A 56,300-nucleotide genomic window follows, 5' to 3' on the forward strand; every position below is an offset into this window, starting at 1 on the left:
ACAGCCAGCAGCTTTTTAGGCATGCTCCATTTCGTCTCTGCCTTGCTTTGGCTCCGTTAATTGTCCGTACAACCTAATAGCACCCAAAAATAACTTACTGACTATAAGACTCTGGCAAAATAATTACAAAATTGGTTGTGCGCAATTAAAAATTATACAACTGATTTCATCTTTCACTCTCACCGTCATGAAAAAGCTCCCTGATGCTGCGCTGAACCCCTTGCTCAAGCTGGACAACCAGCTATGCTTTTCGGTGTATGCCCTTTCCCGGCTTATCACCAAAGCCTATCAGCCCTTGCTGGAACGGTTGGATGTAACCTATCCGCAATACCTGGTGCTGTTGCTGCTGTGGGAGCACAATGTCTTGACGGTAAAACAACTGGGAGAGAAGCTCCTGCTTGACTCCGGCACACTCACCCCCCTGCTCAAGCGCATGGAACAGCGCCAGTGGCTCAGCCGCCAGCGCGACCCGCGCGATGAGCGTTCGGTAGTGGTGACGCTGACTGATGCAGGCCGCAATCTAGAGCGCAATGCTCAGCAAATTCCGGTGCAGGTGGCCGACCGCTTGCAAATGGCCCCTCCCGAGCTGGCAGCCCTGCACACCCAGCTTCAGCACCTCATCACCCTGCTGGCTTGATGGCCTTCGGCACTTCTTACTTCACGCCATTACCTTTTACCCCAACCCTAATGAGCTTTCAACGCCTGTACACCGCCAAAGCCAAAACCTCCGGGGGCCGCGACGGCCGCGCCATCTCTTCCGACAACGTAATTGACCTGCCCCTGAGCACGCCTAAGGAAATGGGCGGCCCCGGCAAAGCCAACACCACCAACCCCGAGCAGCTGTTTGCCGCGGGCTACTCGGCCTGCTTCGATGGCGCCCTGAACCTAGTGGCTCGCCTTAGCAAAACGCCCATCACGGGCAGCACCGTGGAGGCCGATGTGAGCTTCGGCAAAGACGGCGAGAACTTCGGCCTAGCCGTTGACCTCATCGTGAACATCCCCAACCTAAACCAGCAGCAGGCCGAAGCCTTGGTAGCCAAAGCCCACGAGGTGTGCCCCTACTCCCGCGCCACCCACGGCAACATTGAGGTGACGCTGACCACGACTACCAACGAATAGCTCTTAGTAGCTCGGCAGCGACGTAGCTGGTTGGATAGATCTTGGGAGAAAATGCGCAGCACGCCATGCAGGCCGAAGCGTTTACTAAGAACTTTTCAACCAGCTTCGGTTGCTGGGTAGTAGATGAACCCCACCTAAAAAAGCTTTTCCTCCCCACGTTTTTGTGCCTCGCGCCAGCAATCCGTACTGAGCCGCACGTTATTCACCATTACGGCTTAGGCCCGGAAATATGGCCGATACCCGCTCGGCGCGGTCATCGATATTCGCTACTTCGCAGCAGACGGCCAGCGGCATGCTAATGGCAGAAGCCCCACCTGTGAGCAGAACGCCACCATTGAATACATCCATGAAAGGAAAGGGATAAATCGGGAAAGAACAGCGTTAGATAGCTGCCAGCGTAGGTAGCTGGCCCGGCTGGCCCTTCCGCACCTTACCTTGGGGGCTTAACTACGCCCCTCTTCTCCGCACCATACGCTTTATATGATTGTACTGGAACCCTTCACCCCCACCGACTTCGACCAACTGATAGAATGGGTTGCCGATGAGCGACTGATGAAAGAATGGAGCGGCTCGATGTTTTCGTTTCCGCTTACCAGGGCGGGCCTCGAATGGTACATTCAAGATTCCAACAACCTGGCCGACCCCAGCGTGTTCATCTACAAGGCTGTTGATTCTAAAACAGGGGTTACGGTGGGACACATTTCCCTGGGCGGCATTAGCCAGCGCGACCGAGCTGGGCGCATCACCCGCGTGCTGGTGGGCAGCACCACCGAGCGTCGCCGCGGCATTTGCCAGGGCATGGTGAAGGCCCTGCTGCGCATTGGGTTCGAAGACCTTAAGCTGCACCGCATTAGCCTGGGCGTGTATGACTTTAACCACGCGGCCATCAACTGTTACTTGAAATCAGGATTTCAGCAGGAAGGCGTGATGCGCGACGTGGTGCGCCACGGTGAGGACTACTGGAGCCTCATTGAGATGGGCATACTGGAAGACGAATGGCGCGCCCTGCAAAAATCTGGCAGCCATGCCGCCTAAGCGGGGGCTATCTCTGCTGGAGGTTCATTGGAAACCAAAGCCATTCAGGAATAAGCAGTACATTGATTCTGCGTTTTCTGTTAATGTGCTCGTTTCCAAATGAACCTCCGCTTTTTGTACCTGTCGGCACTTTTGTTTCTGGCTTCTACAACTGCCTATGCGCAGGCTGCCAGCATGGGCAAAGACGCCGCAACTGCACAGGCCAACCTGGGGGCCATAACTGCTGGCGGGTCAGTGCGGATGGACAGGGCCGCCAGCTACGGCGTGGTGGGCTCGCCCTATGCCGACAACCGCTGGCTGACGGCTCTGGTTACCCTGAGTAATGGGCAGCCCTTGGCTCCGGTGGCTTTGAAGTACGACGTGCTGGAACGCCGCTTGCTTATGCTGGACGAGAAGCATCCCAGCGACTCCGTCATGCTCGACGACCGCCAGGTGGTGCGCTTTGTGCTTCAGGAACCGGCCTCGGTGCGCGGCCCGGCGCGGCAGCGTGAGTTCCGGCGCTTCCTGGAAGCTCCGCAGCAGCAGCACCGCCCCGACTACGTGGAGGTGCTGCACATGGGCAGCTACACGCTGCTGAAAAATTATGTAAAGGCTTTGAGAAGGGCGGACTATCAGGGTGCGTACAGCCCCAACCGACGCGCCGACGAAATCGAGGACAAATCGGTGTACTACTTGCGCAGCCCCGGGGCGCAACTCGTTCTCGTTAAGCTAAGCCTTAAGTCGCTGGAGGCCGCTGCCCCGCCCCTGGCCACTGCCCTGAAGGCGGCCGCCGACACGCATAAGCCCAAAACAGAAGCCCAGTGGGTAATGGTACTGCAAGCCGCCGACCCGGCGCCGACTAAATAGGCAGAGCGGCTGGCAGCCGAATGCCAAAGTGAGTGGCCAAGGCTTGCTCATAAGCTGCATCGCTGGCCACTGGAGTAGTACTAGTGCTGCCGTCGGCCCGCCGAATTTTCAGCTCGCGGTCGACCAGGCTAATGCGGCAATCCGGGGTGGCCAGCGTGGTGATGCGCTGCTTGCGGAAAGGCGAGTCGGGGGCCTGCGAGTAATAGAAGTTCATCATCTGAAAGTCGCTGGGCTGAGCCTCATCGAGCGTGAACGTGTAGAGGCTCTGCCACTGGCCCTGTATCAACAGCTGCAGGTGGTAGTTGTGCTGGGGTGCTGCCTGCAGCCGGTAGCGGTCGAAGAACTGCTGATGCTCGGGGCCCACCGCCAGGGGTATGGGTTCGATGAGCCCGTTGGCTCCAAAACCCAGGTCAACCAGCCAGGGCTGGCCTTCCACCTCAACCAGTAGCACCTGGTGGGCCCGCGGGCGCAACGGATGCCCAGCCAGCAGATTGCGGCCCACTAGGCAGGTCACGTCAAAGCCCAACTCCTGCAGCACCAGCCGAAACAAGCCGTTGGCCTCGTAGCAGTAGCCGCCGCGCTGCTCGTGCACCAGCTTCTGCACCAGGCTGGCCGGGTCGAGGCTAATGGGGCGGTTTAAATGAATGTCGAGGTTTTCGAAGGGAATGCAGAAGGCTTGCGCCCGGTGCAGGCCCACCAGTGTTTCAAGGGAGTACGTGAGAGGACCCTGGTAGCCCACGCGGGCAACGTAGGCGGCTAAGTCTAGTGGGGAGCTTGACATGGCTACAGGAAAGCAAAGTGAAGAACCATCCTGCCAATTACGACAAAAATGACGTGCCCGTAAGCTGTTCGCTCAGCTTCCAGAGCTGCCGGGCGTGGTCCGGGGTATTGAACGGGTGCTGCACAGGCACGGCCTTCTTCTTGTCAAAAAAGCCGCCGCTTATGGAGTCCATTTCCGGCGCGGTGGCTAGAAACAGGCTGGTTTCAGCACCTTTCTCCAGCGAAATCATGAACGGCCGGCCCAGCTGGGCCAGCTTGCTCAGCCAGCCGCCGGCGCTCTCGCCGAAGCTGCTGGCTACCACGCCCGGATGCAGGGCGTTGGTGGTAACGTGGGCAATGCCGTGGGTACGCAGCCGGCGCGCCAGCTCCTGGGTGAACATGATGTTGTAGAGTTTGGTGTTGCCGTACACACGCATGGCCCCGTAGCTGTGCGCCGATTGAATGTCGGTGAGGTTGGGCTTGGCAAATCGGTGGGCCATTGACGAGACGTTGACGACCCGGGCGGCGGGGCTGGCGCGCAGTTTTTTGAAGAGCAGCGCCGTGAGCAGGAACGGCCCCAGGTGGTTGGTGGCCAGGCCCAGTTCGTTGCCATCGGCGGAAAGCTGGCGCTGACTGCCGAAAATGAGGCCAGCATTATTTATCAGCAAGTCGAGGCGGGGGTAGCGGGCGTTTAACTCGGCAGCGGCTTGGCGCACCTGCTCCAGCACGGCGAGGTCGGCCAGCAGCACGTCAACCCGGTCGTGGCCGGCAGCGGCTTTTATCTCGCGCTGCGTGGCCTCGGCTTTTTGGGAGTTGCGGGCCAGAATAATCACGTGGGCACCTTTTTTGGCCAGTTCGGTGGCCGTGACTTTGCCAATGCCGGACGTGGCGCCGGTAACCAAGGCAATCTGATGTTGAAGGTCAGCCATAGGGAAGGAATTGGGAAATTTTGGGGATACCAACGTAGACGTAACTCGCCACGCCATGCTTGGTTTTCCCTGCTCCTCCCCGACCTTGGCCTTATGAAAGCCCTTTTGCTCATCGATATTCAGAACGATTTTGTACCCGGTGGCCGCCTGGCCGTGCCCGAGGGCGACGCCATCATTCCGCTGGTCAATGCTTTGCAGCCGCAGTTCGACCTAGTGGTGGCATCGCAGGACTGGCACCCGGCCGGTCATCAGAGCTTTGCAAGCAGTCACGCCGGCCGCATGGCCTTCGACCACATCGACCTGCACGGCCTGTCCCAGACGCTGTGGCCCGACCACTGCGTCCAGGAAACGCCCGGCGCCGCCTTGCACCCCGCCCTGGACACCCGGGGCGTGGAGGCCATCTTCCGCAAAGGCATGGCGCCCGACATCGATTCCTACAGCGCCTTCTACGACAACGGCCATCGCAAAGCCACCGGCCTCACCGACTACTTGCGCGGCCGCGGCATAACCGACGTGTACTTGGTGGGCTTGGCCGGCGACTATTGCGTGTATTTTTCAGCGCTCGACGCCCACGCCGCGGGCTTTGCTACGGTCGTTATTACCGATGCCACGCGGGCCATCAGCGCCGAGGGCTTCGGGGCCGCCCGGGCCGACTTAGAAAGCAAAGGCGTGCGCCTGCTGGAAAGCAGCGCCGTGCTGGGCGCAGCGCAATAATCGACTGGCTTCACCACCGCCATCCTCACCTGGCGGCCCCCACCTCGTATAGAGCCTTCATGAATTTACAGCCCCGCGACACTGCCCCCAGTTGGAAACGAGCCGGCTACCGCGTCATTTTTGAGTCGGATACCCGGGCCGGTATGGTTTTCGACGTGCTACTGCTGGCCGTTATCGTGCTTAGTGTGGCCACCGTGATGCTGGATAGCGTTCGGGCCTTTAGCAGCCGGTATGGTACGCTACTGCGGGGGCTGGAGTGGTTTTTCACCCTCTTGTTCTTGCTGGAATATCTGGCGCGGCTGCTGGTGGTGCGGCGGCCGCTGGCGTATGCTTTCAGCTGGCTCGGGCTGATTGACTTTTTGGCCACTGTGCCGGCCCTGGCCGCTTTGGCCCTCACCGGCAGCCAGTATCTGCTGGCCATTCGCACGCTGCGGCTGCTGCGCATGTTCCGCATCTTCAAGCTGGGCCAGTTTGTGGGCGAAGGCGAATTTATTGCGAGTGCGCTCAAGGCCAGCCGCTACAAAATCATGGTCTTCCTCACGGCCGTGCTCACCATGACCATTGTAGTGGGCACGCTGATGTACGTGGTGGAAGGCGGGCAAAACGGCTTCACCAGTATTCCCAAAAGCGTGTATTGGGCCGTTGTCACCGTCACGACGGTGGGCTACGGCGACATTTCGCCCGTTACGGTACTGGGCCAGACGCTCGCTTCACTGCTCATGATATTGGGCTATGCCATCATCGCCGTGCCCACGGGCATCGTATCGGCTCAGATGGTGGCCCCGCGCGCAGCGGCCTGGCCAGAACCGGCCTTTAAGCTGGCAATTTGCCACGTATGCCAAGCAGCCGACCACCGGCCCGACGCCGAGTTTTGCTGGCGCTGCGGCGAACGCTTGTAAAGCTCGGCGTTGCGCCAGTGGTCGTTCCCAACAAGGCAGGCAGCAACCCGGGCCGCCTTACAATTGCTTGGTGAAAGATAGGCCGCTGTAGGAATGGCCGTTAATGTTTACACCCTGCAGGGGCACCACCGACACGCCCGCACGCCCGGCTACTTTGTGCAGTTGGGGAACTACTATGCCCGCCGTGGCGCCTACGGCGTAGCCCACCATCACGTCGGTGAGAAAGTGCTTGCCGGCCTCGATGCGATAATAGCCCACGGCCGCTGGCAACAAGGCCGCGGCGCCCCACACGTAGGGCCGGGCAGGCGAATCGGGATTGAAGTCGTGAAATACCTTGGCAGCAAAGAAGGTAGCCGCGCCGGTGTGGGCCACGTGGCCGGCAAAAAACGAGTTGGTGGCAATCTTACCGCTGCGCCTGCCCCCGCCTTCGGGCCCGTACAGGTAAGGTCGGTAGCGGTACACATTGCCTACCGTCATGGTGAAGGCAGCGTCGGCGGCGAGCATGGTTTGGAGGTAGAGACCCAACACCTGCCCGTAGCGGCCCCGCACGTTGGGGTTGAGGGCCAGCAGGCCGGGCGCCACCAGAAAAGTGGGGTAGCAGAGCACGTCGCTAATGAGTTGGGCGCTCTCGCTGTACTTGCCGGCGGCAAAGCGGTCAATCTTGGGCACGTCGTTACGGTCGAGGGCAGCCAGTTCGGCGTCGGTCAGGCCGCTTTTTTGCTGCACCAGGTACAGGCCGGTGAAGCTCAGGGCTGTGAAGCCGGCCGTGATGGCCCCGTCCTTAATAAGGTCGGTGCGGTAGGGAGACGGAGCCTGCTGAGCAACAGCCGACGGGCCCGGGGCCAGGAAAAGTGTCCCGGACAGTGCGAGGGATAAAAAGAGCTTCATTAAATAGAAAGATTACGATAATGAAGCTCAAACGTGAAATTGGCAGCTGGGGTTAAGCTGCAGGAGGCAAGCCTGCCCGACGACGCCAAATGCGGGCAGCCGAAGTTTCAGGCACCAATTTCTACCAGCCGTTACAGCACCACCGTCCGCATCACGGGCTTGTAGTGGCCGCTGAGGAGCTGCACGAAATAAGCGCCCGGGGCCAGCCCCCCGCGCGACCATTGCAGCTGGTGGCGGCCGGCGCGCAGGGGGCCCTTGTGCAACACGGCAACTTCGCGGCCGGCGGCATTAAGCAGGCGAATGGTTGCGTCCTCGTTGGTGGGCAGTGAGAATTCGAGCTGGGCCGTTTCGCGAAAGGGCGTGGGCAACACAGCTAGTAATTGGGGTTCGGCGCTCAGGCCGTGGTGCAGCGTAAACGAGTCGATGAGCTTGCCAGTGTGGGTGATGAAGCGGAGCCGCAGGCTGTCGGCGCTGGCTTCGAGCAGTTGGGCACCGTAGTCAGCATTATAGCGCACCAGGCTGCCCGGCACGAGCGTGGTGGTGCCGTAGATGCTCCGCCCGCCCAGGCCGTTGACGAAGTATGGGAGCCCGTCTACCACGAGGCGCTCGTAGTGGTGGTCGTGCCCGGCCAGCACCAGCGAGGCCCCCCACTCGCGAAACGGCCAGCGCATGCCCAAGCTGCTGCCGTGGGAGCCTGAGGAATACGGTGGATGATGAAAATAAACGATTTTCCAGCGCGACTGGGAAGCTGCCATTTGGGCTTTCAGCCACTGGGCCTGCCTGGAAGTACTGCTGGTTCCGTCGCGCTCGGAGGGGTCGCTGTTGAGCACAAAAAAGTGTACGTCGCCGCGCACGTAGTCGTAGTACCGCTCGTTGCCGGGCAGGGAAAAGTAGTCCAGGTAGGGCTGCCCGTGGTGGGAGTAGGTATCGTGGTTGCCGAGCGAGGGAAAGAAGCGGTTAGTGGCAGCGCCACTGCCGTAGCGGCCCCGGTAGGCCCCGATAAACTCGTGGTAGTACTGGCCTATGTTCACGTCGATAGTACTGGCCGCGCCCTGCTCGTAGTTATTGTCGCCGAGGGTAATGACAAAATCGGGCTTCCAGCCCTTCACCAGCTCGGCCACCAGCTGCTCCGACGAACTGGCATGGCCGTAGTCACCAATGGCCGCAAAGCGCTGTGCCAAGGCAGCTTGACTGATAAACAAGCCTGCCACCATGCTCACCAAAACTACGGCACGAACAAGGGAAAGAATCTGCATTATAAAAACGGATTGGATTTGGTGACTGAAACTTTGGCCGCCCGCTTTTAGTGCCGCCATGCCTCAAACCCGCTTAAACTGACTACGCTGCTAGCATAAAAGCCACGTCCCCTGGCACACTTTACCAAGCCCCCTCAGTACCGTGCCCGCTGCCTGCAAAACCAGCCTGGCTTTACCCAAAGCAGTTGGCCCGGCTCACTTCCTGTCAGCATTGGTCAACAGTAAGCTACCGGGCTATAGTCGCCGGGTTGCTAAGGGCTCAGCTTTGAGCAGGACGTCGGTGGCGAGGTAGGCTTCGTCTTTATTCAAGTACCATTTCCGCTCTTTTGGGAGCTTCACGCCGCTTACTACCAACTCCTGGTCGAGCACCACGTATTCGCCGTCGTTGGGCTCTTTTTGCTGGTAAAAGCGGTAGGCCCGCAGCGCGTACCTGCGCGGGTCCAGGTAAAAAGACCACGTGTCCTGGCCCACGGCTGGGTCGTAACTGACTTGTATGGTGGGGTATCTTTTGCCCAGCAGCGGCTGCAGGCCAGCTTCTGGGGTCACCCGCGTGCCGGCATCGCGCAGCTTCATGGGCAGGCCGTAGAGGTAGGTGTAGAAGTTGCGCGTGCCTTGCGCCGCCCCGACTGCCAGGCGAAACTGCTTGCGGTCGGCATCACTAAAATCCTGCTTGCCATCGAGCAGCAATACTTCCTGTCCGTTGACTACGCCTTTCACTACCTCGCGTCCTCCCTCGGGGTGGCTGATGTGGCAGAAATAGCCGGCGGCATTGTCCAGCTCGACCTCGAAGGTGCTGACTTTGCCCGAGGCCGAGGTCGACTGGAAATACAGCCGGGTCTTGAGCGTGGGCCATTTCCCTTTGGGGTCGTGGTAGGCAATGGTTTTTTGCACCAGCTCCGGCCCAGTGAGCGGTGGATGCTGAAGTACCGGGAGTAAAGCCAATCCGGCCAGCAGGAATAAGTTTAGCATTGATGAGAGCGCACTGAGCGTTGACTTGATAAGAAGTTCGGCAGTATACGGGCCTTGGCCGTCCAGGAAAGGGGCAGTAGCTTCCTTGCCACTTCTGAACACGAATTAGCCCAGGTTCAGGCATCCCAGTATGCCCAGGCAAGGCGCTCCGGACACAGTTCTCCACTGGTTTTTAAACAAGAATACCGGGGTGGAAGCTTTGCTAAAAGACCACAGGTCGCCCTCGCCCACTGCTCAATGCCTAACCTTTCGGCAATGCCGGGGGTACAACTCATTCACTTGTGTTGTGCCCACGCGATTCGTGCGGCAATTGGTATGAAAGAACAGTTTGAACACCTGCTGGAGCATTTTCCTGACATTTTCACCACCCTGGGCATTCTGCTCGGCGGCTTGGCCTTTGGGCTGGTTGCCAAGATGCTCATCTTCGCGGGCCTGCGGGCCTACGGCCGCCGCGAAGACTCGACCCTGACGCGGTCGGTGGTGCAGCACTTAAGCACCGCCAGCGTGGTGTTTTTCCCGGTGCTGGCCGTGTCGCTGTTGTTGCCGCTGGTGCCCCTGCACCCCAAAGCGTTTGAGGTGCTGCGGCGCGTGGTGGAAATGGTGCTGATACTTTCCTTTGCCTGGGGCCTGATTCAAACGCTGGACGTGATTCAGGACTTGCTGCTGAGCCGGTATCAGCTGGGCAGCGGCGACAACCTGCGGGTTCGCAAGCTGTTCACCCAGCTGCAGTTTGTGAAGAAGCTGGCCGTGTCGCTGATTGCGCTGGTGGCCGTGGGGCTGGTGCTCATGAGCTTTGCCACGGTGCGCCGCCTGGGCACGGGCCTGCTCACCTCGGCGGGCATAGCCAGCGTTATTGTGGGCTTTGCCGCCCAGCGCTCCATCAGCAACCTGCTGGCGGGCTTTCAGATAGCCTTCACCCAGCCCATCCGCATCGACGACGTGCTGGTGGTGGAGGGCGAGTGGGGCCGGGTCGAGGAAATTACCTTCACCTACGTCGTGCTCAGCATTTGGGACGAGCGTCGGCTGGTGCTGCCGCTCAATTATTTCATCGAAAAGCCCTTCCAGAACTGGACCCGCAACAGTTCCAAGCTCACCGGCGCCGTGTACCTGCAAACCGACTACACCGTGCCCGTAGATGCCCTGCGGACCGAGCTGCAGCGCATCGCCGAAGCCCATCCGCTCTGGGACAAGCGCGTGTGCGTGCTGCACGTGACCGATTCCAAGGAACGCACCCTGGAGCTGCGGGCCTTGGTGAGCGCCGCCGATGCCAGCTCGGTGTGGGAGCTGCGCTGCGCCGTGCGCGAGCAGCTGGTGGCTTTTCTGCAGCGCGAGTATCCCGGCAGCCTCCCCCGCACCCGCGCGCTTGTGGAAGGGCCGGCCCTGGGCGTTTCAGGTAATGAGCAGGCCTTTGCCCTTTCGCAGACCAAGCCCGCCTAACTCAGCGCCAGGGTAGAGACATTCCGCACCGAAGCAGAACAGTACCGAAACTGTTAAAAGCACACTTCCTGCTTAATAGAGCCCATAGTAAACCAGCCTTTTTATAAACTGACCTCATGCGCGCAAGGCCAAACTACTACGGGTTGATATCCAGCGCATCCTTTCTCATCCAGCCGGTGCTGGTCACCTTTTGCCAGTTGGTGAAGGTGACGTAGACGGCCTCACCGCGAGTTTCTCCCAGCCGCACTCTATCGCCGCGCACGCAATGAGCTAGGCGCGGTAAGCTTAGGTCAGGCGAGTTGTAGAAGTACGAACGAGCCACCTTCACTACGGCGGTTTGGGCATTGCCGGGCGCGGGCGCTGCAGCCGGCGCGCTGGCTGCCGGGTTTGCTTCGGGGGCAGCGGTAGGCGCTGTCGGCGCGGCAGCCGGACGCGGCTTGCGGCCCGAAGCGGGCGTGGCAGGGCCGGCTCCCAGCCTAGTTAGCTCCTGCACTTTGAGCCAGCCGGTGCTTTGGGCCCCGTTGGGGGCTTTGAATCCGGTTTTCACAAAGCCATTGGTTTCACCTTCTCCATAAAACTCGTCGCCGCGGCGAAGGTACCGGCCGTTGGGCGTTGATTGCTGGGGGGAGTCGAAGAAATAGGCTGTACCCACTGCCACCCGATAGTGTCGGCCAGCGCCAGTGAGCGAGCCGATGGGCTCTTCGGCGTTTTCGGCGGCTTCTTCTGTTGATGGGTCCGCTGCACTGGCATCGGTCGGAGCACTGGGCGGGTCTACCACCATCTCCGAGTCGGGACTTCGGGGTTTGTCTTCGGAACACGCGGGCAGCAGAAACAGGGCCAGTAGTCCCCAGGCTACTGCCGGCGCGGCCATTCTCCACGCCCAGTTTCGGGAGTAATTGTGCTTTTCACCAGCTTTAACAGCACAGGGCTGAGGCAGGCTTGCGCGGAATTGATTTAGCTTGCTCATGGCCGTTTTTAGTTGCTACTCGTGTGTGCCTTTTACTGCAAATCCGCCAAGTAGTTTCTAAATTCTGCCCACGCAACATGACTAAATCAAGGGTGCATTACGCGCGCAGGCCCTTCTTAACTAGCCATATGCCGCCAGCTACACTTGCTGCTCTTGGCTTAGCGCACTTGCCATGACATTGGCCCAGCATCCCAAGAAGCTATTTGAATAGGCCCGTTCTTTTTGTCTATTCCAGATAGGCGCTAAGCAGGTATGGCCCGTTGCGCTGGTGGAGAGAAGTCAACCGCTTTCGATGAGCACTTGCAGGGTTTTTGCTTGCGCGATTTGTCGTTCCGCTTATTACGCGGCCGAACCAAGTCGCGGGCCTTGCGCAGCCAAGAGCCCACGCGGGTGCCCGATTCCCGTTTGCGGGCTTCATTGCGCGCTGCATTCGACTTATTGTTAGCTTTTTTGGCAGAGTTCCGTTTCGCCCGGGTTGCGGCGAGGGTGCTTGCTTTCGCAGCGGCAGCAGTCTCGGCATCGGCTTGGGCGCCCTGTTCTTCGTTTACTTGGCTCAGGCTCTGCTTTTTCACCCATCCGGTGCCGCGCACGCCATTTGGCTGCACATACGTCGTTTGCACAAACCCATTTTCTTCGTTCTCCGCATACAGCATGTTGCCCCGCCGGAGGTAAGGGCCCATGGGAGTTGACTGCTCGGGCGAATCGAGGAAATAAGCCTTTTCCGTAACCACCTGGTAGCGGTTGCCAGTGCCGGGCTGCCGGGCCACTGGCACTGCCACTTCAAACTCGGGCTGGTATCGGTTTGCAACTGTAGTGGCCCGGGCGCCACCATCGTCATTTAACTGGTCGCCTTCTGTTGCAATGGACGATGATTGGTCGCCCGATGACCGAAACAAGAAGGCTAACGCACTGCCCAGCAGCAATCCACAAGTCACCACCAACAAAAATATTTTCAGGGTGCCGGCCGTAATCGGACGCTTGGCACCTGGGGTAGGCACCTTGGTTCCGCTGGATTGGGCCCAGGCCGAACTCATGTTCGCTTCATTTTGCTCGCTCATCTCCCTTTATATTTCCCGGCCTACTGCCGGAACTGCTTTACGATATGCGCGCTGCGTAGTTTCGGCAACCGCCGGGAAATCAGCTGAAAGCCCGTGCGCCAAGCCGTTGCACTGACGCTTAACCAAAATGCTTCAACCGACCCTCAAAGCTCTAATTGCTCAGAAAGCTGCACCCTGGCTGTTCCTGCTTGAAAATCAAAGCCGTTCAACAGCCCCAGTGCGTCGAGAAAACTACTTCGCCCAGAGTGTCTGGATGGTGAGCGAAAAAGGTGGTCATACAGAGCACAGCGAAGCGTGACCGTTAAAAAGGCCACTCCTCTAATCCACTGCCGACATACTTCTTCTGCTACGTGCTCAGAACCGGTGCCGCTTCAAAGTAATTCCATAGCCAGCGCGCCAGCGCAATGCCGCCCCACGCCACCAAGCCAAAAACCACGAGCAGAAACAGCAACAGCAGTAGCACCAGCCCTTTGCCGCTGCCCTGATGCTTGCCCTCGGCGTAGTGGCGGCGCAGCAGGGCTACATTGCGGTTGTTGGCTTTGAAGGCAAAGTCGAAGAGGTTACCCAGCAGCGGAATAGACCCGATAACGGCATCGAGCAGGATGTTGATGGCCATGCGCACCACCACTGCGCCGCTGGCCCCGTGCCGCATCATGGTCATGACCAAAGCGCCCGACACAGCCAGTGACGTTAAGTCGCCCACCACCGGCAATAGGCCCAGCAGCGGGTCAAGGCCAAATCGAAAGCGGGTGCCCGGCAGCCGAAAATGGCTGTCCATGAGGCGGGCCATTTGCTCAACCCAGCGCAGCCGGTCGTTGGCATCGAAAGTGGCGGGCACAGTGGGGCGTTTGGGCTGGGGCATGGGCGGGCTGGGATTATTCAGCACTTATACGCCCGCGCGTGCCGGAGGTACACGGAGAAATTGACCGTAATCCACTTTTGCACTATTGTAAGCCAAGGCCAATCTGCCGGGAGAGGTTATGGCATACGGCGTGGGAAGTTGAACGGCGAGACAGGCGCATTACCGCAGTTTAACTCAGTGCCTGAAGGTTAGCACGGGCTCCAAAACTCCACTTCTTGCAGGCGCCCCTTCTTGAAACGTAAGATTAAAGAAGCGTCCATTGGAACCCCTTTACGGTATAAGTGCAAACCCATTTCTTCTCCTGGACGGCCGTCAGCGGGCTTGTCGGCTTGTTTCGCCGACACCGGAAAGAAGCGACGAACGTCTTCCAGCGTAGTCTTTTGACTGAGAACGAGCTTACCAAGCTTGCCCTGGAACCTACCCGACGTGACATCGAAGACAACTAAAATGGCTTGGGTACCGCTCACCTCGTACTCCGTTTTGCCATAATACCAGAAGTTGCTTGCTTGACTAGTTGGGGTTTGAAGCGCGCCTGTGCACTCATCAACGGCGCCTGCCACGACGCTGTCTGGGCGACCCAGCTGGCTCTTAAGTTGCTCGGTGGTTAGCTTTTCACGCAGCTTACCATTGACGGTGAGCGTACCAAACTCCACATGCTCCGGAATAGCAGCCTCTGCGTTGGCTTGCGCGGTCTTGGCTGACTCCGGTGTCGTTGCCTGGGCAGCAGCGGTAATAGTGGGGTTACTTTGGCAGGCAGCCAAGCAGAGCAACATAGGTGCCAGGTGGAGAAGGTACTTCACGGTAGAATTTATAGATATGAATTGCTGCAAATTAACAGACTATTGCTTGCTGAACTTACTGCTGACCCGGAATTTTCGCCCCGCGCTCCCGCGCTACATCCTGTGCCAGTTCATAGCCCGCGTCAGCGTGGCGGAAAATGCCCATGCCGGGGTCGGTGGTGAGCACGCGCTTCAGGCGTTCGGCTTTTTCGGGGGTGCCAGTTGCCACTATCACCATGCCGGAGTGGGTAGAGTTGCCGATGCCCACGCCGCCGCCATTGTGCAGGCTCACCCAGTCGGCTCCGCTGGCGCAGTTGGCCAGGGCATTGAGCAGGGGCCAGTCGGCCACGGCGTCGGAACCGTCCTTCATGCCTTCGGTTTCGCGATTGGGCGAGGCTACCGAGCCGCAGTCGAGGTGGTCGCGGCCGATGACGATGGGGGCTGAGACGTCACCCCGCGCCACCAAGTCGTTGATGACAAGGCCAAACTTCTCGCGCTCGCCGTAGCCCAGCCAGCACACGCGGGCCGGCAGTCCAATGAACGGCACCTTGGCCTGGGCCTTTTCTATCCAGCGGGCCAGCATTTTATTCTCGGGAAAGGTTTCGAGCAAGGCGCGGTCGATGCGCAGAATGTCCTGCGGGTCGCCGCTGAGGGCGCACCAGCGAAACGGCCCTTTGCCCTCACAAAACAGCGGGCGGATGTAGCCGGGCACGAAGCCGGGGTATAAGAACTGGCCGTGCTCATCGCGCACTTGCAGGCCGCCTTTTTCGGCTTGGCCGCGCAGGTTGTTGCCGTAGTCTACGGCAATGGTGCCGCGGCGCTGCATCTCCAGAATAGCCTCCACATGCTTCACGATGGACTGCAGGGCCTGCTTCTTGAATTCGTCGGGCCAGGCGGCGCGCAGAGCCAGCACCTCCCCTATCTCGCCTTCGGGAAGGTAGTCCATCAGGTCGTGGGCCGAGGTTTGGTCGGTCACGATGTCGGCCTGAAAGCCGCGCTCCAGCAGCTCGGGCAACACCGTGGCAGCGTTGCCGGTGAGGCCCACCGAAAGCGGCGTGCCAGCGGCTTTGGCCTGCTCGCACAGCTCCAGGGCGTGGGCGAGGTCGCGGGCTTGCTCGTCTACGTAGCCTTCGCGCACTTTCTGCTTCACCCGCTCGTCGATGGGCTCCACCACCAGGCACACGCCGTCGTTCATGGTCACGGCCAGCGGCTGGGCGCCGCTCATGCCGCCCAGGCCCGCCGTCACGGTGATGGTGCCGCGCAGGCTGCCGCCAAAATGCTGGTCGGCCATGGCCGCAAAGGTCTCGTAGGTGCCCTGCAAAATGCCCTGGGTGGCAATGTAAATCCAGGAGCCGGCCGTCATTTGGCCGTACATCATCAGGCCCATCCGGTCGAGCTCGTCGAAGTATTCCTGGGTGCTCCAGGCGGGCACGATGTTGCTGTTTGCTAGGAGCACGCGGGGCGCGTGAGCCCAGGTTTTGAGCACGCCCACGGCTTTGCCGCTCTGCACCAGCATGGTTTCGTCGGCCTCCAACTCCTTCAGGGTTTTTACGATGGTCTGGTATTCCTTCCAGTTGCGGGCGGCGCGGCCGGCCCCGCCGTATACAATCAGCTCGTCGTAGACTAAGCTTACGGCCGGGTCCAGGTTGTTTTCTAGCATCCGCAGGGCGGCTTCAGCTTCCCAGGTCTTGCAGCGCAGGGTAGTGCCGTGGGCGGCGCGCACCGTTTCCTCGGGCTTGAACTCGTAGAACATTGGGCGCTTGCCGGCTGCCGGTTTGGGCAAATTGGGAGCGCTGGAAATGGAGGTGGCCTCGAGGTTGAGCTTGGGGGTGGCGGTTTCGGTGGGGGTGGGCACTGACATGGAAAGAGGCGAATTGGGTGGGGTGGCGAAGATAGGGAAGTGACAACTACCAGCTACAGCTCTAAAACCTATATCATTACCCGTGACTTATCCATGGTCAACGCATTTCAGCAATAGCGTCTTATATCTCGTATAAAGGCAGCTACGCCCTCTGTCTTACTTAATATGAGCACTGACTATAAACCCATCGATTGCAACTTCTACGATGAGCTGGAAGCTGCCGCCACCCAGCGCCGCCGGGTCGACCTGCAATACTTCAACGACCTGCGCCAGCTCTGCCTGGGTTCTGGCGTGATTGAAACCCTCTTCATCCGCGACAAAGTAGAATACATGCGCCTGAAATCGGGCGAAGAAATTCGCCTCGACCACCTCATTCGCATCGACGACAAGCCTGCGCCCGGCTACGCCGACTACCCCGATTTTAGCTGCGCCTGCTGATGGCGACCGTACCAAAAAAAAAGAGCCTCGTGCTGCGTTAATGCTGCACGAGGCTCTCTTTTTTGACCCGTTTCGCGGGCCGTTCCGCTAGTTGCGGCCCTGCACCAAGCTCACGCCGCCGTTGGTCGTCACAGCCTTTACGGGAGCACCGCCCTTGCCCAGGCTGGTAGACAGCTCTTTGCGCATAAAACCGCTTTTCGTGACCTGAAAGCCCGCCCGGATGCTGCCCATGTTGGTGCTAGTGAAGAGCTGCGCCGAGTAGTCCTGCGGCAGCTTCCAAGTAATGCCGCCGTTGGTGGTTTCCACGTCAAGGCCTTTGCCCTCCCACTTGTTGCCCAAGAGGGTGATGCTGAGGCCACCGTTCACCGTTTGCCCCGTCACGTTTCCGCCTAGGCTGGCCAAGCTCACCCCGCCGTTTATGGCTTTGAAATTGATGTCGGATTGCAGATTATTGAGGCTGATGCCACCGTTCATGGTGTTCAGCGCCAGAGCGGTTTGACGCGGCACAAACACTTCGTAGCTCACGCTGTACCGCTCGTCTTTGCTGCTCGACTCGGCACGAAGGGTGTTGTTAGCGCTGCTGATGGTCACGTTTTTTACCTGCTCCTGTGCCTCTGCTTCCGAATTGGCCCAGCTCTGGACCTTGGCCCGAACCCGAATATTGGGCCCCGACCAGCCGTGAACGGTGATGCCGCCGTTGGTACCGCCGTCAATCGTCAGGGGCTGGCCTGCAGGCGCGGCCATAGTCAGGTCGCGGGTTTCACAGAAGCGTTTGTTATCGGATTTGCCGCTGTACCAGTTGCCTTCCTCGCAGTTCATTTTAAAGGATGGTTCGGAGCTGGTTTGGGCCGATGCCGAAAAAGCGATGCAGGCGAAAGCGAGTGCAGAAAAAAGGGTTTTCATGGGGAGTAAGGGTTAAAAAAGCGATTTACGATGAGCGATACTCGCACCACTTTAAAGGGTGGCGAGTGGGATGATTACCGGCAGATTTTGGATTCGTTACAAGCACGCATGTAATTTTTACTGACCATATAGGTGCCCACTTTTGGCCGGGCGCCGTATGCTTTCTTTCCGCTTCTTCACTAATTCTTACTACCTATGGATACAGTAGCCGCCGGCGTCACCCAGCTGCGCATTCAGCGCTTTGTCAACGTTTATTTTGTCGAAACCGGCATTCCCGGCGAATGGGTGCTGATTGATACCGGCCTGCCTGGCAGCGCCAAAACCATCATCGCCGCCGCCGACAAGCTGTTTTACCCTGGCACTCACCCCGAGGCCATTCTCCTCACCCACGGCCACCTCGACCACCTCGGCTCGGCTAAAGAGCTAGCTGACCATTGGAAAGTGCCCGTGGTGGCGCACCCCCTCGAGTTGCCCTACCTCACCGGCAAAGCCCAGTACCCGCCCCGCGACCCCACCGTGGGCGGTTCGCTGGCCTTCATGAGCCGCTTTTTTCCGTCTCAGCTGCCCAACCTAGCCGAGCGGGTGCAGGGCTTGAACACCGATGACCCGGTTGTGCCCTACCTCATGAACTGGCGCTGGTTGCACGTGCCCGGCCACGCCCCCGGCCAGCTCGCCTTCTTCCGCGAAGCCGACCGCGTTCTGCTCGGTGGCGATGCCTTCGCTACCTGCCACCACGACTCGATACCGGCCGTGCTTTTGGGCAAGCCCAAAATCAGCCGGGCTGGCACGCCGTTCAACTACGACTGGGAAGCCGCCCGTCAATCGGTCCAAACCCTAGCCGACCTGGAGCCCAAAGCCATTGGCTGCGGCCATGGGCCTGTCATAACGGGCGAAGAGGCCACCACCGGCCTGCGCGAGTTGGCCAATAACTACCCCGTGCCCGCCCACGGCCGCTACGTGAACGAGCCCGCCCGCACCGATGCCAGCGGCGTAGAGCACCTGCCTCCCGCCCCCAAAGACAAGCTGCCGCTGCAGGCCGCTGTGATTGGCGCGGGCATTCTGGCAGCAGGCGCGGCCTGGCTCTTTACCGGTGGTCGGCGTCGGGGAAAAGCCAAACCCGGACCCTACACCCCAGTGCGGCCTTACCGGCGCGGTGTAGGCAGCTGAGCTGTGGAGTGGCATCCGTCGGCTCTCACCTGCGCGTGCCCCTTACGGGGCTGCTACTCCTGTCAAGTAAGCGGTTATTATGGTAGCCGCCAGACGAGCAGTCTGATTGTCACGGTCGAAAACGGGGTTCAGCTCCACTACTTCAAATAGGCGCACTGCCTCGTTTTTGCCGGCCAGCCAAGCGGCCTCCACTGCCTGTCGGGGCGTAAAGCCATCAGCACTTGGGGCCGATACGGCGGGCGCATATGCCTCGGCGCAGCCATCAATATCGAAGCTCACGAAAGCCGCTTTGTGCTTGGCTGCCCGGCTAAGCGCACGAGTGAGGTAAAGCTCCATGCCGTCCTTTTGCACGTGGGCCAGCGGCACAATGTGTGCATCTTGGCGGTGCAGGAAATCGATATCCTCTTTGGTATTGAGGTTGGAGTGCAGACCTAATTCGGTAAACCCCGCCCCCGCCAAAAACCCTTCGCGCAGCAGCTTGCCAAAGGGCGTGCCGCTGCTGATTTCGGGCTTGTCCTTCACATCGGCGTGCGCATCGAGGTTGATGCCGCCCACGGCTTGCCCACCGCTGGCGTCGAACAGCCCGCGCACTGTGGAGTAGCTGCCATCGTGCGAGCCCCCGAGTACAATTACGCGCGGGTATTGCCGCAACAGCTGGCCCAGCCGCTCCCGGATGTGGTCGTGGTTGCGCCCGTGGTCGGGCTGCCGCATATCCAGATTGCCGGCATCGGCAATGCGCAGGCTTTCCAAGCTCACATCGTGCTCCAGGTTGTAAGTTTTATGGTAGCGGCGCAGCTCCCGGCGAATGGCATCGGGGGCGTGTGCTGCGCCAGCCCGGCCGCCCTCCAGCACCGTGCCGAAATCGAGGGGCAGACCTACCAGGCACACATCGGCCTCCGGCAGCTCCGCGGCGGGTTTAATCAGGTCGCGTAAGAACATCACAGCTTGAAAAAGTTAACTGATATGATGGATTAGCCTTCCAGCATAAAGCAAAGTTTGTCATTCTGAACTGGCCAACTGAAGTTCAGCGTAGCCAGCTTTGTGCTATAAGCAGGACGCCCCGCCTAAAGCGATGCGGCTGCTAGACTAGCAGTTATCATCAATTTCGTCAGTTGAGGGAGCCATTAGTTACTGCTCGTTGCATTATGCTCTCATTAAGCTGACTCTGCCACAAAGGTGGTACGGTTTTACCTTGTGCAAGCCTAACCTTTTTCCGATGTTCACCTCTGCTCCCATGCTACTTCGCTGCCTCAGCACCTTCGCGCTGCTAACGTGCCTTCCTTTTGCCGTATTAGCTCAAACCCCATCTCCGCTTCCCTCCTTTTATAACACCTACCACTACACGGCCTACACCGTGTACGACAACACCAGCGCTGAGCCTCCTACCGAGGTGCGTGGCGTGGGCGGCTCCCTCATTCTACGGGCCGATGGAACTTACGAAAAGCACCTGAGCATAGTAGCCCCCAGCGGCCCGCACTACTTCAACCAGTCCGGCCGCTTCACGCTCATCGGCGACAGTATTCGCTTTGCCTTCACCGACCTAAAAGGGTCCGACGTGCAACGCGGTACTTTCCGTTTCGAGCCGGCCACCAAACGCCTCACCATAAGCATCATTGGTTACCCCACCGGCAACAAGGGCGTGTATGAACTGGTAGCAGCCGACGCGAAGGCCTCTCCCACTCCGAAAGCTCCGCGGCCCAAACCAGTGAAAAAGGCCCGCACCTAGCTCTGTGTTTTGGCCGCATTTGGCTCCCCCCGCCCCTTCTGGCTAACTTGCGGCCCGTTTCGGCGGCTCCTGCCCCGGTAGTGCCCCTAGAGATGGCTCATTGTTAACTGATAATTGCTAATTGACCCCCTATGGGACGCGCATTCGAATTTCGCAAAGGCCGCAAAATGAAGCGGTGGGACAAAATGTCGAAAGACTTTACCCGCATCGGTAAGGAAATTGTGATGGCTGTGAAAGAAAACGGCCCCAACCCCGACACCAACGCCCGCCTGCGCGCCGCCATGCAAAACGCCAAAGGCGTGAACATGCCCAAAGACCGGGTAGAAGCCGCCATCAAGCGCGCCAGCAGCAAGGAAGAGAAAGACTATCAGGAAGTGGTATACGAAGGCTACCTGCCCCATGGCGTGGCCGTGGTCATCGAAACCGCTACCGACAACCCCACCCGCACGGTGTCCAACGTGCGCCTCATCTTCAACCGCAACGAGGGCACCCTGGGCACCGCCGGTTCCTCCGACTACACCTTCACCCGAAAAGGCGTATTCAAGCTATCCGCCGAAGGCCTCGACCGCGACGAACTGGAACTGGAGCTCATCGACTTCGGTGCCGAAGACGTGTACGAAACCACCGAGGAAGACGAGCACGGCGCCGAACACAAGTACATCGTGGTCGAAACCGCTTTCACCGACTTTGGCCAGATGCAGAAAGCCCTCGAAGCCCAGGGCCGCCACGTGGTCAGTGTGAACCTGCAGCGCGTGCCCAACACCACTGTCTCCCTCAACGACGAGCAGTTGGAAGAAGTAATGACCATCATCGAGAAATTCGAGGACGACGAAGACGTGCAGGCCGTGTACCACACCGTGGGCTAACCGACTGCCTCCCGCTAGCTACACGCCAAATGAACGTCATGCTGAGCGGAGCCGAAGCATCTCTACCGCGCAACTAATTAAATTTTAGTTCACCAGGAGAGATGCTTCGGCTCCGTTCAGCATGACGTTCTTGCTTTTAAGATACTCTTCTGAACTTATCGCCTTTCCGCGCTAACTCATGCCCGCTGCCGAACCCTCTGCCTCAGCAGCTTCATACACTACTTCCAGCCCGTTGGCTTCCCGCGATTACCTGCCAGCCCTCACGGGCTTGCGGGCCATTGCGGCCTGGCTGGTGTTCTTCAATCATTACCCACTGGGCCCCATTCCCCCGCCTGGCATTGCGCGGGCCATCCAGTATTTAGTCGATGAATCCCATGGCCTGCCGCTGCTCTTGCTGCTAAGTGGCTTCCTCATCGCTCTGCGCTACGACTCCGGCACCGCCAACTTTCGCCCCAAAGGCGGGTGGCGACACTATTTGCTTGGCCGGCTAGCTCGTATCTATCCATTGTATGCGTTGCTCACGCTAGCCACGTTTGCACTGCTGTGGTACTGGCAGTCTCCTCATGTCACACCGGGCCTAATAGCGCTCAACCTCACGTTGCTGCGCAGCTTTTTCGATGAGTACAAGTTTACCGGCATTGGCCAGGCCTGGTCCCTCACCTTATTCGAGTGCTTCTACCTGGCTGCCCCTTTTGTACTGAGCCTCCAGCGCCGTGGACTGCCGCTATGGCTGCAGCCCCTCATTTTGCTGGGCCTTGGCACCGGGCTGGTGGCCCTGCTGGCACCGCTGAAACTGCACGGTCTGTTTGGGTCCTACCCCTTCATGCTTAGCTTCACTTTTTTCGGCCATAGCTTGGAGTTCTTCGTGGGCGTTTGGCTGGCCAGGCGCTACCAATCGGGGCGCCTTGGCTCGCCAGCAGGCATTTCGCGCACTCTCGGCGGCGCCTTGCTCTACGTGGCGGTCACGGTCGCCTTGGGCTTCACGCAAGCCCAGTTTCATAACCCAGACCACCCACTTACGCTAGTGTTAAATTTGGTGGGCTTTCCAGCAGCTGGTGGGCTATTATTCGCCGGGCTGCTTAGCGAATACTCTTGGTTCCGGCAATTGCTCAGCGGCAACTTGTTTCAAAAGCTGGGGCGCAGCTCTTACTCCTTTTACCTGCTCCACGCGGGGCCGCTTTCGTTTTGGGTGTACGAGCGGCTGCCCAACTTTTGGCTGCTACAACTTCTGGCAGTACAGATAGCATCTTATATTTTATATGTTATGCTTGAACTACCCGTATACAGCCTACTAAAACCTCAAAGACGCGTTGTCTCAAGTATAGAATAGCAGGCACTTAATATTTCGTCACGATAACTACTTGTTAGGACTAGCTTTAAAAATTTAATTAATACTTAGCGCTTGCAAATCCATTCATTCAAAGAGCATGTATAGCAACCTATCAAAGAAATTAGACAGCTTTTACGAACAAACGAATATTGAAAAGGAAGACACATTAAAGGAGCTTTTAGAAACAATAAATACTGCTCCTGAAGATTTTATCAAATCGTTCTATAATGAACGGTTCAACTATCTAAATAACCTCCCAATTATATACGAGGCATTATCTAAAGACTTGACAAATTGGGCCGATTTTTTCTTAGACGAAATAAGACGTCTTTTTGCTACCGCCGAAACAGTTGATTTTCCTAGACAAGTACTAACTCATTTGGACGAGCTTTCTTTCATAGATGCAGAAGCATTTAAACATCGAGACGCATTCGTAGCCATTTTAAGCACTCACCTTGAAAACCAGCACGTAACTTTTCGATATTACGCCCTTAGTCTAATCCCAGACTTCGTCAGAAATGATGACTTACAAACAATTAATAAAATAAGAAAGCGGCTTAAAGATTCGGACTGGCGAATCAGGTACTGGGCATTTATGGCATTAAAAGACCTAAGCAAATTAAATTCTAGTGACAGACTTTCCGTTATGGATGTACTTAGGTCTAAAATAATGAGTACGATAAGTTTTAATTAAAACAGAAATAATTTTTTTAACGAATTACTTAAACTACCTGCCACCAAAAACGCCGCTCTTGAAAGTTTCAAGAGCGGCGTTTTTAGTAATTAAAGCAACAGATTACTTAGTCTACATTGTCGTGCAAAAACCGGTTATCCCCCAACAGTTCATTATCGTCCGATAAATTAAACCGCGAGATATTCTGCGCCGAGCTGGGCTCCACATTCTCCAGTTTTACCTGGCGACGCAAGTAAGCCGGCGTATCGTATTGGCTCACCGCCTCGGGTGGCAGGCCATTGCTCAACTCCTGCAGGCGCCGACGGCGCTCCAGGGCCTGTGCGTCCATTGCTGGGCGAGTACGGTTCTCCGGAGTTGGAGCCGGCGCTGGAACCGCATTCGAGGTTAAAACAGGCTCCGTAGGGGCACTGGCCGGAATGCCGGCCAAGGGAGGCGCATTGTGGGCCGAAGGACCATTGAGGTCAAACGTAACCCGGGCCGGCTCCGGAGCCGAGCTACCGAAACTGGGCACAAAAGGTGCCGAAGCGTTTCCAACTGCTGGAGCAGCCGGCGCCACGGTCGCAGGAGCCGCTTCAACGGGCGCTGCTGCTACCGGAGCAGAATCTGCAGTGCTGCTGCTCGGAGCGCCGGGGGTGTTGATGGAATGAGCATCGCGGGCAAAGCCGGTGGCAATCACCGTCACGCGGATGTTCTGGCCCAAGGTGTCATCGATGCCGTGGCCGAAAATCATTTCCGCATCCTGCCCGGCTTTCTCTTGGATGTACTCCGTGATTTCGGTCAGCTCGTCCATTTCCAACTCGTGCTCGGCGCCCGACATGATGGAGAGCAGAATTTTCTGCGCCCCCTGAATGTCGGTATTGTTGAGCAGCGGCGAGTTCAGCGCTTCCTCGGCAGCGCGACGGGCGCGGTTTTCGCCTTCGGTCATGCTGCTGCCCATTACGGCGGCTCCGCTGTCCTTCATCACCGTTTTCACGTCTTCAAAGTCGACGTTCACATCGGCCGTCACCGTAATTATTTCGGCAATGGACTTTGCAGCCGTGGTCAAGACGGTATCTGCCTTGGCGAAAGCCGCGCTCATGGTCAGGTTGCCGTAAATCTGCGGCAGCTTGTCGTTGAGAATTACCAGCACCGTGTCGCAATGCTCGCTGAGCTCCTTGATGCCTAGTTCCGCCTGCAGGCGCTTCTTTTTACCTTCAAACAAGAAAGGCGCCGTCACGATGCCCACCGTCAGGATGCCCAGCTCCTGCGCAACCTGCGCAATTACCGGGGCGGCACCCGTACCGGTTCCACCGCCCATGCCGGCCGTGATGAACAGCATCTTGGTGCCGTGGTTCAGTAGCTCGCGAATTTGCTCCTTGCTTTCCAGGGCGGCTTGGCGGCCGCGCTCGGGCTTGGCCCCAGCACCCAGGCCTTCGGTGAGGTCAACTCCAATCTGAAGCTTGTTGGGCACCGTGGAGCTTTGCAGCGCCTGGTGGTCGGTGTTGCAGATAATAAACTCCACGTCCTTGATGCCCTGCTTGTGCATGTGCTTCACGGCATTGGAGCCACCACCTCCCACCCCAATCACCTTGATGATTGACTTGTTCTGGGCAGGAATGTCGAATTTGTAATTCATAAAGTCGATAGGTTGATTGCTAATAGTTAGTTGCCACTCATCAATTAGCGAGCAAATTACTCACTAATCAACAAGCAGCAACCAACAATCAACTGGCGGAATATTAATAAGACTTATCGTCGTAATCGTCAATCAACAACCCTTTGGTGCGGGTGATGATGTCCTTGAAGAAACGACTGGCCGCGCCGGGCTCCTTGGGCTTGGCAGGCTGAGGCGCGGGCGCCGGCGCAGCGGGCACCGAAGCGCGGGTTTCTACAGGCATCGAAGCCGGTGCCTGAACAGGGGCCGGTGCGGCCACCTGGGGAGCGTAGTAGGAAGGGATAATCTGCTCTTCCTGCTCGTAAGGAGCACGCGAGTTATTGCGCTCATCGAGCGAGTGGTAGCCCGACAGCACCAAGCCCACCGTAGTGGCGTACATCGGCGACTTCACTGCCTCAATGCGGCTCTTGCCGAGGTGCTGGTTAGGGTAGCCAATGCGGGTATCCAGACCGGTGATGTATTCGGTGAGCTGCTCCAGGTTCTGGAGCTGCGAGCCGCCGCCCGTGAGCACGATGCCGGCCGACAACTTGTCGTGCAGGCCCATGCGGTATATTTCGGCATACACCAGCTCCATGATTTCCGACATGCGGGCCTCAATGATGTACGCCAGGTTTTTCAGCGATACCTCCTTGGGCGGGCGGTTGGGCAGGCCAGGAATGCTCACGATTTCATAATCAGAAGCTTCTTCGGCAATGGCTTTGCCAAACTTCACCTTAAGCTGCTCGGCTTGGCCGGGGGCGACGTTGCAGCCGGCCTTGATGTCCTGCGTGATGATGTTGCCACCAAACGGCAGCACCGCCGCGTGGCGGATGATGCCGTCCTTGAACACGGCCAGGTCGGTGGTACCGCCGCCGATGTCAATCAGGGCCACGCCGGCTTCCTTCTCCTCTTCCGAGAGGATGGACATGCTGCTGGCCAAAGGCTCCAAAATCAGGTCGGCAATTTCCAGCCCGGCTTTGGTCACGCACTTATTGATGTTGTTGATGGCCGTGCTCTGGGCGGTGATGATGTGGAAGTTACCCTCCAAACGCACGCCTTCGTAGCCCACGGGGTCGGCAATGCCTTCCTCATAATCCACCTTATAGTCCTGCGGCATCACGTGAATGATTTGCGAGCCGGGCTGGGTTACGAGGCGGTACATGTCTTGTGTGAGGCGGTTCACGTCGTCCGGCCCGATGGTATCGTGCGAGTTGCGCGTGATGCTGCCGTTGTGCTGCAAGCTCTTGATGTGCTGGCCGGCGATGCCTACGTTTACCAATCCAATGCTAATTCCGGACTGTTCTTCGGCTTGCCGAATGGCCCGTTTTATTGCGTCGACGGTTTTGTCAATGTTGAGCACTATGCCCCGTGAAACACCTTCGGACACAGCTTTACCCATGCCCAGGATTTCAAGTTTACCGAACTCGTTTTTGCGGCCTACCAAGGCGCAGATTTTTGTAGTGCCAATGTCGAGCCCGACGACGATTTTGTCTTGTTGCATAGGAGCGGTGCTGGCGAGCGTGAAGAAAGCTGGGTTTGGGAATTGAGAAATTGTGGACCTTACGGTCTATTTTTCAGCGAATTACTATTCGCAGATAATTTGATTCTTGTATTCGACGTTTACGCGGTGGTAGGTGTCCCACCCCAAAACTGACGGAATTTGCCGGTAAAATACCATAAGCTTGGCGAATTTCTCGGAAATATTTTCGGGCATACCGAATTCGATGCGCTGGTCGCCCACTTGCTGGGTAAAGGAGAGCTTTCCGCCCGGCTCGATAAAGACCTCCGATACCTGAGCTTTCCAGAATTCATGCTCGTCCACGTACCGCAAAAACTCGAGGTATCGTTGCCCAGTACTGTCCTGGAAAAATGCACTTGGCAAGCTAGCTCCATTGGGGCGCGCCACGGTCGCTACCCGGGCCGTAAACAGCGGTGAGAGGGGCAAGGTGTGCCCTTCCGCATCCACGTAGGTATCGAGGCGGGTGTCGGGGTGGGTGAGGCGGGCAATGGGCCGGTTCTGGCGAATGTCGGCGTGCAGGTTGCCGGCAAGGTCGCGGTACACCTGGGCTTCGCGCACGAAGGGATGCGCCCGCACCCGAGCTTCCAGTTCCTGCAAACGGGGACCTTCGGGAAGCGTGCCCACCACGGGCTCGGCGCCGCCCTTGGTGAGCAAGGCCGTTACGCCCCGCTCGCTGATGAAGTAATTATCGAATTCGTTGGCGATGTTGACGGATACCGCGCTTACGGGGCGGTTGGCTTGGCGCAGGGCGGCGAATACGCCCAACCCGCCCAGCACCAGCAGGCAAGCAGCAGCTACAAGTAAGTTTCTAACGGTGCGGTCCAAAAGCGGAAAGGGTGTTGTGGTGAATTATCAGAAAACGTTGCGGTGTCCTTGTTGAAATGCGACGTTTCTCTCTGTGTTTTTTTTGCTTTCAAATTGATTTTATTATTTCCAACGCTCGGTTAAAATCAATTTTAATTGCGGCACCAAAGTGTCAATATCCCCCGCTCCTACCGTGGCCAAAACATCAAACGTTTCATCGATTTGGGCGGCGGCCAGAACTTGTTCTTTGGTTAGAATGGCTTTGGTGGGTGCCGTGAGGTTGGCCAGAATTATTTCGGAAGTAATTCCCGGCAATGGCTTTTCGCGGGCTGGGTAAATATCTAACAAAAATACCTCATCTGCAATACTTAAGCTCTTAGAAAAACCAGCCGCGAAGTCGCGGGTACGGGTGAACAGATGGGGCTGAAAAATCACCCGCAGCCGCTTGCCCGGATACAATGCTCTAACAGAAAGCAGAAAAGCCTCTATTTCGCGTGGATGATGGGCATAATCGTCGAGATAAACGTTTTTACCAGTGGTAACCACAAACTCAAAGCGCCTTTTTACGCCGCGATACGCTGCCACTGCCGCGCGTAATTTTTCAGAATTAATGTCATGAATTTGTGCCACTGCGGCGGCCGCCAGCATGTTCTCCACGTTGTGGTAGCCGGGCACCGCCAACTCTAAGTTGGCTACCGTCCCATTTGGGCTGCGCAAGTCAAAATGAAACTGGTGGCCTTCAGCCGATATATCGTGGGCGTAGAGTTCAGGCCCCTGTTCGGCCGAGAGCCCGTAGCGAATCACCGTAGTACCGGCCGGAGCCGCGGCCGCCACGCTGGCATCGGCAGTATGATTAATTAATAGCGTACCGCCGGGCTTTATCTGGCCGACAAATTGACGAAACGATTCTATTAATGACTTTTGGTCGCCATAAATATCAAGGTGGTCGGCATCGGTGCTGGTAACGATGGCTACGTCAGGAAACAGCGTTAGGAAGCTCCGGTCATATTCATCAGCTTCTACCACAATGGGGGCTTCCGGGCTCGTTGGCAGCAGCAGGTTGCTGCCCAGGTTCACCGCTATTCCACCCAGGAAAGCGCCGGCATCGAGGCCGGCGTGGTGCAGCAAATGCGCCACCATGCTGCTGGTCGTGGTTTTGCCGTGGGTGCCCGCCACGGCAATGGTATAGCGGCCCTGAGTTAGCACGCCCAGCACCTGGCTGCGCTTGCGAATGTCGTAGCCTTCGGCGCGCAGCCACGCCCACTCCACGCTCTCGGCCGGTATGGCAGGGGTTAGCACCACCAAGGTTTGGTCCCTATTCTGGCGAACCTCAGCCGGTATGTTTTCCACGGCGTCTGCGTAATGCACGGCAATGCCTTCCGTTACCAGCACTTGGGTCAGCGGTGTTTCGGTTTTATCGTACCCGCTCACCTGATGGCCGTTGGCTTGAAACCAGCGCGCCAACGCCGACATTCCAATGCCGCCAATACCAAGAAAAAAAACGTAGGGAAACTGATTCAAAACTTGAATTATAAACTATGAATTAAAAATGAGTTGATGTAGCCTTTGCGTCATGTATCCGCATGGCATTTTTTTAATTCGTCATTTTTAACTTTTAATTAATCTCAACAGCTCATCAACAATGATGGCCGTGGCGTTGGGCCGGGCCAGTTCCCGCACGCGGGTGCTAAGCTGCTGCTGGCGTTCGGTATCACCGAGCAGGCGGAGGGCTTCGTCGTAAAGACGGGCCTGGGCGTGCTCATCGGTAATGAGCACGGCGGCGCCCTTGCTCACCAGAGAGAGCGCGTTTTTGGTTTGGTGGTCTTCGGCCACGTTGGGCGAAGGCACCAGGATGCTGGCCTTCCCGGTCAGGCACAGCTCGGAAACGGAAAGCGCGCCCGCTCGACTGATGACGACATCAGCCGCGGCGTATGCCAAATCCATGCGTTTGATGAACTCAAGCGCGTACAGATTATCGGCTTGGTAGGGGCCAGCGAGCCTTTCGGCTTCAGGGAAATACAGCTTGCCCGTTTGCCAGAGCAGCTGCACGCCCGCATCGCGCAGGCGCTGCAGGGCGGCGGCCGTGGCCAGGTTGAGGGTGCGGGCGCCCAGGCTGCCGCCTACTACGAGCAACGTTTTTTTGTCAGGATTTAAGCCAAAGAACTGGAGCGCTTCGGCGCGGTCGCCATCGGCTATTTCCGTGCGCACTGGGTTGCCGGTCAGCACGATTTTGTCTTTGGGGAAGAACTTCTCCATGCCATCGTAGGCCACGCAAATGCGCCCCACCCGGCGGGCCAGCAGCTTGTTGACCAGGCCGGCGTAGGAATTCTGTTCCTGTATAAGTGAGGGAATGGCCCGCGACGTAGCGGCCAGCAGCACCGGGGCCGAGGCATAGCCCCCCACTCCTACCACGACATCGGGCCGAAATTCTTCAATTAGTCGCCCAGCCTTGCGCACCGAGCGAAACACCCGCACCGGAAACATGAAGTTCTGGGGGGTGAGGCGGCGCTGCAGGCCGCTGATGTCGAGGCCAACTATCTTATAGCCTGCGTCGGGCACGCGGGTCATTTCCATGCGGCCGTTGGCGCCCACAAATAGGATTTCGGTATCGGGCAGGCGGCGGCGCAGTTCGTTGGCAATGGCCACGGCTGGGAATATGTGCCCGCCGGTGCCGCCACCGCTGATGATGACGCGAAGAGGATTGGTCATGAAAAACAGGACGTCATGCTGAGCGCAGCCGAAGCATGACGCGTGCAGCAATAATTATTTACTCTCGTGAGCGAAATGCTTGCCTACGGCGACCTTCGGTTCGGCGGCGCTCGGCATGACGTTCATCAATTTACATTCAAGCATACGCGGCGCGCTTGCTGGGGATGCGTGCTGTGTCGTCGGGTTCGCCGGTCATGGGGCGCACCTCGCGTTCACCACGACTGACCGCCAGAATGATGCCGATGCTGATGCCGGTGAAAATAAGTGAAGTGCCGCCCATGCTAAGCAGGGGCAGCGGCAGGCCGGTGATGGGACCCAGCCCCACGGCCACGCCCATGTTGACCAAGGCCTGCAGCACGAGGCTGAAGCTAAGTCCGGCCGAAAGCAAGCCGCCGAAGGCGCCGTAGCTATTCATGACGGTTTTGAGCCCTCGATAGAGAAACGCCAGATAAAGAAAAAGCACCACCGCGCCGCCAATGAGGCCGTATTCTTCGATGATGATGGCATAGATAAAGTCGGAATACGGGTGCGGCAGGATGTTGCGCTCGGTGCTCTTGCCCGGGCCCTTGCCCGTGACGCCGCCCGTGGCAATGGCAATGTAGCTGTGCTCGAGCTGGAAGGGCACTTTCTTGTTGGGGTCGCTGGCGCTGTCGAAGTGGTTGGTGACGCGCGAGATAACCGTTTTGCCGCGCTGGCCCGTGGCCAGGCCCGCTCCACCCACTACAGCCCCAATGGCAATCATTACGGCCATTTGGCGAAGCGGCACGCGGCCGATGAACATCAGCAGCAGGCAGGTTGCGAACAGCAGCAGCGCCGTAGAGGCGTTACTCAGGATGATGAGGCCGCAGATAATGCCTACCCACAGCATTACCGGAAACAGCGTGGTCCAAAAGTCGTCGAGGTGCTGCTGGCGGCGGCTAAGCATGCTGGCCAGGTGCGAAATCAATGCGAGTTTGGCAAGGTCAGAGGGCTGAAAGGTTTGGTTGATTACCGGAATGGTGAGCCAGCGCGACGCCTCGTTGATGTTCGAGCCCATGAGGTAGGTGAACAGCAGCAGCGGCACCGAAATCAGCAGGGCGTACAGCGCCAGGCGAGAATAGTAGCGGTAATCGATGCGGTGAGCCAGCCACATAAAGCCCAATCCCACCAGAATCAGGGCGGTGTGCTTGAAAAGGAAGTGCTCGGTGTTGCCGTCCATCTTCTTATAGGCCAGCGTGCCAGTAGCTGAATACACCACCGCGATGCTGATAAAAGAGAACAGAAGCACGATGGCCCATAGAATGGGGTCGCCCTTGAGGCTGCGTTGCAACAGGTTTTGTCTGAGTTCCATAAATCGCAGAGGTTCGCTGATTAAATAGATTACGCTGACGCAGAAGATGACAACGCTTTGACCGCCTGGGCAAATTGCCGGCCCCGGTCTTCGTAGTTTTTGAATAAATCGAAGCTAGCGCAACAGGGCGAGAGCAGTACCACATCGCCAGACTCAGCGAGCGCGGCGGCGCGGGCGACGGCGTCGGTCATGCTCTGGGTTTCTTCCACATGAGGCACCACTTCCACAAAAGCGTCGTGAAGTTTCTCATTGTCGACGCCCAAGCACACAAGCGCCTTCACACGGGACGCGGCCAGGCCCAGGAGGCTATTGTAGTTGTTGCCCTTGTCAGTGCCACCGGCAATCCAAACGATGGGCTGCTTGATGCCGTCGAGGGCGTACCAAGCGGCTTCCACGTTGGTGGCCTTGCTGTCGTTGATGAAGCAGACGCCGTTGATTTCGCCTACCAGTTGCAGGCGGTGGTCGGCGTTTTGGAAGGTAGCCAGGCCCGCTTCAATTTGCTCGGTGCTGAGGCCAGCTACGCGGGCGGCGAGCACGGCGGCGGCCATATTCTGCTGGTTATGCTGACCGATGAGCGGCGACTGTGCCACGCTTACTACCTCAACCATGCCTTCGGGGTAGCCGGGCAGGTGCAGCCGTAGCGTACCGTCGGCCCCATACCAGGCAGCCCGGTTTTCGCCGGCGTTGCCGCTATCGAACTCCTTGTCGAAAGCCAGTGCATTTTTCTGAAACTCAGAGGCTGCTACGGCTTTGTTGGTTTCGGGGTCGGCCGCGTTGTAGATGAAGCAACGGCTAACGTTGCGGGCAATGCGCAATTTGGAGTGGGCGTATTTCTCCAAAGAGTACTCGTAGCGGTCGAGGTGGTCGGGGGTGATATTGAGCAGCATGGCTACCCAGGGGCGGAATTCGTGCATGTCGTCGAGCTGGAAGCTGCTCAGCTCCAGCACGTAGTAGTCATGCTTATCTTCAATCACTTGCTCGGCCAGGCTGTAGCCCACGTTGCCGGCCAGGCCCACGCTCAGGCCGGCGCTTTTCAGCAAGTGGTAGGTGAGCAGCGTGGTGGTGGTTTTGCCGTTGGTGCCCGTGATGCAAATGCTCTTGGCTCGGGTATAACGTCCAGCAAACTCAATCTCAGAGACGATGGAAGTGCCTTTTTCACGCAAAGCCTGGACAACCGGAGCTTTTTCGGGGATGCCAGGGCTTTTGATTACTTCGTCGGCGGCCAGGATTCTATCGAGGGTATGCTGGTTTTCTTCAAAGGCAATGCCGGCCTGGGTGAGTTTGTCCTTGTACACGGGGAGGATGGCGCCGCGGTCGGACACGAACACGGAATGGCCTTTCGCCTGCGCCAACAGCGCTGCTCCTACCCCACTTTCGGCTGCTCCGAGGATTACAATATTCATTCTGAATCTAACGCAATTTCAACGTAACCAAAGTAATGACAGCCAGCATTATGCCGACAATCCAAAAGCGCGACACGATTTTGGATTCGTGGTAGCCTAGCTTCTGGTAGTGGTGGTGTAGCGGCGACATGCGCAGTAGGCGCCGGCCCTCGCCGTACTTGCGCTTGGTGTATTTAAACCAGCTCACCTGCACCACAACCGACAGGTTCTCAATGATGAACACGCCGCAGAGGATGGGAATCAGCAACTCCTTACGTACCACCAGTGCCAGCACCGTGATGATGCCGCCGAGGGTAAGCGAGCCTGTGTCGCCCATGAAAACCTGCGCTGGGTAGGAGTTGTACCACAGAAAGCCGATGCAGGCCCCCACAAACGCAGTACAAAAAATAACCAGCTCGCCGGAATCCGGAATGAACATGACGTCCAGGTAATCGGCCAGTAACGCGTTGCCGCTCACGAAAGCAAAAATGGCCAGCGTAATGCCGATGATGGCCGAAGTACCTGCTGCAAGCCCGTCGAGGCCGTCCGTCAGGTTGGCGCCGTTGCTGATGGCCGTCACCAGAAAGATGACGATAGGAATGTAGAGAAAGCCGTAGAGGCCATTGAAAATGGTGCCGGCCGAGGCAAACAAGTTAGCGTAGTTCAGCTCGTTGTCCTTCATAAAGGGCACCGTGGTAATCATGAGGTGCACATCCTTGTAGAACTTGGTAGCATTCACGGTAGAAAACTGCCCGTTCGGCTGCAGGTATTCGCGAATGGTTATCTCGTTGCTATAAAACAGCACCCAGCCCACGGTGATGCCCAGGCCCACTTGGCCCAGCACTTTAAACCGGCCGCTCAAGCCCTCTTTATTCTTGCGAAAAACCTTGATGTAGTCGTCCAGAAACCCAATCAGCCCCAGCCAAACCGTGCTCAGCAACATCAGGATGATGTAGATGTTGCGCAGCCGAGCAAGCAACAGCACCGGCACCAGAATGGCCAGAATGATGATGAGGCCGCCCATGGTCGGCGTGCCCTTCTTCTCGTTTTGGCCCTGCAGGCCTAGGTCGCGCACGCTTTCGCCAATCTGTTTTCTCTGCAGAATCTTGATTAGATGCTGGCCAAAGATGAGAGCGATGAGCAGGGAAATGACCACAGCCAACCCCGCGCGAAAGGTGGTGTATTGAAACACCCCGATGCCGGGCAGATTGTAATGCTCGTTTAAGTAACGAAAAAGGTAATAAAGCATTCAGGTACGGTTAGCAGCAGGCCGTTACTTGCCGAGGGCAGCAAAAACTTCGGTTAAAATCAGTTTGTCGTCGAACGGCGCCTTCACGCCGCGGATTTCCTGGTAAGTCTCGTGGCCCTTGCCCGCCACCAGCACAATATCGTTGGCGCCGGCCAGCTCCACGGCGGCCCGAATGGCCTCGCGGCGGTCGACCACGGTGCGCACCTTGGCCGCGTCGGGTGCTGTCACACCGGCCTGCATCTGCGCCAGAATGTCGTTGGGGTCCTCAAACCGCGGGTTGTCGGCGGTGAGGATGACTTTATTAGAGAGGCGCGCGGCCAGGTTGGCCATGATGGGGCGCTTGGCCGCGTCGCGGTTGCCGCCGCAGCCCACTACCGTAATAATTTGCTGGGTGGGCTGGCGGATTTCGTGCAGAGTTTGCAGAACGTTCTCCAGGGCATCGGGGGTGTGGGCGTAGTCCACGATGCCGGTCACGCGCTGGGTGGGCGACACCACGGGCTCGAAGCGGCCCGGCGCCGTAGTCAGGCCCGAGAGGATGGTGAGCACGTCGGTGGGGTCTTCGCCAAGCAGCACGGCCGCGCCATACACGGCCAGCAGGTTGTAGGCATTGAACACGCCGATGAGTCGAAATAGAATTTCGCGGTCGTCAATTTCGAGGTGCAGGCCGTGCACTTCATTAGCAATGAGCTTGGCCCGGAACGTTGCAGCCCCGCGCAGGGAGTAGGTTTCGCGGCGGGCGGCGGTGTTTTGCAGCATTACCGGGCCGCGCTTATCATCGGCGTTGGTGAGGGCGAAAGCGGTTTTGGGCAGCGCGTCGAAAAAGCCCTTTTTGGCCTTCAGGTAATTATCAAAGGTGCCGTGGTAGTCGAGGTGGTCGTGGGTGAGGTTGGTGAACACGCCCCCGGCAAAGCGCAGGCCCGTGACGCGGTGCTGGGCCACGGCGTGGCTGCTTACCTCCATGCAGGCGTGGGTGCAGCCGGCCGCCACCATACGCGCCAGCAGCGCGTTCAGGCGGATGGCGTCGGGCGTGGTGTGGGTAGAAGGAATCACCTCCTCGTCAATCTGGTTTTGCACTGTGCTTAGCAGGCCGGCGTGGTAGCCCAGCTCCCGCAACAACTTGTGCAAGAGCGTAGCACAGGAAGTCTTGCCATTGGTACCCGTAATGCCAATCAGCTTCAGTTGCCGGGACGGATGCCCGTAAAATGCAGCGGCCATGTGTGCCAGTGCTGCGCCGCTGTTTTCAACTAATATGTAGGACGTGGCCGGATTCAACACCGCCGGCAGTTCCTCGCACACCACGGCCGCCAAGCCTTGGTCAACGGCTCCGGCAATAAACTTGTGGCCGTCGGTAGCGGTGCCGCGCAGGGCGCAAAACGCCACCCCCGGCCCCGCCTCCCGCGAATCGAGAGTGAGGGCCGTGATGGGCACGTCGGTGGGGCCGTGCTGGGCCAGCACGGTTACGTCGGTAAGGAGAGAAAAGAGCGGCAGGGAAATCATGAGGGAAATAATCAGCCGCAGTCAGGCAAAAGCGGCCGGGCAAACAAAGCAGTTAGGTGCGGCGAATCGGGGTTTTTGCGTTGGTTGGAGTCGGCGCTTTTTTGGTACCCTTAGCAGGAGTCTTGCTGGAGGAAGCCTTGGCGGCGGCCTTCTTGTTGGCAATAGCATCTGCTTTTTTTTCAGCCGAGGCTTTGGCCGTGGCCGACGTGGACGGCTTGGCCCGACCCGACGCTACTTTGGCTTTGGCGCTGGTGGTAAAGGGCTTGGCTGCCGGGTCAGCTTCGGCAGGAACAATCAGCTTGTTCTCGGCCACTTTGGTATGCTCCGGCTCGGGCAGGGCCTTGGGAGCTGCCATGCGGGGGCCGGTTTCCACCAGCGTGAGCGTGATGATGTCGCCCCGCTTAATGGAGCTGCCCACTTCCAACGACTGCTCGCGTACGCGGCCCGTCCCCATTGCCCGCACGTGCAAGCCCCGGTTTTCAAGCAGAAACAAGGCATCTCGCAGGGTCAAGCCTTTCACCAGCGGCACCCGGCCGGGCCGCACGGGGTTCACTACCAGGGCCACGGTACGCGCATGAAACGCCGTATCCGAAGCTGCCCGTACCCATTCCTCGCCCCCGGTTGCCTGGGTATTGCCCACCAAGCCCAGCTTCTGGCACACCAGGGCCAGCTCGTCTTGCATGCCGGCACGCACCATGGGCACGCGGCTCTTGTTTAGGCGGGCTTTGGCCAGCAGCGGGCGCTGGCTGAGCAGGTCGCGCGCCATGCACTTATCGGCCACTTCTCGGAATACCGGGGCTGCGACATCGGCGCCGTAGATGCGGCCGTTACGGGGCGAATCGACCACCACGATGCAGCTGTACTTGGGCTTATCGGCCGGAAAATAGCCACAGAAGCTTGTGGAGTAGGTCTTGGTGTACTGGCCGTTTTTGAATTTCCACGCCGTGCCGGTTTTGCCAGCAATGGTGTAGTCCTTGGGCTGAATGCTGCGCGCTGTGCCATGCGACACCACGCCTTCCATCATGGCTTTCACCTTGGCCAAGGTGGCATCGGAGCAGATTTTGGGGTTTAGCACCACTGTCTCGTTGCGTTGCAATACTTGGTCAGCCTGTTTGATTTCCTTCACGATGAGCGGCTGCAGCTTGACACCGCCGTTGGCGATGGCATTGTACAGGGCCAGCGTTTGCAGCGGCGCTAGCTTTAGCTCATAGCCGATGCTCATGGTGGTGAGCGAGGTGCGGCTCCAGGTGCGGTCCTGGGGGTCTTTCAAGTAAGGCTTGGCTTCGCCGGTCATTTGAAAGCCCAAAGGCTTGTCCAGCCCAAATCTCTTAAGTTGGTCGTAATACTCGTTGGGGTTCTTCACGAAGTTCTCATGCACCAGCCGGGCTACCCCAATGTTGGACGACTTCTCGAACACCTGTTGCACCGTGATGCGGCCATAGCCGTGCGAGTCAGACTTAACGGCACCGCCCACGAGCATGCGTCCGTTGCCGGTGTCCACAATGTCGTCAAGCTCAATATTGGGCCGCGCCTCAAACAAAGCCATCATCGACGCCAGCTTGAATGTAGAGCCCGGTTCGGTACGGCCCTGGTCGGCGAAGGCGTAGTTGTAATCCTCCTTGTAGCTACCATCCGACGCTTTTCCGAGGTTAGCTACGGCCTTGATTTCGCCGGTGGCCACCTCCATCAGAATCACGCAGCCATACTGGGCATTGTTATCAACTAAAGACTTGTACAGGGCATTCTCGGCCACATCCTGCAGGTTGATATCGAGGGTGGTCTTAACATCATAGCCGGGCTGGGGTTTGATTTCGGTACCATCGTACACGGGCTTAATGCCGCCCGGCACTCGCTCAAAGAGTGCCTCGCCGGCTTTGCCTGCCAGACTTTGCTCGAAGGTGTACTCCAGACCCGCGCCGTGCTTGTCCTCATTCACGAAGCCAATGGTGCGCTGCGCCAAGCCGCCAAAGGGCCGGAACCGCTTGTCCACCTTCTCAAAAATGGCCCCGCCGCGATTGCGCTTAGCCCGGAAGATGGGCCACTTGGCCAGCATCTTCTTCTCCTGAAAATTGATTTGACGGGAGTTGAGACGGATGTAGCGCACGGTGGGGCGCTTGGGGTCGCGGGCATTCATCAGCCGGCGGCGGTACTCTTGCACGCTCCGGTCGCCAAAAAAGTGCGACAGGTGCCAGGCCAGCGAGTCTACGCCCGCCCTAAATACGGCATCATCAACCACGCCAGGGTCCCAGGCCACCCGGTAAAAGGGCAGCGAAGTAGCCATAATACTCTCGTTATCAGAGTATATGTTGCCCCGCGTGGCGGGCACAGGATGGTAGCTGATGCGCCGCTCCTGCTCCAGGGCGCGCCATTTGGCACCTTCCTGGTATTGAATCTTGGTAGCTTTCCAAAAAATAGCGCACGAGAAGACGGCTACCCCCAGAAAGGCCAGCCGCACCCGCGTGACAATGGACTTCTTAACGTTGCCTTTCATCGAGATTTAGCTCTAACAGTCTGTTTAGTTGCCGATTTGGCTTTGGGCTGGCTAGTACGCTTTTGTGCCTTTGGTTTGTTGTCGAGCTTTTTTGGAGCAGCGGCTTTGGTGGGCCTACTGGCCGCCGGCGCAGCCCGGCGAATCGGCACGGCAGCTTCCGTAGTGTCACCATCCAGCGGCTGCGGTGGGGCAATAATCTCGGGGCCATCGTCGTCGGTGCCCGCGGCCGAGGCGCGGCGACGTCCAGCCAGAATGTCCTTCTGTATTGCAGCGGTCGAGTCGCGGGCCGCCCGAGCCGCTAGCGTATCAGCCGTCAGCACGGGCATGAGTTCCAACTCGGCCGCATCTAGGCGCCCCGCGGGCACGGAGATACGGAAGGGGGGCGAAGAGCTTTCCACTAGCCCGAAGGCGGCCACTTTGCGGGCCACTTCGCTCTGCTTGCTGGCCTCCATGTAGTCTGATTTCAGCGTGGTGTAGTCGGCGCGCAGGTCTTCGGTTTCTTGTTTGAGGCGATGAATGCTGCGGTTCATGCGGTTGCCATAGTGCGTGTTGCCGATGTACAGCAGCGTCAGCAACATCACGAATAGGAGGTGGGGCAGGTAGCGCACCGGCAAGCCTTCTCGGAACAGCCCGTCCACGCTCGTAACCCGGTCCAGAAGCGAAAACAGACTCCAGGAACTCCGGGGCCGGGACTCGAACTTGGGTTTGCGGGGTCGCTTTTCGCGAATCGGGGCCGGTTCGGGCTCCGGCTCGGGAGCTTCCACTACTACCGCTTCGGGCACCGCCACTGGAGCCGGCGCGGCTGCTTCGCGGGGCACATTGGCCCGGCGTGGGGCATCGGTGGGTCTGATTGTATTGGTGGCCATTTTCAGTCGACAATCAGCAGTGAGCAGAGAAGAATTGCCGGAGAAGGCACTTGCAGAGCATTTCCCAAACCACGCTCCAATGCACAAGTATGCCTTGAAGCAACTGCTGGTAAAGCGTGTGTTGATAGGGGATTACTCATTAGCACCTGGCTCCTTTCTTATTATTAATTGCGAATCGCAACACGCAATTTAGCACTTCGGGCCCGGCTATTCAGCGCCACTTCAGCGGCGTCAGCTTCCTCGGGCTTGCGGTTCACGGCCTCAAATGGCTTGCTTTCATTGCCAAAGAAGTCTTTTTCGACAGACCCAAAAAATTTTCCCTTGCCAATAAAATTTTTCACCAGCCGGTCTTCCAGAGAATGGTAGCTCAGCACGACCAGTCGCCCACCGGGCCGGAGGACTTCAGCGGTTTGCTGCAGCATCTCCTGCAGGGCCTGCATTTCCTGGTTCACCTCAATGCGGAGGGCCTGGAAAACCTGGGCCAGGTACTTGTTCTCCTTGCCGCGGGGCGTGCAGGGCTGTATGGCCTGCTTGAGTTCAGCAATGGTTTCGAGGCGCCGGCCCCGGCGGGCCGCACCAATGGTCTGGGCCAGGGTGCGGGCATTGGTCACCTCTCCGTACATCCCGAAGATGCGGTGCAGGTCAGCTTCCTTGTAATCGTTGAGAATATCCGCGGCAGTCAGGGGACCGTCGGGGTCCATACGCATGTCCAGAGGGCCGTCGAATCGGGTAGAAAACCCGCGCTCCGGGGTATCGAACTGGTGAGAGCTCACGCCCAAGTCGGCCAGCAGTCCATCAACTGGTAAAGCGCCAAGCTGCTGTAACTCAGTTGTTAAATCTCTAAAATTAGCCTTTACAAAAGTAAACTGGGGCCGAGTTAACTTTTCTGCCTCTGCTTCAGCATCGGCATCTTGGTCGAAACTGTATAGGTGACCGGTGGTCAGCTTTTCGAGGATGCGGGCCGAGTGCCCTCCCCCACCGAACGTGACATCGACGTAGCTGCCGTCGGGCTGCAGGTCGAGGGCGGCCAGGCATTGGGCCAGCATCACCGGACGGTGGTAGGCGGTATCGTTGGTGTATTCGCTCACGCCATGGGTCCGCCGAGAGACGGGGTTTCAACCGACAAAAACTTTTGCGCCAACTTGCTAAAGCTCTGTTGGTCCTTAATGAGGAAATCATCGTAGCGGCTGGGATCCCAGATTTCGCAACGGTTTCCCAAACCCACGATGATGGCTTCTTTCTCAATTCCTGCATACCGTAACATGCTACGTGGTAGCATGAAACGGCTGATTGAATCAAGCTCCACTTCAGTCATTCCCCGAAAGAAGTTGCGCTGAAACTGGCGGTACTCTTCGTTGAATTCATCGAGGGCCATCACCTTTTCGTGAATGATGCGCCAAGCGGCCCGAGGGTACAGCACCAGGCACGGCTCGAAGCCGCGCACTAGCACGAGTTGATTACCCGACTCTTCCGGAAGATTTCCCTTGACTTTGGCCGGCAGCACAAGCCGCCCTTTCGGGTCGAGCTTGCATTCGTATTCGCCGGACAGCAGGTTCATGGGCACAGACCGCCAAGGGAAACAGGGACGGTATTAGCAAATGTACGGGAAGCCTTTTAAAAATCAACCACGATTTACCATTTCCTACCACAAAAGAAATAGTGCCCTCATTTCAATAGAAAGACGGTTTTTGAGCAAGCTTTAATTGCTGTTCTAACATATTTGACCCTGCCGTCGTGGGAGTTTATCAAAGCTGCAGCAGTTAGATGCCGACAGGTTACAAAGAGACTTTGACCGAGGCACAGCCGGATATTGTGACTTTGGGGCAGGATTGTGCACAGCCTCCCTCCTCTCTCTTCCTTACCTTTGTATTCGCAATGCAAACCCATTCTTTGTTCCGTCGCTTCGTGAGCTTGCTGCTGGCTACGCTGGTGCTTACGGCATCGGTGGGGCTGACTGTGCAGCGACAAACGTGCCGGATGAGTGGTAGCAATCAGGTAGCTGTTTCGGTGGCGGGGCGCGCTACTTTGTCCGGCTGCAAAGGCACCGGTACTCCGGCCTTGGTTGTGGCGGAAGAAGACAGCTGCTGCGACTTTAGCACCCACTTGCACAAGGTGCCAACACCTGCGCACGCACTGGCAGGCAAAGTCCTGCTGCCAGGGCCTCTGCTCGCAGTTTGGGAGCCGGCCATGGGGTGGCTTCCACAGGCGCCAGCCGTGGCGTTGCAGCTGAGCCCTTACTCCTGGTTTGCGGCCGATTCTTCGCCGCCGCTCGCGGGACGCGCCCTTCTTGCTTTTTGTTGCCAGTTAGTGGTTTAGGCTCTTTTGAAATGCTCCGTCTTTAGAAAGAATGGAGCAAGGTGACGCCTGTTGAGGCGTTATTTCAAAGCAGCATAACCCACAGATAACATGGTATATACACGTGGAGCATGTCTGCTCCTTGCACTTTGTGCCTTTTTTATGGCGTTGCTCCATCCCGGCTTGGCGAAAGCACAGTCGGCGGCCATTGCCCCGGTCCGGGGCGAGGTCACAGAAGCTGGCAAAGCCACTCCCCTACCCGGTGCCATCGTCCGCTGGCTGATGGATGACGCAGCAGCCAACTCTCCCACAACCACCGCCGTGTCGGATGCCGCCGGCCGGTTTATGCTGGTGCGGCCCGCCCGTGCGGCTTCACGCCTGGTGGTGCAGGCTTTGGGCTATCGGGCCGATACTTTGGCGGTGCCGGTTACGGGCGCTCCCTACCTGCGGGTGGGGCTCCGCGGTGGCCAGGAGCTGGGTGAGGTAACGGTGACGGCCCGCGGGCCAGCCTATTCGTCCATCACGCCGGCCAACGTGCAGGTGATTTCGGCGAGCGACCTGACTAAGTCGGCCTGCTGCAATCTGGCCGAGAGCTTCGAAACCAACGCGTCGGTGGAAGTCACAACATCCGACGCCGTGTCGGGAGCAAAGCAAATTCAGCTGCTGGGCCTCGATGGCAGCTACTCGCTGCTGACCGTGGACAACCAGCCGGCCCTGCGCGGGCTGGCCGCCCCCTACCGCCTCGGCTACCTGGCCGGCCCCTGGATTGAGAACATTGAAATTATCAAGGGCACGGGCTCGGTGGTGAACGGCTACGAAGCCATTTCGGGCCAGGTGAACGTGAAGCTGAAGGAGCCTGACAAAACCGACCAGTTGCTGTTCAACGTGTACGGCAACGACCTCGGCAAATTGGATGTCAACCTGAATGCGTCGGCCCGCATCAACCCGAAGTGGAGCACGGTGCTGCTGCTACACTCCGACCACCTGGACAACCGCGTCGACCGCAACGGCGACAAGTTTCTGGACTTGCCCCTGGCCACGCAATTCAATGCCTTCAACAAGTGGAAATACCTTTCGGGCACCGGCATTGTTAGCGAAGTAGGCCTGGGAGCATTGCGCGAAACCCGCCAGGGCGGTCAGCTCGGCTTTCGCGACACGGGCAACGATGCGTATCTCCAGCACTACGGCACCACGCAGGCCACCACCCGCTACACCGGGTACTCCAAAACTTCCTACACCTGGCCCACCCGGCCCTTCCAAAGCCTGGGGCTGCTATTGAGCGGCACCGACCATGATTTCACCTCGGCCTACACCCCGGGCTATTCCTCGTCCTCGGCCATTGGCCCGCGCACTTACGATGGCACCCAGCGCACGGGCCTGGGCACGCTGCTTTTCCAAAGCGTACTGGGCAATACGTCGCACGTGTACCGTGCCGGCCTGAGCTTTCTTTATGATGACTACCGCGAGGTATTCCGCGACGGGTACCGCTACTCTACCGAAACCCTGGCCGAGACCTATGCGAGAGAGCACCGCAACCGGCGGGAACTGGTGCCCGGGGCCTTTGCCGAGTACACGTACCAAAACAGCCGCAATCTGACCGTGGTGGCAGGCCTGCGCGCCGATAAGCACAACCTCTACGGCTGGCAGGTCACGCCTCGCTTCAACATGAAGTACGATGCTGCCAAGAACACGGTGCTGCGCGTAGCTGCAGGCCGCGGCTTCCGCATGGCCAACCCCATTGCCGACAATGCGGCCCTGCTGGCCAGTGCCCGTCAGTTCGTCATCGGCAATCAGCTGCGGCCTGAGCGGGCCTGGAACCTGGGCGGCAGCGCTACGCAGTACTTCACACTACTGGGCCACCCCGCCACCTTCGTGGTTGATTACTACCACACCGAATTTGACAACCAAGTGGTGGCGGATATGTACACGGCCTCACGCATTGTCTACATCGACAACCTAGCCCCCAACGGCCGCTCATTTGCCCGCAGCCTGCAAGGCGAACTGCAAATTGAACCCCTGAAGGGCTTGCAAGTAAAGGGTGCCTACAAATACCTCGACGTGCGCACCACCTACGAAGGCACGCTTTTACCCAAGCCCCTTACTCCCACGCACCGCGCTTTTATGAACCTGGGCTACGCCAGCGCCTTCGACAAATGGAGGGGCGACTTCACGGTGCAGTGGTATGGGCAGCGCCCCTTAGCTCCTATCAACAGCATGCATTTGCACGGCAGCGCGCAAGAATTTGTCCTCGCCACGGCCCCGCGCTACGCCTTGCTCAATGCTCAAATAACCCGCGGCTTCAAGCGCCTCGACCTTTACGCCGGCGTGGAGAACCTTACCAACTACCGCCAAGCCAATCCCATTGAGGGCGCTGCTGCGCCTTTCGGCCCCGACTTTGATGCCGCCATGGTGTGGGGCCCGGTTTATGGCCGCCTCACTTATATGGGTCTGCGCTACCGCATTGAGTAGCAGGCCCTCAAAATCAGTTCGTACTTAGACTTTTTGTGGCAGTAATTTTGTTATTGCTGTCAGTAACCAGATATCACCCAACCCCTTGCCATGAAATTGCTTCTTTCCCTCCCGCTGTTTGCGTTGTTGAGTTTCTCCAGTGTACAAGCACAAACTGCTCCAGTGGCTCAAACTAAATCAACTAGCGGCACTGCCACAGCGCAGTTCAAGACTTCGGCCGTTTGCGACATGTGCAAAACCCGCATTGAGAAAAGCTTGGCCTACGAAAAAGGCGTGCAAAGCGCGGTGCTCGACGTGCCCACCCAAATGCTGACGGTGACTTATCGCCCCGAGAAAACGACTTCTGATGCCTTGCGCTCTGCCGTGCAGAAGACGGGCTATGATGCCGACGACCAGGCAGCTGACGCCCGCGCCTACAACCGCTTGCCCGACTGCTGCAAAAAGACCAACGCCGTACACTAATTTCTGTACCGCGGATTTTTCGAATTGCACGGATTTTGTAGACAGTGCAGTTTCTTCGATTGCATACAACACGAAAAGGCCACTCATGCGAGTGGCCTTTTCTGATTTTCACACTTAATATAATCGTCTGCAAAGCCATGCAATCCGAAAAATCCGCCGAATCCGCGGTTCAGCCTACTTGGCTTGCCACAGCCGCCACCACGGCAAATAGGGCTGGTCGTGGTGCTCGTAATGGTAGCCGAAAAAGTAACAACTCACAAAGGCCCACACGTGGTGCCGAAACTGGCTGCGCGACTTGTGCTTGTTATCTGGGGCATGCTCGCCGCGGTGCGGCAGGTATGTACCAAAAAAGAAGAGCTGCAACGTGGCCAGCAGGGCCGGCACCATCCAGAAGGCAATGACATTGGCCTGCGGAAACCACAATTTTAGCACGTTATACGTGGCCGCCATGAGGGCTATTTGCCACCATGTCACGTAGTTACAGGCAAATCGCAGGAACCAGGGCAGGAAGCCAGGGTGCCGGCCATCGTGATAATCGGGGTCGTCGTCGGTGCCCACGTGGCGGTGGTGAGCATGGTGCTTCGGAAGCTGGCCCGGAAACCAGTTATAGGCAAACAATCCGGCGGCGATGGTGCCAATGGCGTTGTTAAGGCGCTTGTTGGAACTCACCAACCCGTGCATGGCATCGTGGGCCGTGATGAAAAGCCCGGTGTAGAGGTGCATTTGCACCAATACCAATAGGTAAGGCACGGGACTCCGCCAGTTGGGCTCGTAAAACGCCAGCAGAAACGTGAGCATGGCCGCCCAAGCCGTGAAAACCGCCGCGGCCACGGCCACCCCTTTCAATCCCAGCGGCGCCAGTGACACACGACGTGGCGCTGGCGCATTAGGCGAATGGTGAGAGGCAGTAGCAGGCATGCAGTAAAAAGAAGGGAACGACTTATACGGTGCCGTCAATCAAAGAATATGTGTGAGTCTAGCGCAGGCTACAGGGCCAAAAGCCGGTCGCGCACCTGCTCCATCAGCCACATGGGGGTGCTGGTGGCCCCGCAAATGCCCACCGACTGCCCCGGCCGGAACCATTCGGGTTGAATCTCGGCCACGTTGGAAATGAAATGGGTTTGCGGGTTGGTTTCCAGGCATACCTGGTAGAGCACCTTGCCGTTGGAGCTTTTGGTGCCCGACACAAATACAATCTGGTCAAACTGCGCAGCGAAACGGCGCAGGTCCTTGTCGCGGTTGCTCACCTGCCGGCAAATGGTGTCGTTGGCATTTACCTGGTGGCCACGCCCTTCCAACTGGTTCTTAATGTTGTAGAAACTGTTGGTGCTTTTGGTGGTCTGGCTATAGAGCGTGATGTTATCGGGCAGTTCGTGCGCTAACAGCTCATTGAGGTTCTCAAAAACAACAGCATTGCCGCTGGTCTGGCCCAGCAGACCCAGCACTTCGGCGTGGCCGTGCTTGCCGTAGATGAAAATCTTCTCCTTTTTGTCGTAGCTGGTCTTGATGCGGTTTTGCAGCTTGAGCACCACCGGACAGCTGGCATCAATCAGGGTCAGGTTGTTCTCCATGGCCATCTGGTAGGTGGCCGGGGGCTCGCCGTGCGCCCGAATGAGCACCGCTTCGTTGCGCAACTCGGCCAGCCTTTCGTGGCAGATGATGCGCAAGCCGCGGGCCTCCAGGCGCTGTACTTCTTCATCGTTGTGCACGATATCTCCTAAGCAGTACAGGTAGCCCTGCTCATCAAGCAAGTCCTCAGCCATTTGAATGGCGTAAATCACACCAAAGCAAAAGCCGGAGTTGGGGTCTATTCGGACGCTGAGCGACATTTTCGGCATAGGCCAAGGTAACCAATAACCTACTCTCAAAGTTGTGAAAACCGGGCTTGGCTCCCGAAAATACGAAAATCAGGCTTAATTCAGTTTTCCGAATACTTTTTTTCCCTTAAAATATTTGATTATTTCCTCTTGCAGGAGCGCAACCGCCAGCAAAGGCGATGCCGGCGCATAAGGTTAAAGTTCATCCACGAGCCAACCAATTGCTCGCAACTAAGCCCGCCCCGACTAAGCCGCACCAGCAGCCGCTACCCTTACAAAAGCATACGCAGGGCCGAATATATCCTGCGGCCCTGTGCAATGCATTTTGATTATTGCAGAGGTTCTATTCGGCTACTTTGTTGAGGCGCTGGGCCTCCTCGTCGGTCACGTGGCCGCGTTCTACCAAAAAGTGACGCACGGTGCGAAATGCTTCGGGGTCGAGGCCCGACTTGGGATGCTTAAGAGCGGCATTGAGCAGCATCTCCTTGTCTTCGTCGACATGCTTGCTCAGGCCGAGGAAGGCGGGCAGGTTGCTTTCCACAGAAAAGCGCAGGAAGCGGATTTCGGGGTTTTGCGGGTCGAGGCTCACGGCTTGCTCAAAGGTGCGGGCAGCGTCCTGCACGTAGCTCATCTTATTGAACATGGAGGCATCGCGGGCCCGGATAGCCTCGGCAGCCCCTTTGTAGCCCAGCACCAGTGCGTCGCGGTCTTTGTAGTTGGCCAGCAGCTTGTAGAATTTCTCGCCGGCAGTTTTGTCGGCGGCGGCTTGCTCGTAGTGGCGGCGCAGGTTGGAGGGGTCGTAGGGAGAAGGCACGTTGTTGTTTAAGAAGGTTAGGGAAGAAGGAAGCGCCGCCTCGGCACCAGCCCCATGGGGCCGGACAGAAGCCACGGCAGCGATGTCGGCGGGCATCTCATCTATACGTAAGTTCACCGCCGGGGTCCCGGAGCCAGCACTTACAATACCAGACAAAAAAAGCGCACTGAGAATCTTCATATTAGCAAAATTACGGAGCACGAAAACATTTTGTTTTCCGCTTTACAAAAGCCGTGCTCAAAAAAATGCCTCAAATGCGCGATAATCGATACCTGAAATACGAGCCCAGGAGCAGCAGCAACTTGGTGTTGTCGGGCACCCGTACCCGCTCGCCCAAAATTCGGGCCGCGGGCAACTTTCTTATTTTATAGAATAGCTTGAGGTAATAAACATACGCCAGGTAAACGCCCAGCTTGGCGCAGCGTGGCAGCTGCACAATGCCTTCGTAGGCCGCCTCAAAATCGGCTTTGATATCAGCCTCAATCTCACTCTTGGTCGCGTCGTTAAAGTGCTGGTACACCACGCCGGGGAAGTAAACCCGGCCCCGCTCCTCGTAGTCGGAACGGATGTCGCGCAAGAAATTCACTTTCTGAAACGCCGAGCCCAGCCGCCGGGCCGGCTCGCGCAGCCGCTCAAACAGGGCCTCGTCGCCGTTGCAAAAGATGCGCAGGCACATCAACCCCACTACCTCGGCCGAGCCGTAGATGTATTCCTTATATAGGCCGGGGTGGTAGCTCTGGTCTTCCAAATCGAGGGCCATGCTGTGCAGGAAGGCCTCAATAAACTCGTGGTCGATGCCGTACTGCCGCACCACATGCTGGAAGGAATGCAGCACTGGGTTGAAGCTGAGGCCGGTTTCCAGCGCCTCGTAGGTTTGGCGGCGGAAGTCGGCCAGCAGCGCAGCCTTGTCATGGTCATGAAACGTGTCCACTATTTCATCGGCCCAGCGCACAAAGCCATACACTGCATACACTGGCAGGTGCAGCTTGGGGTCGAGCGTGCGAATGCCCAGCGTGAATGACGTACTGTAGCGCCCCGTGATGAGCTTGCTGCACGCCAGGCTGGTATCGGTGAACAGTTTAACGTGGTCCATTATAAAATAAGGCCTGATTCAAAAATGAACGTCATGCTGAGCGGAGCCGAAGCATCTCTACCTCAATAGTAAATCAGATTACTTGCGTGGTAGAGTTGCTTCGGCTGCGCTCAGCATGACGAACTATACGGTAATTATTAATTCTCTTTTAGCACCTCTCCCGCCACAACTTGGCCGGAAATCAACGAGGGGGGCACGCCTGGCCCAGGCACGGTCAGTTGACCGGTGAAATACAAATTACTGACTTTTTTACTCTTAAGGGTCGGCTTCAGAATCGCCGTTTGCTTGAGCGTATTAGCTAAACCGTAGGCATTGCCTTTGTAGCTGTGGTAGTCGGACACAAAATCGCGGTGGGCGTAGCTGCGCTTAAACACCACCGCGTCACGGATGCTGTGGCCGCAGTGGCGTTCGAGGCGGTCCATCAGCAGGTCGTAGTAGCGTTCGCGGGTGGCCTCGTCATCAGTCAGGTTGGGGGCCACGGGAATGAGCAAGAACAAGTTTTCCTGGCCTTCGGGCGCTACCGTGGGGTCGGTTTTGCTGGGCACTGAGGCGTAGTACAAGGGCTTGCTGGGCCACTGGGGCTGCTCGTAAATCTCGCGGGCGTGTTGGGTGAGGTCTTCGTCGAAAAACAGGTTGTGGTGGCGTAGCTTGTCCAGCTTCTTGTTTACGCCGAGGTAGAACAGCAATGACGACGGCGCCATGGTGCGCGAATCCCAGTACTTCTCGTCGTAGTGGCGGTGCTCGGGCTTCAGCACCTCCTGCTCGATGTGGTGGTAGTCGGCGCCGGCTATTACAGCATCGGCGGAAACAAAGCCATTGGCCGTGCGCACGCCGGTGCTGCGGCCGTTCTCCACCACAATTTCCTGCACCTCCTCGTTGTAGCGAAATTGCACGTCGTTTTCTTCGGCCAGCCGCACCATGCCTTCCACAATTTTGTGCATCCCTCCTTTCGGGTACCAGGTGCCCAGCGCCAAATCGGCGTAGTTCATCAGCGAGTACAGGGCCGGTGTGTTTTCCGAAGTAGCACCGAGGAATAGAATGGGGAATTCTACCAGTTCCAAGAGCCGCGGGTCTTTAAAGAAGCGGCGTACGTGCTTGTGCATGCTTTGCAACACGTCCATCCGCACCATATCGACGAGCAGCTTGGGGTCGGCGAACTCGAATAGTGAGCGGCTGGGCGCATATACCAAGCGGTTGATGCCCACCTCGTACTTATAAGCGGCCTGCTTCAGAAACTCATCGAGGCGGGCAGCACTGCCGGGCTCGTAGCGCTCGAATAGGGCTCGCAGCTCGCTCATGCTGGCTGGAATATCCACAGCCTCAGGGCCCTTGAAAATCACTTGGTACGAGGGGTCGAGCCGCTCCAGCTCGTAGTAGTTGGCCACCTTCTTGCCAAAGCGGGCAAAGTACTTCTCAAACACGTCGGGCATCCAGTACCAGCTCGGGCCCATGTCGAAGGTGAAGCCCTGGGCGCGGAAAACCCGGGCGCGGCCGCCGGGCCCTTCATTTTTTTCGAGCAGGGTAACGCGCCAACCAGCCTGCGCCAGAGTAGTGGCAGCGGCCAGGCCCGCAAAGCCGGCTCCTATTACTATGGCGCGTTTAGTCGTATCGTTCTGCAAGGTGTGTTACTAAGAGTTCAGTAGGTGATTGGGCCAATAATGAGCTTCTGCCAAGCCTGGACACTTCAACAAAAAAGTAAACAAACTGATTGGGCTAGCTACGCGGCAAAGATGCTACGGCTTCGCTCAGCACGAGTGCTGAAGCCCAGAACCGAACCCAGCAGCTATTCAAAGCGGGCCAAAAAAGAGGCCGCCGGCCCCGCGCCGCAAGGTTGCAGCAGCAAGGCCGGCGGCCAGGGTATTCAGGCAGGTGCGCTAGTCCTCAAGCGTTTCGCTCGCATCACCGGCCGATGCACCTACCGGAGCATAGACCTGCAGCGCCGATTTGAGCTCTTTACGGGCAATGTGGATGCGGTTCTTAACGGTACCAATGGGAATTTGCAGCTTCTCGGCAATCTCCATGTACTTGTAACCAATGTAGTACATCATAAACGGCGTGCGGTAATCGGTGCCGAGGCCAGCAATGGCCTCGTTGATGTCGCGCACCACAAAGTCTGATGTGGCGCCGTTGTGGGTGATGTAGTTCTGGTCGGTGTTGAAATACTGGAAATACTCCGTCGAATCGATGTTGGAGCTGCGCTTGGTAATCTTGTTGTAGTTGTTGATGAAGGTGTTGCGCATAATGGTATACAACCACGCCTTCAGGTTGGTACCAGCTTTAAACTTATCTTTATTAAGGAGGGCTTTCAGGAGAGTTTCCTGCACCAAATCCTTAGCGTCATCAGCGTCTCGCGTCAAATTCATGGCGGCGGGCCGGAGGGTGAGCGAAATTTTCTGCACTTGCGAGGTGAATTCTAGCGAAGTCATGCTGTTTAGCTTTTCGTGGCCGATTGTTAAACAAATATACGATTCGATTCTGATTTTGGCCACCAATTGCCAAAGAATTTTGGTTAACGGGCGTCATCTTCTGTTCGTTATCGCGTCAAAGTAATAGTAGTGCCTAGCACACTAGCCATTCACTCGGCCAATGGCTGAATTACCTCGAGGAACGGCCACATTTACGGGCACCAGCGGCAATCAGATTGCCTCAAACTCAACTTTTCAAGCAGCGAGCGGAGCCGAACTTTTTTCAGCCACCAAAGCCAAAAAATCGGTCATCAAGGGGGGCGTCACGAAGTTGGGGGGCAGTGCCAGTCCTTCCTGCCGGGCCAGGTTGCCGTAGAGAACCACTCGCTCGGCCGGGCACAGCTGGTGTAGCTGCTCGGCAAACTCAGCAATGCGAGTACGTTCGGGCTGGGTAGTGAGCACCGTCACCAGGTTTTCGGGCCGATAGGTTGTGCATACTGCGCCCAACTCTTTGATGGGCATGTTCTGGCCCAGGTACAAGGTGTGCTGCCCACGCGCCCGCAGGACGTAGTTCATAAATAGCAGGGCCAGTTCGTGCAACTCGTGCTCCGGCAAAAACAAAAGCCAGCGGGAAGCCCCGGCCAGGTTGATGGGAGGCAAAGCATCGGTGGCGGCCAGCAATTTCTGGCGCAGCAGGTGCGAGAGCAGGTGCTCCTGCGCCAAGTTCATGGTGCCGGCCAGCCACATCAGGCCGATGCGCTGCAAAAGCGGGTAGGCCACGTGCAGCATCATTTTTTCAAACCCAAGCTGCCTGGTTGAATCTTCGAGCAGCCGGCTGAGGGCGGGCTCGTCCATGTTGAGCATGGCCGCCAGCAGGGCATTGACTTGGGCCGCCTGGTCGTGAGCATCGTCGCAGCAAGCGACTACGGCGATGGCTATTTCGTCGTCGCTGAGGCGGGCAACCTGAGAGATGCGCTGGCCCCGGTTGCAAAGCGTTGCTACGTTAAGAAGGCGACGCAGGTCGTCGTCGCAATACAGCCGGATGTTGGTGGCAGTTCGCACGGGACGCAGCAGGCTGTAGCGCTGTTCCCACATCCGAATAGTATGCGCTTTGATGCCCGAAAGCTGCTCTAAGTCGCTGATGGAGAAATGACCCATGTTTTAATTAAAACGATACTCTAAGGTGTATAAATGGAATCTGAAATATTTGTTCGAAATAATTAAAATCAACTATTGAAATCTGTATTGGTGATTTTCGCTCTCTTATTTTCGGCCTGTTTGCGCGCCAGCTTGAAGTATTTTGGCGATACCCACAGGAGGCCAAATTCCGCCGAACCGTCACGACCAGTGGTTTTGTGATGAGTTTTGTGGGCCATGTTGAGGGCCCGCAGGTAGGTGTTATGTGATTTTTTCCAGAACCGCAACCGGCCGTGAATCAACACGTCGTGCACGAAGAAATAAACCGTGCCGTAGGCGGCAATGCCCACGCCCACCCAAAACCACCACCGCCCGCCGTTGTCCCCGGTAATAAACAGGGCGGCCGAGATGCCGCCGTAAATCAAAAAAAACAAGTCATTCCGCTCTACCGGGTGCGGGTGGCGCACATGATGCGAGCGATGCAAAAACCATAACGGGCCGTGCTGCACGAATTTGTGCATGAACCAAGCCCAGAACTCCATAAAGGCGAATGTGGCGACGGTGATACCAATTGCGGCCAGAATTGTCATGCTGAAGTAACCACGCCGGGGAAAGTGTTGTTTGAAACGAAGCTGAAACGCCGTTCCGCTCCCCACAAATTTCGGGAGCGGAACGGCGTTCCAAACGATTGAACCACTAAGAAACGGTTTTTCCAGCTACCAGCTAATCTTTTCTTTGCTCAGAAAAGCCGCAATACCCTTGCGGCAGTCCTCCGAGCCGCGGGCTTCGGCATTGCTTTGAGCAGCATAACGCAGGCCTTCTTCCAGGGCCATTTCGGGCAAGCGGGCCAGCATCTCCTTGGTTACCTCCATGCTCTCGCCCGAATTTTCGCGGCACAGGCGCTGGGCATAGGCTTTCACGGTATCGGCCAATTCTTCCTTGGTAGTAAGAAAGGTGATAAGCCCCATGTCGAGGGCAGTTTGGGCCGACACCACGTCGCCGCTGAGCAAGAGCTGCTTGGTACGAGCCTCCCCTATTTTGCGTAGCAGAAACACGCTGACAATGGCCGGGATAAAACCAATTTTCACCTCGGTATAGCCAAACTTGGCTTCGGGCACGGCAAACGTGAGGTCGCAGATGGCAGCCAGGCCGCAGCCCCCGGCCAGGGCATGGCCCTGCACCTGCCCAATCACCACCTTTTTGAGGGTGTATATCTGGTGGAAGAGCTGCATGAGGTGGGTGCTGTCCTCTAGGTTGTCGGTGTAGCCGAAGCCTTGCAGGTCCTGAATGTAGGCCAAGTCGGCACCGGCGCAAAACACGTCGCCGGCAGCCCGCAGCACAATCACCTTAACGGTTTCGTCGTCTTCGGCAAAGTCTAAAGCCTTCTTCAGCTCCGTAACTACGTCGGCATTCAGGGCGTTGCGCTTGTCGGGCCGGTTCAGGGTTATGTAGCCGATGCGGTCCTGGGCTTCGTAGCGAATGTAGCGGAGGGCTTCGAGTTCGGGAGTGAGAAGGTTTTCCATATAGGACAGTAACGGCGCGGGCGGATGGTTGATTCTAAGAGGTGCACCAGCAGAAATTGGTGGCATCTGTTGGGACAATTAACGCAAAAAACTCGCGAGGGGATTATTTTACTCGACCAACAAACTCGCAACGCCCCCGAAAGTGGTCGAACACTGGTACATACGGTTTGTTGGTAAGCGCCCCTAACCCGACAGCCCGGCCGGTGCCCGGAGAAGAAGTACTCAACCGTGGCTTTCCGGTTCGCTTAGGTGAAAGCCTAGTGCAGGGCTTTGGGTGGGCGGCAGCGAAAAGCACCTTGGGCGGTGACGTCCCAGGTGCGAAACCCCTGGGCCCGCAGGCTGGAATCTTGCCGGGCTACGTACCATATTTTGCACGACGAGTCGAACACCACTTGCGCCTGCGGGCCGAATACCGCGGCCACGGTTTCGGGCTTGAGCCGGGCGTTGCGGCGCAACACCAGCACATCGACGGACGTAGGCTGCGTGGCCGATGAAATACGATTGGAGACGAAGCCGATGCGCAGTCCGCGCCAGTGGGCCAGCACCACAGGGCCAGGCTTCAGGAACAGGTGTTCGTTGGCGCTGTCGGGGTCGGCGAGGCGCTGCACGGGAATGCTGCTGTTGCGCCAACCCACGGAGTAGGTGGGGTGCGTGGACTGGCGCAGTATCAGGCCGGGCAGCAGCCGGTAGGTGCGCTCGGTTTCGTTGAGGGCAATGGAATCGGGCGTGACAAACTCCGCCGCCGCGCCCTGCCAGAACCCCACGGCCGAGCGGCGCGGAATGCTGTATACAATAAACTCCTCGGTGGGCGCCACGGTGCGGGCCTCAGCTACGCGCGTGCCGGCATACAGCACTAACAGGCCGGCCGCCCAGCGCAGCCACCCCAGGCGCCGGGTGTTGGCCCAGGCCAGCAGCACTCCAATCACGCCGAAAAGCAGCACGGTTTGCAGGGCCGTCACGTGCACTTCGCGGATAACTGACCCCGACATGACGCGGCTTACCCAGAAGATGTATTCGTTGAAAGCCCACACCATCCATTCGAACACATACGCCACGGTGCGGGGCAGCCAGTCAACCCACCAGGCTGCGGCGGGCACCACGGCACTCAGCACCACGGCTATCCCTTTGAGGACCAGCAGAGCCAAGCCCACATACACCGCCCCGCTTGAAATAGGCACTGCCCCTAGGTTCGAAAGCAAAAAGCTGAGCGGAAACTGATGGAAATAATAAAGCCCCAGACCGAATGTAGCCACCTGAGCGGCCAACGACAGCGCCGTAGCTTTCCACACCAAGTCCAGAAACCAGCCGCTGCCCCGCCAGGCACACTGCATGGCCTTGGGCTGCCACGGCCGGCGCCGGGCGTAGAAGTATCCTTCCACATCGAGCAGGCGCGCAATGCGCGGTTGCAGGTACACGATGCTCAGCACCGCCAGAAACGAGAGTTGGAACCCAACATCGGCCACGATAAAGGGATTGTAGACAAGCAGAACAAAAGCAGCCGCGCCCAGCGTGTTGAATATCATGTCCTGGCGCCCGGTGGCGCGCCCCAGAATGACGAACGTGCACATAACCGTGGCGCGCAGCACCGAAGCCGACAAGCCCGTGACAAACGCATAGCTCCATGTGACCGCTAGGCCCACCAGCGCCGACCAGATTTTGAAGCCCCGCATCCGGCCAAAAAAGAGTTGCAGCAGCCACGACATGGCCGCGAACAACAGCCCCACCTGCAGGCCCGAAACCGCCATAATATGGGTCGTTCCGGTGTTGGTGTACGCCTGCTTGGTTTCGGCATCGACATCGTCCTTGATGCCCAATACCAGGGCCGAGGCAATGGCATACTCGCGTTTGGCTTTGATGTAGTGCCGAAAAACCCCATCGAGCTGCTCGGCTGCCTGCATGCTGAGCGCCACCAGAACGTTAGGGGGCTGCATCCGCAACACCCGGTACTGGTCGGGGTGAATGTATTGCTGGTGATACACCTGCCGGTACTCCAGGTACCGACGGTAGTCAAACTCGCCGGGGTTGAGCGGGCCCTTGCTTGAGTCGGGGTGCCCGCGAATGAGCCAGACTTCACCGTAGCGAGGCTGGGCAATGCCTGCCACTCGCGGCAGCGACACGCGCACACCGCCCGTGGCCTGACGCCAGCGGCCGGATACGCGCACCGCCTGCACCCGCAGCGTGGTGGCGTAAGTAGCGGCGCGAACCACAACGTAGTCATCCACCACGGCCTGGTACGACTCTACCTCGTCGGCAAAGTGGTGCAGGTGGTCGGCTCGACGGCTTTCGGTGGCGCGCTGCGTGAGAGTAGCCCCCAGCGCCACTACTGCCAGCAGGGCCACCGTGCCCGCTACATCGACGGTTGCAGGCCTGCGCTGCCGCACGCTCCAGGCGATGAGCAGTACGGCCAAGCCGGCTAACGAGACAGTGTAGGGCCACAGTTCAGGCCACGCTTCGCCGAGGTAGAGGTAGCCTACCACTCCACAAATCAGCGCGGGGGTGTACCGCACAAAGGGGAAGGTGGCCCAGGTTATCATGTATGATAGGAGAAAGAAGAGTATTTAACTGGCAATGTAGGGATTCGTGCCAGAAAGCCCGGCCATATACCCGCTTCCACCTCCCAGGAGCCCTATCTTGGTACTTTGAAATTTGGCACCCATGTTCTCTCTACTGCGCCGTCTTAAGCTCAGCTACTCGCTTTACAACGTGTTTCAGCGCCGCAAGCTGGCGCACAACTTGCCTCTTTACCAACGGCTAGGGCTGAGCAAGCGCTACTTCTCCCCCATCAGCAGCCGCGATTTTGCGAACCTGCCCCCCACTGCCGGCCTGCCGCCTGTGCCAACCCTAGCCGAGCGGTTGGCGAGATGCGCGGCTTTCAAAGACCTTCCCGTAGCCAGCCAAGCCAGCCTGCTGGCGTTTGAGGACAATGGCTTTGCCGTGCTTTCCGGCTTCTTCGGCACGGAGGCGGTGGACGCCATCAATCAGGAATTAACCCGCCTTGTTGCGTCCCAGCAAATTGCCTTGCGCTACCGCAACAAATTTATGTTTGCCTTCCGGCAGTCGGTGCGCATTCGCGAGGCCGGCGAAGGACACTTACGGACGCTTATAGCGGCCTTGCTCGGCCATGAAGCCACCCTCTTCCAGAGCATTAACTTTCTCATGGGCAGCGAGCAACGCACCCACTCCGACAGCATTCACATGAGCACCTTCCCGCTTGGCGGCATGGCAGCCGCTTGGGTGGCCCTGGAAGATATTACCCCACACAACGGCCCCCTGCACTACTACCCCGGCAGCCATAAGCTGCCT

General features: G+C 58.0%; 53 protein-coding genes (1 of these 53 running past the window's edge). 17 read left to right on the forward strand and 36 right to left on the reverse strand.

The annotated features are described in order from the left end of the window. Positions 1-187 precede the first annotated feature (187 nt). Complete coding sequence (locus ACP7AJ_RS17040) at positions 188-637, forward strand: MarR family winged helix-turn-helix transcriptional regulator (protein WP_426061399.1); 450 nt, start codon at positions 188-190, stop codon at positions 635-637. Positions 638-687: 50 nt separating this feature from the next. Continuing rightward, positions 688-1,119: an organic hydroperoxide resistance protein gene (locus ACP7AJ_RS17045; RefSeq protein ID WP_426061400.1), complete on the forward strand. Its 432-nt coding sequence runs from the start codon at positions 688-690 to the stop codon at positions 1,117-1,119. A 198-nt stretch (positions 1,120-1,317) separates the two neighbouring features. Here the strand turns inward: ACP7AJ_RS17045 and ACP7AJ_RS17050 are convergent, their stop codons facing one another. Continuing rightward, on the reverse strand, positions 1,318-1,467 hold the full coding sequence (locus tag ACP7AJ_RS17050; RefSeq protein ID WP_426061401.1) for a hypothetical protein: 150 nt from the start codon (positions 1,465-1,467) through the stop codon (positions 1,318-1,320). A 132-nt stretch (positions 1,468-1,599) separates the two neighbouring features. Here ACP7AJ_RS17050 and ACP7AJ_RS17055 point away from each other — a divergent pair, with 132 nt between their 5' ends. After that, positions 1,600-2,154, forward strand: coding sequence for a GNAT family N-acetyltransferase (locus ACP7AJ_RS17055; RefSeq protein ID WP_426061402.1), 555 nt, complete (start codon positions 1,600-1,602; stop codon positions 2,152-2,154). A gap of 99 nt (positions 2,155-2,253) precedes the next feature. Further along, positions 2,254-3,000, forward strand: coding sequence for a hypothetical protein (locus ACP7AJ_RS17060; protein WP_426061403.1), 747 nt, complete (start codon positions 2,254-2,256; stop codon positions 2,998-3,000). Here ACP7AJ_RS17060 and ACP7AJ_RS17065 read toward each other — a convergent pair. Beyond that, on the reverse strand, positions 2,993-3,781 hold the full coding sequence (locus ACP7AJ_RS17065; protein WP_426061404.1) for an arylamine N-acetyltransferase family protein: 789 nt from the start codon (positions 3,779-3,781) through the stop codon (positions 2,993-2,995). The genes ACP7AJ_RS17060 and ACP7AJ_RS17065 overlap by 8 nt on opposite strands. A 37-nt stretch (positions 3,782-3,818) precedes the next feature. Next, complete coding sequence (locus ACP7AJ_RS17070) at positions 3,819-4,688, reverse strand: SDR family oxidoreductase (protein WP_426061405.1); 870 nt, start codon at positions 4,686-4,688, stop codon at positions 3,819-3,821. A 93-nt stretch (positions 4,689-4,781) separates the two neighbouring features. Here ACP7AJ_RS17070 and pncA point away from each other — a divergent pair, with 93 nt between their 5' ends. Both pncA and ACP7AJ_RS17080 read left to right on the forward strand, forming a co-directional pair. Then, positions 4,782-5,402 (forward strand): bifunctional nicotinamidase/pyrazinamidase, encoded by a 621-nt coding sequence (gene pncA, locus ACP7AJ_RS17075; protein WP_426061406.1) that lies wholly within the window; start codon positions 4,782-4,784, stop codon positions 5,400-5,402. Between the two features lie 59 nt (positions 5,403-5,461). Beyond that, complete coding sequence (locus tag ACP7AJ_RS17080; protein ID WP_426061407.1) at positions 5,462-6,301, forward strand: ion transporter; 840 nt, start codon at positions 5,462-5,464, stop codon at positions 6,299-6,301. 57 nt (positions 6,302-6,358) lie between these two features. Here ACP7AJ_RS17080 and ACP7AJ_RS17085 read toward each other — a convergent pair whose 3' ends face one another. The 3 genes from ACP7AJ_RS17085 to ACP7AJ_RS17095 all read right to left on the reverse strand — a co-directional run bounded on the left by ACP7AJ_RS17085 (position 6,359) and on the right by ACP7AJ_RS17095 (position 9,414). Next, entirely contained in the window at positions 6,359-7,189 is an 831-nt protein-coding gene (locus ACP7AJ_RS17085; RefSeq protein WP_426061408.1) for a phosphatase PAP2 family protein, read from the reverse strand. A gap of 131 nt (positions 7,190-7,320) precedes the next feature. Then, positions 7,321-8,445, reverse strand: coding sequence for a metallophosphoesterase (locus tag ACP7AJ_RS17090; RefSeq protein ID WP_426061409.1), 1,125 nt, complete (start codon positions 8,443-8,445; stop codon positions 7,321-7,323). A gap of 234 nt (positions 8,446-8,679) precedes the next feature. Further along, on the reverse strand, positions 8,680-9,414 hold the full coding sequence (locus ACP7AJ_RS17095; protein WP_426061410.1) for a DUF6503 family protein: 735 nt from the start codon (positions 9,412-9,414) through the stop codon (positions 8,680-8,682). Between the two features lie 315 nt (positions 9,415-9,729). Between ACP7AJ_RS17095 and ACP7AJ_RS17100 the strand changes: the two genes are divergently transcribed. Then, entirely contained in the window at positions 9,730-10,851 is a 1,122-nt protein-coding gene (locus ACP7AJ_RS17100) for a mechanosensitive ion channel family protein (RefSeq protein ID WP_426061411.1), read from the forward strand. 136 nt (positions 10,852-10,987) lie between these two features. On the opposite strand, the gene ACP7AJ_RS17105 is transcribed toward ACP7AJ_RS17100, so the two are convergent. The 5 genes from ACP7AJ_RS17105 to hutU all read right to left on the reverse strand — a co-directional run bounded on the left by ACP7AJ_RS17105 (position 10,988) and on the right by hutU (position 16,378). Then, positions 10,988-11,722 carry a hypothetical protein gene (locus tag ACP7AJ_RS17105; RefSeq protein ID WP_426061412.1) on the reverse strand — a complete coding sequence of 245 codons (735 nt, stop codon included), beginning with the start codon at positions 11,720-11,722 and terminating at the stop codon, positions 10,988-10,990. A 338-nt stretch (positions 11,723-12,060) separates the two neighbouring features. Further along, positions 12,061-12,876: a hypothetical protein gene (locus tag ACP7AJ_RS17110; protein WP_426061413.1), complete on the reverse strand. Its 816-nt coding sequence runs from the start codon at positions 12,874-12,876 to the stop codon at positions 12,061-12,063. 346 nt (positions 12,877-13,222) lie between these two features. Then, complete coding sequence (locus tag ACP7AJ_RS17115; protein WP_426061414.1) at positions 13,223-13,738, reverse strand: DUF4112 domain-containing protein; 516 nt, start codon at positions 13,736-13,738, stop codon at positions 13,223-13,225. Positions 13,739-13,926: 188 nt separating this feature from the next. Beyond that, a complete protein-coding gene (locus ACP7AJ_RS17120; protein WP_426061415.1) occupies positions 13,927-14,538 on the reverse strand; it encodes a hypothetical protein in 612 nt (203 codons plus the stop codon). 55 nt (positions 14,539-14,593) lie between these two features. Further along, positions 14,594-16,378, reverse strand: a complete 1,785-nt coding sequence (gene hutU / locus ACP7AJ_RS17125) for a urocanate hydratase (RefSeq protein WP_426061416.1) — start codon at positions 16,376-16,378, stop codon at positions 14,594-14,596. A 165-nt stretch (positions 16,379-16,543) separates the two neighbouring features. Here hutU and ACP7AJ_RS17130 point away from each other — a divergent pair, with 165 nt between their 5' ends. After that, positions 16,544-16,816: a hypothetical protein gene (locus ACP7AJ_RS17130; protein WP_426061417.1), complete on the forward strand. Its 273-nt coding sequence runs from the start codon at positions 16,544-16,546 to the stop codon at positions 16,814-16,816. 87 nt (positions 16,817-16,903) lie between these two features. Here ACP7AJ_RS17130 and ACP7AJ_RS17135 read toward each other — a convergent pair whose 3' ends face one another. Further along, the gene (locus tag ACP7AJ_RS17135) at positions 16,904-17,719 is read right to left on the reverse strand and encodes a DUF4097 family beta strand repeat-containing protein (RefSeq protein ID WP_426061418.1); all 816 of its coding nucleotides are present in this window, start codon (positions 17,717-17,719) and stop codon (positions 16,904-16,906) included. A 195-nt stretch (positions 17,720-17,914) separates the two neighbouring features. Here ACP7AJ_RS17135 and ACP7AJ_RS17140 point away from each other — a divergent pair, with 195 nt between their 5' ends. Further along, on the forward strand, positions 17,915-18,886 hold the full coding sequence (locus ACP7AJ_RS17140) for an MBL fold metallo-hydrolase (protein WP_426061419.1): 972 nt from the start codon (positions 17,915-17,917) through the stop codon (positions 18,884-18,886). 42 nt (positions 18,887-18,928) lie between these two features. Here ACP7AJ_RS17140 and ACP7AJ_RS17145 read toward each other — a convergent pair whose 3' ends face one another. Next, positions 18,929-19,825: an arginase family protein gene (locus tag ACP7AJ_RS17145; protein WP_426061562.1), complete on the reverse strand. Its 897-nt coding sequence runs from the start codon at positions 19,823-19,825 to the stop codon at positions 18,929-18,931. A 277-nt stretch (positions 19,826-20,102) separates the two neighbouring features. Between ACP7AJ_RS17145 and ACP7AJ_RS17150 the strand changes: the two genes are divergently transcribed. From ACP7AJ_RS17150 to ACP7AJ_RS17165, 4 genes are all read left to right on the forward strand, one after another. Then, positions 20,103-20,612 carry a hypothetical protein gene (locus ACP7AJ_RS17150; RefSeq protein WP_426061420.1) on the forward strand — a complete coding sequence of 170 codons (510 nt, stop codon included), beginning with the start codon at positions 20,103-20,105 and terminating at the stop codon, positions 20,610-20,612. A gap of 131 nt (positions 20,613-20,743) precedes the next feature. Next, positions 20,744-21,478 (forward strand): YebC/PmpR family DNA-binding transcriptional regulator, encoded by a 735-nt coding sequence (locus tag ACP7AJ_RS17155; RefSeq protein WP_426061421.1) that lies wholly within the window; start codon positions 20,744-20,746, stop codon positions 21,476-21,478. Positions 21,479-21,656: 178 nt separating this feature from the next. After that, a complete protein-coding gene (locus ACP7AJ_RS17160; RefSeq protein ID WP_426061422.1) occupies positions 21,657-22,808 on the forward strand; it encodes an acyltransferase family protein in 1,152 nt (383 codons plus the stop codon). 97 nt (positions 22,809-22,905) lie between these two features. Further along, on the forward strand, positions 22,906-23,502 hold the full coding sequence (locus tag ACP7AJ_RS17165; protein WP_426061423.1) for a hypothetical protein: 597 nt from the start codon (positions 22,906-22,908) through the stop codon (positions 23,500-23,502). A gap of 106 nt (positions 23,503-23,608) precedes the next feature. On the opposite strand, the gene ftsZ is transcribed toward ACP7AJ_RS17165, so the two are convergent. The 13 genes from ftsZ to mraZ all read right to left on the reverse strand — a co-directional run bounded on the left by ftsZ (position 23,609) and on the right by mraZ (position 40,540). After that, a complete protein-coding gene (gene ftsZ, locus ACP7AJ_RS17170; RefSeq protein ID WP_426061424.1) occupies positions 23,609-25,117 on the reverse strand; it encodes a cell division protein FtsZ in 1,509 nt (502 codons plus the stop codon). 103 nt (positions 25,118-25,220) lie between these two features. Then, positions 25,221-26,636, reverse strand: coding sequence for a cell division protein FtsA (gene ftsA / locus ACP7AJ_RS17175; RefSeq protein ID WP_426061425.1), 1,416 nt, complete (start codon positions 26,634-26,636; stop codon positions 25,221-25,223). An 84-nt stretch (positions 26,637-26,720) separates the two neighbouring features. Then, a complete protein-coding gene (locus ACP7AJ_RS17180; RefSeq protein ID WP_426061426.1) occupies positions 26,721-27,479 on the reverse strand; it encodes a cell division protein FtsQ/DivIB in 759 nt (252 codons plus the stop codon). Positions 27,480-27,581: 102 nt separating this feature from the next. Continuing rightward, positions 27,582-28,979, reverse strand: coding sequence for a UDP-N-acetylmuramate--L-alanine ligase (gene murC, locus ACP7AJ_RS17185; protein ID WP_426061427.1), 1,398 nt, complete (start codon positions 28,977-28,979; stop codon positions 27,582-27,584). Positions 28,980-29,066: 87 nt separating this feature from the next. Further along, positions 29,067-30,167 (reverse strand): undecaprenyldiphospho-muramoylpentapeptide beta-N-acetylglucosaminyltransferase, encoded by a 1,101-nt coding sequence (gene murG / locus ACP7AJ_RS17190; protein ID WP_426061428.1) that lies wholly within the window; start codon positions 30,165-30,167, stop codon positions 29,067-29,069. Positions 30,168-30,303: 136 nt separating this feature from the next. Further along, complete coding sequence (locus tag ACP7AJ_RS17195; RefSeq protein ID WP_426061429.1) at positions 30,304-31,497, reverse strand: FtsW/RodA/SpoVE family cell cycle protein; 1,194 nt, start codon at positions 31,495-31,497, stop codon at positions 30,304-30,306. Positions 31,498-31,526: 29 nt separating this feature from the next. Next, the gene (gene murD / locus ACP7AJ_RS17200) at positions 31,527-32,900 is read right to left on the reverse strand and encodes a UDP-N-acetylmuramoyl-L-alanine--D-glutamate ligase (RefSeq protein WP_426061430.1); all 1,374 of its coding nucleotides are present in this window, start codon (positions 32,898-32,900) and stop codon (positions 31,527-31,529) included. Positions 32,901-32,907: 7 nt separating this feature from the next. Further along, on the reverse strand, positions 32,908-34,128 hold the full coding sequence (gene mraY / locus ACP7AJ_RS17205) for a phospho-N-acetylmuramoyl-pentapeptide-transferase (protein ID WP_426061431.1): 1,221 nt from the start codon (positions 34,126-34,128) through the stop codon (positions 32,908-32,910). Between the two features lie 24 nt (positions 34,129-34,152). After that, entirely contained in the window at positions 34,153-35,625 is a 1,473-nt protein-coding gene (locus ACP7AJ_RS17210) for a UDP-N-acetylmuramoyl-L-alanyl-D-glutamate--2,6-diaminopimelate ligase (RefSeq protein ID WP_426061432.1), read from the reverse strand. A 52-nt stretch (positions 35,626-35,677) separates the two neighbouring features. Beyond that, positions 35,678-38,116, reverse strand: a complete 2,439-nt coding sequence (locus tag ACP7AJ_RS17215) for a penicillin-binding protein (RefSeq protein ID WP_426061433.1) — start codon at positions 38,114-38,116, stop codon at positions 35,678-35,680. Beyond that, a complete protein-coding gene (locus tag ACP7AJ_RS17220; protein ID WP_426061434.1) occupies positions 38,113-38,982 on the reverse strand; it encodes an FtsL-like putative cell division protein in 870 nt (289 codons plus the stop codon). The genes ACP7AJ_RS17215 and ACP7AJ_RS17220 overlap by 4 nt, the downstream gene beginning before the upstream one ends. A 164-nt stretch (positions 38,983-39,146) precedes the next feature. Next, positions 39,147-40,070 carry a 16S rRNA (cytosine(1402)-N(4))-methyltransferase RsmH gene (gene rsmH / locus ACP7AJ_RS17225; RefSeq protein WP_426061435.1) on the reverse strand — a complete coding sequence of 308 codons (924 nt, stop codon included), beginning with the start codon at positions 40,068-40,070 and terminating at the stop codon, positions 39,147-39,149. Continuing rightward, positions 40,067-40,540 carry a division/cell wall cluster transcriptional repressor MraZ gene (gene mraZ, locus ACP7AJ_RS17230; RefSeq protein WP_426061436.1) on the reverse strand — a complete coding sequence of 158 codons (474 nt, stop codon included), beginning with the start codon at positions 40,538-40,540 and terminating at the stop codon, positions 40,067-40,069. Before mraZ ends, rsmH begins: the two co-directional genes overlap by 4 nt. A 317-nt stretch (positions 40,541-40,857) precedes the next feature. On the opposite strand from mraZ, the gene ACP7AJ_RS17235 reads away from it, so the two are divergent. From ACP7AJ_RS17235 to ACP7AJ_RS17245, 3 genes are all read left to right on the forward strand, one after another. Continuing rightward, entirely contained in the window at positions 40,858-41,298 is a 441-nt protein-coding gene (locus ACP7AJ_RS17235) for a hypothetical protein (RefSeq protein ID WP_426061437.1), read from the forward strand. 141 nt (positions 41,299-41,439) lie between these two features. After that, positions 41,440-43,746, forward strand: a complete 2,307-nt coding sequence (locus ACP7AJ_RS17240) for a TonB-dependent receptor (RefSeq protein WP_426061438.1) — start codon at positions 41,440-41,442, stop codon at positions 43,744-43,746. Between the two features lie 90 nt (positions 43,747-43,836). Next, positions 43,837-44,208, forward strand: coding sequence for a heavy-metal-associated domain-containing protein (locus tag ACP7AJ_RS17245; protein ID WP_426061440.1), 372 nt, complete (start codon positions 43,837-43,839; stop codon positions 44,206-44,208). 174 nt (positions 44,209-44,382) lie between these two features. Here the strand turns inward: ACP7AJ_RS17245 and ACP7AJ_RS17250 are convergent, their stop codons facing one another. From ACP7AJ_RS17250 to ACP7AJ_RS17295, 10 genes are all read right to left on the reverse strand, one after another. Continuing rightward, the gene (locus tag ACP7AJ_RS17250) at positions 44,383-45,126 is read right to left on the reverse strand and encodes a fatty acid desaturase (protein ID WP_426061441.1); all 744 of its coding nucleotides are present in this window, start codon (positions 45,124-45,126) and stop codon (positions 44,383-44,385) included. Positions 45,127-45,194: 68 nt separating this feature from the next. Next, positions 45,195-46,037, reverse strand: a complete 843-nt coding sequence (locus ACP7AJ_RS17255) for a 4-hydroxy-3-methylbut-2-enyl diphosphate reductase (RefSeq protein WP_426061563.1) — start codon at positions 46,035-46,037, stop codon at positions 45,195-45,197. 331 nt (positions 46,038-46,368) lie between these two features. After that, positions 46,369-46,935, reverse strand: coding sequence for a hypothetical protein (locus tag ACP7AJ_RS17260; protein WP_426061442.1), 567 nt, complete (start codon positions 46,933-46,935; stop codon positions 46,369-46,371). Between the two features lie 154 nt (positions 46,936-47,089). Beyond that, on the reverse strand, positions 47,090-47,932 hold the full coding sequence (locus ACP7AJ_RS17265; protein WP_426061443.1) for a phytoene/squalene synthase family protein: 843 nt from the start codon (positions 47,930-47,932) through the stop codon (positions 47,090-47,092). Between the two features lie 137 nt (positions 47,933-48,069). Next, on the reverse strand, positions 48,070-49,551 hold the full coding sequence (locus ACP7AJ_RS17270) for a phytoene desaturase family protein (RefSeq protein ID WP_426061444.1): 1,482 nt from the start codon (positions 49,549-49,551) through the stop codon (positions 48,070-48,072). 255 nt (positions 49,552-49,806) lie between these two features. Then, complete coding sequence (locus tag ACP7AJ_RS17275) at positions 49,807-50,358, reverse strand: sigma-70 family RNA polymerase sigma factor (protein ID WP_426061445.1); 552 nt, start codon at positions 50,356-50,358, stop codon at positions 49,807-49,809. A 234-nt stretch (positions 50,359-50,592) separates the two neighbouring features. Next, positions 50,593-51,495, reverse strand: a complete 903-nt coding sequence (locus ACP7AJ_RS17280; protein WP_426061446.1) for a MerR family transcriptional regulator — start codon at positions 51,493-51,495, stop codon at positions 50,593-50,595. A 68-nt stretch (positions 51,496-51,563) separates the two neighbouring features. Next, positions 51,564-52,064 (reverse strand): fatty acid hydroxylase, encoded by a 501-nt coding sequence (locus ACP7AJ_RS17285; RefSeq protein WP_426061447.1) that lies wholly within the window; start codon positions 52,062-52,064, stop codon positions 51,564-51,566. 126 nt (positions 52,065-52,190) lie between these two features. After that, a complete protein-coding gene (locus ACP7AJ_RS17290; RefSeq protein WP_426061448.1) occupies positions 52,191-52,997 on the reverse strand; it encodes an enoyl-CoA hydratase/isomerase family protein in 807 nt (268 codons plus the stop codon). A 257-nt stretch (positions 52,998-53,254) separates the two neighbouring features. After that, positions 53,255-55,531, reverse strand: coding sequence for a ComEC/Rec2 family competence protein (locus tag ACP7AJ_RS17295; RefSeq protein ID WP_426061449.1), 2,277 nt, complete (start codon positions 55,529-55,531; stop codon positions 53,255-53,257). Between the two features lie 121 nt (positions 55,532-55,652). On the opposite strand from ACP7AJ_RS17295, the gene ACP7AJ_RS17300 reads away from it, so the two are divergent. Continuing rightward, positions 55,653-56,300 carry the 5' portion of a phytanoyl-CoA dioxygenase family protein gene (locus tag ACP7AJ_RS17300; protein ID WP_426061450.1) on the forward strand. 291 nt of this gene lie beyond the right edge of the window, so only the first 648 of its 939 coding nucleotides appear in the window; the start codon lies at positions 55,653-55,655; the stop codon falls past the right edge of the window.

Origin of the sequence: Hymenobacter sp. B1770, from assembly GCF_049896385.1 — a bacterium.
Lineage (GTDB): Bacteria > Bacteroidota > Bacteroidia > Cytophagales > Hymenobacteraceae > Hymenobacter.

Coding starts and splice junctions, on each gene's coding strand:
- ACP7AJ_RS17040 (WP_426061399.1), top strand. CDS start 188: ATGAAAAAGCTCCCTGATGCTGCGCTGAACCCCTTGCTCAAGCTGGAC.
- ACP7AJ_RS17045 (WP_426061400.1), top strand. CDS start 688: ATGAGCTTTCAACGCCTGTACACCGCCAAAGCCAAAACCTCCGGGGGC.
- ACP7AJ_RS17050 (WP_426061401.1), bottom strand. CDS start 1,467: ATGGATGTATTCAATGGTGGCGTTCTGCTCACAGGTGGGGCTTCTGCC.
- ACP7AJ_RS17055 (WP_426061402.1), top strand. CDS start 1,600: ATGATTGTACTGGAACCCTTCACCCCCACCGACTTCGACCAACTGATA.
- ACP7AJ_RS17060 (WP_426061403.1), top strand. CDS start 2,254: ATGAACCTCCGCTTTTTGTACCTGTCGGCACTTTTGTTTCTGGCTTCT.
- ACP7AJ_RS17065 (WP_426061404.1), bottom strand. CDS start 3,781: ATGTCAAGCTCCCCACTAGACTTAGCCGCCTACGTTGCCCGCGTGGGC.
- ACP7AJ_RS17070 (WP_426061405.1), bottom strand. CDS start 4,688: ATGGCTGACCTTCAACATCAGATTGCCTTGGTTACCGGCGCCACGTCC.
- pncA (WP_426061406.1), top strand. CDS start 4,782: ATGAAAGCCCTTTTGCTCATCGATATTCAGAACGATTTTGTACCCGGT.
- ACP7AJ_RS17080 (WP_426061407.1), top strand. CDS start 5,462: ATGAATTTACAGCCCCGCGACACTGCCCCCAGTTGGAAACGAGCCGGC.
- ACP7AJ_RS17085 (WP_426061408.1), bottom strand. CDS start 7,189: ATGAAGCTCTTTTTATCCCTCGCACTGTCCGGGACACTTTTCCTGGCC.
- ACP7AJ_RS17090 (WP_426061409.1), bottom strand. CDS start 8,445: ATGCAGATTCTTTCCCTTGTTCGTGCCGTAGTTTTGGTGAGCATGGTG.
- ACP7AJ_RS17095 (WP_426061410.1), bottom strand. CDS start 9,414: ATGCTAAACTTATTCCTGCTGGCCGGATTGGCTTTACTCCCGGTACTT.
- ACP7AJ_RS17100 (WP_426061411.1), top strand. CDS start 9,730: ATGAAAGAACAGTTTGAACACCTGCTGGAGCATTTTCCTGACATTTTC.
- ACP7AJ_RS17105 (WP_426061412.1), bottom strand. CDS start 11,722: ATGGCCGCGCCGGCAGTAGCCTGGGGACTACTGGCCCTGTTTCTGCTG.
- ACP7AJ_RS17110 (WP_426061413.1), bottom strand. CDS start 12,876: ATGAGCGAGCAAAATGAAGCGAACATGAGTTCGGCCTGGGCCCAATCC.
- ACP7AJ_RS17115 (WP_426061414.1), bottom strand. CDS start 13,738: ATGCCCCAGCCCAAACGCCCCACTGTGCCCGCCACTTTCGATGCCAAC.
- hutU (WP_426061416.1), bottom strand. CDS start 16,378: ATGTCAGTGCCCACCCCCACCGAAACCGCCACCCCCAAGCTCAACCTC.
- ACP7AJ_RS17130 (WP_426061417.1), top strand. CDS start 16,544: ATGAGCACTGACTATAAACCCATCGATTGCAACTTCTACGATGAGCTG.
- ACP7AJ_RS17135 (WP_426061418.1), bottom strand. CDS start 17,719: ATGAAAACCCTTTTTTCTGCACTCGCTTTCGCCTGCATCGCTTTTTCG.
- ACP7AJ_RS17140 (WP_426061419.1), top strand. CDS start 17,915: ATGGATACAGTAGCCGCCGGCGTCACCCAGCTGCGCATTCAGCGCTTT.
- ACP7AJ_RS17145 (WP_426061562.1), bottom strand. CDS start 19,825: ATGTTCTTACGCGACCTGATTAAACCCGCCGCGGAGCTGCCGGAGGCC.
- ACP7AJ_RS17150 (WP_426061420.1), top strand. CDS start 20,103: ATGTTCACCTCTGCTCCCATGCTACTTCGCTGCCTCAGCACCTTCGCG.
- ACP7AJ_RS17155 (WP_426061421.1), top strand. CDS start 20,744: ATGGGACGCGCATTCGAATTTCGCAAAGGCCGCAAAATGAAGCGGTGG.
- ACP7AJ_RS17160 (WP_426061422.1), top strand. CDS start 21,657: ATGCCCGCTGCCGAACCCTCTGCCTCAGCAGCTTCATACACTACTTCC.
- ACP7AJ_RS17165 (WP_426061423.1), top strand. CDS start 22,906: ATGTATAGCAACCTATCAAAGAAATTAGACAGCTTTTACGAACAAACG.
- ftsZ (WP_426061424.1), bottom strand. CDS start 25,117: ATGAATTACAAATTCGACATTCCTGCCCAGAACAAGTCAATCATCAAG.
- ftsA (WP_426061425.1), bottom strand. CDS start 26,636: ATGCAACAAGACAAAATCGTCGTCGGGCTCGACATTGGCACTACAAAA.
- murG (WP_426061428.1), bottom strand. CDS start 30,167: ATGACCAATCCTCTTCGCGTCATCATCAGCGGTGGCGGCACCGGCGGG.
- ACP7AJ_RS17195 (WP_426061429.1), bottom strand. CDS start 31,497: ATGGAACTCAGACAAAACCTGTTGCAACGCAGCCTCAAGGGCGACCCC.
- murD (WP_426061430.1), bottom strand. CDS start 32,900: ATGAATATTGTAATCCTCGGAGCAGCCGAAAGTGGGGTAGGAGCAGCG.
- mraY (WP_426061431.1), bottom strand. CDS start 34,128: ATGCTTTATTACCTTTTTCGTTACTTAAACGAGCATTACAATCTGCCC.
- ACP7AJ_RS17210 (WP_426061432.1), bottom strand. CDS start 35,625: ATGATTTCCCTGCCGCTCTTTTCTCTCCTTACCGACGTAACCGTGCTG.
- ACP7AJ_RS17215 (WP_426061433.1), bottom strand. CDS start 38,116: ATGAAAGGCAACGTTAAGAAGTCCATTGTCACGCGGGTGCGGCTGGCC.
- ACP7AJ_RS17220 (WP_426061434.1), bottom strand. CDS start 38,982: ATGGCCACCAATACAATCAGACCCACCGATGCCCCACGCCGGGCCAAT.
- mraZ (WP_426061436.1), bottom strand. CDS start 40,540: ATGAACCTGCTGTCCGGCGAATACGAATGCAAGCTCGACCCGAAAGGG.
- ACP7AJ_RS17235 (WP_426061437.1), top strand. CDS start 40,858: ATGCAAACCCATTCTTTGTTCCGTCGCTTCGTGAGCTTGCTGCTGGCT.
- ACP7AJ_RS17240 (WP_426061438.1), top strand. CDS start 41,440: ATGGCGTTGCTCCATCCCGGCTTGGCGAAAGCACAGTCGGCGGCCATT.
- ACP7AJ_RS17245 (WP_426061440.1), top strand. CDS start 43,837: ATGAAATTGCTTCTTTCCCTCCCGCTGTTTGCGTTGTTGAGTTTCTCC.
- ACP7AJ_RS17250 (WP_426061441.1), bottom strand. CDS start 45,126: ATGCCTGCTACTGCCTCTCACCATTCGCCTAATGCGCCAGCGCCACGT.
- ACP7AJ_RS17255 (WP_426061563.1), bottom strand. CDS start 46,037: ATGTCGCTCAGCGTCCGAATAGACCCCAACTCCGGCTTTTGCTTTGGT.
- ACP7AJ_RS17260 (WP_426061442.1), bottom strand. CDS start 46,935: ATGCCCGCCGACATCGCTGCCGTGGCTTCTGTCCGGCCCCATGGGGCT.
- ACP7AJ_RS17265 (WP_426061443.1), bottom strand. CDS start 47,932: ATGGACCACGTTAAACTGTTCACCGATACCAGCCTGGCGTGCAGCAAG.
- ACP7AJ_RS17275 (WP_426061445.1), bottom strand. CDS start 50,358: ATGACTTCGCTAGAATTCACCTCGCAAGTGCAGAAAATTTCGCTCACC.
- ACP7AJ_RS17280 (WP_426061446.1), bottom strand. CDS start 51,495: ATGGGTCATTTCTCCATCAGCGACTTAGAGCAGCTTTCGGGCATCAAA.
- ACP7AJ_RS17285 (WP_426061447.1), bottom strand. CDS start 52,064: ATGACAATTCTGGCCGCAATTGGTATCACCGTCGCCACATTCGCCTTT.
- ACP7AJ_RS17290 (WP_426061448.1), bottom strand. CDS start 52,997: ATGGAAAACCTTCTCACTCCCGAACTCGAAGCCCTCCGCTACATTCGC.
- ACP7AJ_RS17295 (WP_426061449.1), bottom strand. CDS start 55,531: ATGATAACCTGGGCCACCTTCCCCTTTGTGCGGTACACCCCCGCGCTG.